Origin of the sequence: Roseibium denhamense (assembly GCF_009711415.1) — a bacterium.
Classification (GTDB): domain Bacteria; phylum Pseudomonadota; class Alphaproteobacteria; order Rhizobiales; family Stappiaceae; genus Roseibium; species Roseibium denhamense.
The window spans coordinates 1-56,896 of sequence record NZ_SMLZ01000089.1 but is presented as its reverse complement, the minus strand read 5'-3'; the positions used below and the strand labels follow the sequence as shown (position 1 = coordinate 56,896).

55 protein-coding genes and 1 pseudogene (1 of these 56 cut by a window edge) are annotated in these 56,896 nt (G+C 57.1%); 32 read left to right on the top strand and 24 right to left on the bottom strand.

All coding sequences use genetic code 11. The features are described from left to right. The 5 genes from polA to E1180_RS03635 all read left to right on the top strand — a co-directional run. Positions 1-741, top strand: the final stretch of a protein-coding gene (gene polA, locus E1180_RS03655) for a DNA polymerase I (protein ID WP_155189724.1). Its footprint begins 2,232 nt before the window's first position; the window shows 741 of its 2,973 coding nt (coding positions 2,233-2,973); its start codon lies beyond the left edge, outside the window; its stop codon occupies positions 739-741. Positions 742-901: 160 nt separating this feature from the next. Further along, positions 902-2,428, top strand: a complete 1,527-nt coding sequence (locus E1180_RS03650; protein WP_155189731.1) for a YifB family Mg chelatase-like AAA ATPase — start codon at positions 902-904, stop codon at positions 2,426-2,428. Between the two features lie 84 nt (positions 2,429-2,512). Further along, on the top strand, positions 2,513-2,830 hold the full coding sequence (locus tag E1180_RS03645; protein ID WP_155189723.1) for a heavy metal-binding domain-containing protein: 318 nt from the start codon (positions 2,513-2,515) through the stop codon (positions 2,828-2,830). Beyond that, entirely contained in the window at positions 2,830-3,441 is a 612-nt protein-coding gene (locus E1180_RS03640) for a GNAT family N-acetyltransferase (protein ID WP_155189722.1), read from the top strand. The genes E1180_RS03645 and E1180_RS03640 overlap by 1 nt, the downstream gene beginning before the upstream one ends. 59 nt (positions 3,442-3,500) lie before the next feature. Continuing rightward, positions 3,501-4,454 carry an agmatinase gene (locus E1180_RS03635; protein ID WP_155189721.1) on the top strand — a complete coding sequence of 318 codons (954 nt, stop codon included), beginning with the start codon at positions 3,501-3,503 and terminating at the stop codon, positions 4,452-4,454. A 54-nt stretch (positions 4,455-4,508) separates the two neighbouring features. On the opposite strand, the gene cysK is transcribed toward E1180_RS03635, so the two are convergent. The 3 genes from cysK to dut form a co-directional block, all read right to left on the bottom strand. Continuing rightward, complete coding sequence (cysK, locus tag E1180_RS03630; RefSeq protein WP_155189720.1) at positions 4,509-5,468, bottom strand: cysteine synthase A; 960 nt, start codon at positions 5,466-5,468, stop codon at positions 4,509-4,511. A gap of 133 nt (positions 5,469-5,601) precedes the next feature. Beyond that, complete coding sequence (locus E1180_RS03625) at positions 5,602-6,261, bottom strand: HAD family hydrolase (protein ID WP_155189719.1); 660 nt, start codon at positions 6,259-6,261, stop codon at positions 5,602-5,604. Between the two features lie 27 nt (positions 6,262-6,288). Continuing rightward, positions 6,289-6,735, bottom strand: a complete 447-nt coding sequence (gene dut / locus E1180_RS03620; RefSeq protein ID WP_155189718.1) for a dUTP diphosphatase — start codon at positions 6,733-6,735, stop codon at positions 6,289-6,291. 180 nt (positions 6,736-6,915) lie between these two features. Between dut and E1180_RS03615 the strand changes: the two genes are divergently transcribed. From E1180_RS03615 to E1180_RS03605, 3 genes are all read left to right on the top strand, one after another. Further along, the gene (locus E1180_RS03615; protein ID WP_208996914.1) at positions 6,916-7,335 is read left to right on the top strand and encodes a hypothetical protein; all 420 of its coding nucleotides are present in this window, start codon (positions 6,916-6,918) and stop codon (positions 7,333-7,335) included. Positions 7,336-7,357: 22 nt separating this feature from the next. Next, entirely contained in the window at positions 7,358-7,939 is a 582-nt protein-coding gene (locus E1180_RS03610; protein ID WP_155189717.1) for an OmpA family protein, read from the top strand. Between the two features lie 196 nt (positions 7,940-8,135). Beyond that, entirely contained in the window at positions 8,136-8,924 is a 789-nt protein-coding gene (locus E1180_RS03605) for a DODA-type extradiol aromatic ring-opening family dioxygenase (RefSeq protein ID WP_155189716.1), read from the top strand. Between the two features lie 47 nt (positions 8,925-8,971). Here the strand turns inward: E1180_RS03605 and coaBC are convergent, their stop codons facing one another. Together coaBC and E1180_RS03595 are read right to left on the bottom strand one after the other, a co-directional pair. Continuing rightward, the gene (gene coaBC / locus E1180_RS03600) at positions 8,972-10,198 is read right to left on the bottom strand and encodes a bifunctional phosphopantothenoylcysteine decarboxylase/phosphopantothenate--cysteine ligase CoaBC (protein ID WP_155189715.1); all 1,227 of its coding nucleotides are present in this window, start codon (positions 10,196-10,198) and stop codon (positions 8,972-8,974) included. A 124-nt stretch (positions 10,199-10,322) separates the two neighbouring features. Then, a complete protein-coding gene (locus tag E1180_RS03595) occupies positions 10,323-11,525 on the bottom strand; it encodes a penicillin-binding protein activator (protein ID WP_155189714.1) in 1,203 nt (400 codons plus the stop codon). Positions 11,526-11,737: 212 nt separating this feature from the next. Here E1180_RS03595 and rsmI point away from each other — a divergent pair, with 212 nt between their 5' ends. The 3 genes from rsmI (at position 11,738) to gshB (ending at position 14,079) form a co-directional block, all read left to right on the top strand. Then, positions 11,738-12,646, top strand: a complete 909-nt coding sequence (gene rsmI / locus E1180_RS03590) for a 16S rRNA (cytidine(1402)-2'-O)-methyltransferase (RefSeq protein WP_155189713.1) — start codon at positions 11,738-11,740, stop codon at positions 12,644-12,646. A 4-nt stretch (positions 12,647-12,650) separates the two neighbouring features. Further along, a complete protein-coding gene (locus E1180_RS03585) occupies positions 12,651-13,040 on the top strand; it encodes a YraN family protein (protein ID WP_155189712.1) in 390 nt (129 codons plus the stop codon). Positions 13,041-13,134: 94 nt separating this feature from the next. Next, positions 13,135-14,079, top strand: a complete 945-nt coding sequence (gene gshB / locus E1180_RS03580; RefSeq protein ID WP_155189711.1) for a glutathione synthase — start codon at positions 13,135-13,137, stop codon at positions 14,077-14,079. Positions 14,080-14,335: 256 nt separating this feature from the next. Here gshB and hppD read toward each other — a convergent pair whose 3' ends face one another. After that, positions 14,336-15,448, bottom strand: coding sequence for a 4-hydroxyphenylpyruvate dioxygenase (hppD, locus tag E1180_RS03575; protein ID WP_155189710.1), 1,113 nt, complete (start codon positions 15,446-15,448; stop codon positions 14,336-14,338). A gap of 126 nt (positions 15,449-15,574) precedes the next feature. Between hppD and E1180_RS03570 the strand changes: the two genes are divergently transcribed. Further along, the gene (locus tag E1180_RS03570; RefSeq protein ID WP_155189709.1) at positions 15,575-16,042 is read left to right on the top strand and encodes an Lrp/AsnC family transcriptional regulator; all 468 of its coding nucleotides are present in this window, start codon (positions 15,575-15,577) and stop codon (positions 16,040-16,042) included. Between the two features lie 133 nt (positions 16,043-16,175). After that, entirely contained in the window at positions 16,176-16,925 is a 750-nt protein-coding gene (locus E1180_RS03565; RefSeq protein ID WP_155189708.1) for a tellurite resistance TerB family protein, read from the top strand. 64 nt (positions 16,926-16,989) lie between these two features. Here E1180_RS03565 and E1180_RS03560 read toward each other — a convergent pair whose 3' ends face one another. Both E1180_RS03560 and E1180_RS03555 read right to left on the bottom strand, forming a co-directional pair. After that, positions 16,990-17,877 carry an MBL fold metallo-hydrolase gene (locus tag E1180_RS03560; protein WP_155189707.1) on the bottom strand — a complete coding sequence of 296 codons (888 nt, stop codon included), beginning with the start codon at positions 17,875-17,877 and terminating at the stop codon, positions 16,990-16,992. Between the two features lie 130 nt (positions 17,878-18,007). Beyond that, the gene (locus E1180_RS03555) at positions 18,008-19,102 is read right to left on the bottom strand and encodes a citrate synthase/methylcitrate synthase (protein WP_155189706.1); all 1,095 of its coding nucleotides are present in this window, start codon (positions 19,100-19,102) and stop codon (positions 18,008-18,010) included. A gap of 79 nt (positions 19,103-19,181) precedes the next feature. Between E1180_RS03555 and E1180_RS03550 the strand changes: the two genes are divergently transcribed. Together E1180_RS03550 and E1180_RS03545 are read left to right on the top strand one after the other, a co-directional pair. After that, on the top strand, positions 19,182-20,351 hold the full coding sequence (locus tag E1180_RS03550; protein WP_155189705.1) for a citrate/2-methylcitrate synthase: 1,170 nt from the start codon (positions 19,182-19,184) through the stop codon (positions 20,349-20,351). 153 nt (positions 20,352-20,504) lie between these two features. Continuing rightward, complete coding sequence (locus E1180_RS03545) at positions 20,505-21,410, top strand: AEC family transporter (RefSeq protein WP_208996913.1); 906 nt, start codon at positions 20,505-20,507, stop codon at positions 21,408-21,410. Positions 21,411-21,464: 54 nt separating this feature from the next. Here E1180_RS03545 and E1180_RS03540 read toward each other — a convergent pair whose 3' ends face one another. The 3 genes from E1180_RS03540 to E1180_RS03530 form a co-directional block, all read right to left on the bottom strand. Then, on the bottom strand, positions 21,465-22,307 hold the full coding sequence (locus E1180_RS03540) for an isocitrate lyase/PEP mutase family protein (protein WP_155189704.1): 843 nt from the start codon (positions 22,305-22,307) through the stop codon (positions 21,465-21,467). 162 nt (positions 22,308-22,469) lie between these two features. Continuing rightward, a complete protein-coding gene (locus E1180_RS03535; RefSeq protein WP_155189703.1) occupies positions 22,470-22,928 on the bottom strand; it encodes a DUF1203 domain-containing protein in 459 nt (152 codons plus the stop codon). Between the two features lie 76 nt (positions 22,929-23,004). Further along, complete coding sequence (locus tag E1180_RS03530) at positions 23,005-23,424, bottom strand: GNAT family N-acetyltransferase (RefSeq protein ID WP_155189702.1); 420 nt, start codon at positions 23,422-23,424, stop codon at positions 23,005-23,007. A gap of 160 nt (positions 23,425-23,584) precedes the next feature. Between E1180_RS03530 and E1180_RS03525 the strand changes: the two genes are divergently transcribed. From E1180_RS03525 to E1180_RS03495, 7 genes are all read left to right on the top strand, one after another. Continuing rightward, positions 23,585-25,192: a GMC family oxidoreductase gene (locus tag E1180_RS03525; protein WP_155189701.1), complete on the top strand. Its 1,608-nt coding sequence runs from the start codon at positions 23,585-23,587 to the stop codon at positions 25,190-25,192. A gap of 85 nt (positions 25,193-25,277) precedes the next feature. Beyond that, on the top strand, positions 25,278-26,030 hold the full coding sequence (gene modA / locus E1180_RS03520; protein ID WP_155189700.1) for a molybdate ABC transporter substrate-binding protein: 753 nt from the start codon (positions 25,278-25,280) through the stop codon (positions 26,028-26,030). Between the two features lie 51 nt (positions 26,031-26,081). Beyond that, positions 26,082-26,789 carry a molybdate ABC transporter permease subunit gene (gene modB, locus E1180_RS03515; protein ID WP_283404593.1) on the top strand — a complete coding sequence of 236 codons (708 nt, stop codon included), beginning with the start codon at positions 26,082-26,084 and terminating at the stop codon, positions 26,787-26,789. Continuing rightward, positions 26,782-27,873, top strand: a complete 1,092-nt coding sequence (gene modC, locus E1180_RS03510; RefSeq protein ID WP_155189699.1) for a molybdenum ABC transporter ATP-binding protein — start codon at positions 26,782-26,784, stop codon at positions 27,871-27,873. The genes modB and modC overlap by 8 nt, the downstream gene beginning before the upstream one ends. Before the next feature lie 116 nt (positions 27,874-27,989). Next, positions 27,990-28,418, top strand: coding sequence for a carboxymuconolactone decarboxylase family protein (locus tag E1180_RS03505; RefSeq protein ID WP_155189698.1), 429 nt, complete (start codon positions 27,990-27,992; stop codon positions 28,416-28,418). A gap of 14 nt (positions 28,419-28,432) precedes the next feature. Continuing rightward, positions 28,433-29,356, top strand: coding sequence for an RNA polymerase sigma factor SigJ (gene sigJ, locus E1180_RS03500; protein WP_208996912.1), 924 nt, complete (start codon positions 28,433-28,435; stop codon positions 29,354-29,356). 277 nt (positions 29,357-29,633) lie between these two features. After that, entirely contained in the window at positions 29,634-30,635 is a 1,002-nt protein-coding gene (locus tag E1180_RS03495) for a DctP family TRAP transporter solute-binding subunit (RefSeq protein ID WP_155189697.1), read from the top strand. An 82-nt stretch (positions 30,636-30,717) separates the two neighbouring features. Here E1180_RS03495 and E1180_RS03490 read toward each other — a convergent pair whose 3' ends face one another. From E1180_RS03490 to E1180_RS03450, 9 genes and pseudogenes are all read right to left on the bottom strand, one after another. Continuing rightward, the gene (locus tag E1180_RS03490) at positions 30,718-30,999 is read right to left on the bottom strand and encodes an SCP2 sterol-binding domain-containing protein (RefSeq protein ID WP_155189696.1); all 282 of its coding nucleotides are present in this window, start codon (positions 30,997-30,999) and stop codon (positions 30,718-30,720) included. Positions 31,000-31,115: 116 nt separating this feature from the next. Further along, positions 31,116-32,912, bottom strand: coding sequence for an IlvD/Edd family dehydratase (locus E1180_RS03485; protein ID WP_155189695.1), 1,797 nt, complete (start codon positions 32,910-32,912; stop codon positions 31,116-31,118). A gap of 110 nt (positions 32,913-33,022) precedes the next feature. Continuing rightward, positions 33,023-34,579 carry a cation-translocating P-type ATPase gene (locus tag E1180_RS03480; protein ID WP_208996911.1) on the bottom strand — a complete coding sequence of 519 codons (1,557 nt, stop codon included), beginning with the start codon at positions 34,577-34,579 and terminating at the stop codon, positions 33,023-33,025. A gap of 465 nt (positions 34,580-35,044) precedes the next feature. Further along, positions 35,045-36,766: an ABC transporter ATP-binding protein gene (locus E1180_RS03475; protein WP_155189694.1), complete on the bottom strand. Its 1,722-nt coding sequence runs from the start codon at positions 36,764-36,766 to the stop codon at positions 35,045-35,047. 10 nt (positions 36,767-36,776) lie between these two features. After that, a pseudogene (locus tag E1180_RS03470) lies at positions 36,777-37,719 on the bottom strand (ABC transporter permease). Between the two features lie 11 nt (positions 37,720-37,730). After that, positions 37,731-38,705: an ABC transporter permease gene (locus E1180_RS03465; protein ID WP_155189693.1), complete on the bottom strand. Its 975-nt coding sequence runs from the start codon at positions 38,703-38,705 to the stop codon at positions 37,731-37,733. A gap of 75 nt (positions 38,706-38,780) precedes the next feature. Continuing rightward, positions 38,781-40,364, bottom strand: a complete 1,584-nt coding sequence (locus tag E1180_RS03460) for an ABC transporter substrate-binding protein (protein WP_155189692.1) — start codon at positions 40,362-40,364, stop codon at positions 38,781-38,783. A gap of 119 nt (positions 40,365-40,483) precedes the next feature. After that, a complete protein-coding gene (gene argE, locus E1180_RS03455) occupies positions 40,484-41,653 on the bottom strand; it encodes an acetylornithine deacetylase (RefSeq protein WP_283404594.1) in 1,170 nt (389 codons plus the stop codon). A gap of 16 nt (positions 41,654-41,669) precedes the next feature. Further along, positions 41,670-43,415, bottom strand: a complete 1,746-nt coding sequence (locus tag E1180_RS03450; protein ID WP_155189691.1) for an adenylate/guanylate cyclase domain-containing protein — start codon at positions 43,413-43,415, stop codon at positions 41,670-41,672. 229 nt (positions 43,416-43,644) lie between these two features. Here E1180_RS03450 and E1180_RS03445 point away from each other — a divergent pair, with 229 nt between their 5' ends. Then, the gene (locus E1180_RS03445; protein ID WP_155189690.1) at positions 43,645-44,004 is read left to right on the top strand and encodes an ArsC family reductase; all 360 of its coding nucleotides are present in this window, start codon (positions 43,645-43,647) and stop codon (positions 44,002-44,004) included. Positions 44,005-44,022: 18 nt separating this feature from the next. On the opposite strand, the gene E1180_RS03440 is transcribed toward E1180_RS03445, so the two are convergent. Then, complete coding sequence (locus E1180_RS03440) at positions 44,023-44,439, bottom strand: YcbK family protein (RefSeq protein WP_155189689.1); 417 nt, start codon at positions 44,437-44,439, stop codon at positions 44,023-44,025. A 192-nt stretch (positions 44,440-44,631) separates the two neighbouring features. Between E1180_RS03440 and E1180_RS03435 the strand changes: the two genes are divergently transcribed. The 3 genes from E1180_RS03435 (at position 44,632) to purU (ending at position 47,694) form a co-directional block, all read left to right on the top strand. Next, positions 44,632-45,948: an aspartate aminotransferase family protein gene (locus tag E1180_RS03435; protein ID WP_155189688.1), complete on the top strand. Its 1,317-nt coding sequence runs from the start codon at positions 44,632-44,634 to the stop codon at positions 45,946-45,948. After that, positions 45,945-46,745, top strand: a complete 801-nt coding sequence (locus tag E1180_RS03430) for a beta-keto acid cleavage family enzyme (RefSeq protein ID WP_208996909.1) — start codon at positions 45,945-45,947, stop codon at positions 46,743-46,745. The genes E1180_RS03435 and E1180_RS03430 overlap by 4 nt, the downstream gene beginning before the upstream one ends. Positions 46,746-46,836: 91 nt before the next feature. Continuing rightward, positions 46,837-47,694 carry a formyltetrahydrofolate deformylase gene (gene purU / locus E1180_RS03425; RefSeq protein ID WP_155189687.1) on the top strand — a complete coding sequence of 286 codons (858 nt, stop codon included), beginning with the start codon at positions 46,837-46,839 and terminating at the stop codon, positions 47,692-47,694. 15 nt (positions 47,695-47,709) lie between these two features. On the opposite strand, the gene E1180_RS03420 is transcribed toward purU, so the two are convergent. The 3 genes from E1180_RS03420 to E1180_RS03410 all read right to left on the bottom strand — a co-directional run bounded on the left by E1180_RS03420 (position 47,710) and on the right by E1180_RS03410 (position 50,486). Next, positions 47,710-48,615 carry a LysR family transcriptional regulator gene (locus E1180_RS03420; RefSeq protein ID WP_155189686.1) on the bottom strand — a complete coding sequence of 302 codons (906 nt, stop codon included), beginning with the start codon at positions 48,613-48,615 and terminating at the stop codon, positions 47,710-47,712. A 388-nt stretch (positions 48,616-49,003) separates the two neighbouring features. Continuing rightward, positions 49,004-49,708 carry a substrate-binding periplasmic protein gene (locus E1180_RS03415; RefSeq protein ID WP_196220516.1) on the bottom strand — a complete coding sequence of 235 codons (705 nt, stop codon included), beginning with the start codon at positions 49,706-49,708 and terminating at the stop codon, positions 49,004-49,006. Between the two features lie 181 nt (positions 49,709-49,889). Then, complete coding sequence (locus E1180_RS03410; protein ID WP_155189684.1) at positions 49,890-50,486, bottom strand: LysE family translocator; 597 nt, start codon at positions 50,484-50,486, stop codon at positions 49,890-49,892. A 98-nt stretch (positions 50,487-50,584) separates the two neighbouring features. On the opposite strand from E1180_RS03410, the gene E1180_RS03405 reads away from it, so the two are divergent. The 6 genes from E1180_RS03405 to E1180_RS03380 all read left to right on the top strand — a co-directional run bounded on the left by E1180_RS03405 (position 50,585) and on the right by E1180_RS03380 (position 56,790). Further along, a complete protein-coding gene (locus E1180_RS03405; RefSeq protein WP_155189683.1) occupies positions 50,585-51,994 on the top strand; it encodes an aminotransferase-like domain-containing protein in 1,410 nt (469 codons plus the stop codon). A 103-nt stretch (positions 51,995-52,097) separates the two neighbouring features. Further along, a complete protein-coding gene (locus E1180_RS03400) occupies positions 52,098-52,883 on the top strand; it encodes an energy-coupling factor ABC transporter ATP-binding protein (protein ID WP_155189682.1) in 786 nt (261 codons plus the stop codon). Beyond that, positions 52,880-53,527 (top strand): energy-coupling factor transporter transmembrane component T family protein, encoded by a 648-nt coding sequence (locus E1180_RS03395; RefSeq protein ID WP_155189681.1) that lies wholly within the window; start codon positions 52,880-52,882, stop codon positions 53,525-53,527. The genes E1180_RS03400 and E1180_RS03395 overlap by 4 nt, the downstream gene beginning before the upstream one ends. A gap of 90 nt (positions 53,528-53,617) precedes the next feature. After that, on the top strand, positions 53,618-54,178 hold the full coding sequence (locus E1180_RS03390; protein WP_155189680.1) for a biotin transporter BioY: 561 nt from the start codon (positions 53,618-53,620) through the stop codon (positions 54,176-54,178). A gap of 14 nt (positions 54,179-54,192) precedes the next feature. Beyond that, positions 54,193-55,617 (top strand): AMP-binding protein, encoded by a 1,425-nt coding sequence (locus E1180_RS03385; RefSeq protein WP_155189679.1) that lies wholly within the window; start codon positions 54,193-54,195, stop codon positions 55,615-55,617. Between the two features lie 12 nt (positions 55,618-55,629). After that, the gene (locus E1180_RS03380) at positions 55,630-56,790 is read left to right on the top strand and encodes a thiolase family protein (RefSeq protein ID WP_155189678.1); all 1,161 of its coding nucleotides are present in this window, start codon (positions 55,630-55,632) and stop codon (positions 56,788-56,790) included. Positions 56,791-56,896 lie beyond the last annotated feature (106 nt).

Here is a 56,896-nt window from a genome sequence, read left to right as displayed (position 1 = left end):
CGCAAAATCCGCAAGGCGTTTGTTGCTGAAAAGGGCCACAAGCTGATTTCTGCCGACTACAGCCAGATCGAACTGCGCGTGCTGGCGCATATGGCTGATATTCCGCAGCTGAAAAAGGCATTCGAAGACGGGCTGGACATTCACGCAATGACGGCATCGGAAATGTTTGGAACGCCGATTGAGGGCATGGACCCGATGGTCCGCCGTCAGGCCAAGGCGATCAATTTCGGCATCATTTACGGCATTTCCGCTTTCGGCCTTGCCAACCAGCTTGGCATTTCACGCGGGGAAGCCGGCGATTACATCAAGACCTATTTCGAGCGCTTTCCGGGCATCAAGGACTATATGGAAGCCACCAAGAAACAGGTGCATGCAAACGGCTATGTGACCACGATTTTCGGCCGCAAGGCGCATTATCCGGATGTGAACACCAAGAACCCGAACATGCGCGCATTTTATGAGCGTGCGGCCATCAATGCGCCGATCCAGGGGTCTGCGTCCGATATTCTGCGCCGTGCGATGGTGCGGATGGAAGATCGGCTGACGGCGTCAAAGCTCGATGCGCAAATGTTGCTGCAGGTGCATGACGAACTGATTTTTGAGGTGCCCGAATCCCAGGTCAACGACACAATTCCCCTGATCAAGGATGTCATGGAAAACGCCTGCGACCCGGCGCTGAAACTCTCCGTCCCGCTCCAGGTCGACGCCCGCGCGGCTGATAATTGGGACGAAGCGCATTAGGGCGTGCGTTCGCACCGCGGTGCATTCATCCGGCCCACGCCATCCCATGGCTTGACCATGGGACCCATTGCGTTGTGTTGTTTGAAGTCCGTGAGTTTCCTTGCCCGGAAACAAAAAGTGTGTTGAACTTTAAATACACTTAATGATTGAAGGTGAGGCGATGGTCAGCCGGGTGACGACGGTGGCCTTTCAGGGGATAGAGGCAGTTCCCGTCGACGTGCAGGTGCATGTCGGGCCGGGTATGGTCGCCTTCATGATCGTCGGGCTCCCGGACAAGGCCGTTGGTGAGAGCCGGGAACGGGTGCGGGCCGCGCTGTCCGCGTCGGGCCTGGCCCTGCCGGCAAAACGTGTAACCGTCAACCTCGCCCCGGCTGATCTTCCCAAAGAAGGCTCGCATTACGACCTGCCGATTGCCCTGGGTGTCATGGCCGCGATCGGCGCCATTCCGGCCGAATTTCTGGAAAACTACGTTATCCTGGGCGAACTCGGGCTTGATGGTACGATTGCACCGGTGGCCGGTGTGCTGCCTGCTGCGATGGGGGCCAACGCGCTGGGAAAGGGCTTGATCTGCCCCGTTGAAAGCGGCGGAGAGGCCGCCTGGGCAGATGCCGAGATGGATATTTTGGCGCCCCGCTCGCTGATCCAGCTGGCCAATCATTTCAAAGGCACACAGGTCCTCTCTCGTCCGGCTGCAAAACTCCGGGCATCGCCCGATGGAATTCCGGATCTGAAAGACGTCAAGGGACAGGAGAGCGCCAAGCGGGCCCTGGAAATCGCAGCCGCAGGCGGGCACAATCTTCTCATGACCGGGCCGCCCGGGTCCGGAAAGTCGATGCTGGCAAGCCGCCTGCCCTCCATCCTGCCGCCCTTGACGCCGCGCGAGCTTCTCGAAGTCTCGATGATCGCATCGCTTGCCGGAGAACTCGCCGACGGCAAACTATCCGACCGCCGGCCTTTCCGCGCGCCGCATCATTCCGCATCAATGGCAGCACTGGTAGGCGGTGGCCTGCGTGCCAAGCCCGGAGAAGTGTCGCTCGCCCATCATGGCGTGTTGTTTCTGGACGAACTGCCGGAATTCAATCCGCAGGTGCTTGATAGCCTGCGCCAGCCCTTGGAAACCGGAGAAGCGGTGATCGCCCGGGCCAACCATCGGGTCACCTATCCGGCCCGCATTCAGATGGTTGCCGCAATGAACCCCTGCCGCTGCGGTCATGCTGGCGAACCGGGCCACCAGTGCCGCCGGGGCGAGCGGTGCGTAACGGAGTATCAGGCGCGGATTTCAGGCCCGTTTCTGGACAGGATCGATCTTCGCATTGATGTTCCGGCAGTCACGGCAAGCGACTTGATCGGCCCTGCGGACAGCGAGCCGTCTGGAGTTGTGGCAGAACGGGTCGCGCGGGCACGGCAGATCCAGCTGGACCGCTTCTTGGGCCTTGGCGTCACGGCCCGGACAAATGCGCAAGCGCCTGCCTCGGTCATCGAAACCATTTCGGCACTGGATGAGAGGGGGCTTGCATTCTTGCGGGAGGCCGCTGATACCTTGCAATTGTCGGCGCGCGGGTATCATCGTGTCCTAAAGCTTGCCCGCACCTTGGCAGATCTAGATGGTCTCGATCAGGTCGCCCGGATCCATTTGGCAGAGGCGCTAAGTTACCGGGGAATGGATATGTCCCGCCGGGCTGCCTGACTGGTTTGTCGGCTCAACTTTCTTGCAGTGTTCCCGCCAACTCCCCATCTGTTCCAAGGATTCATTATCTTCTGGAGGCGCCGCATGCTTGTCACCACGACCAATACGATTCAAGGAAAAGACATTGACTACAAAGGTCTTGTGACCGGTGAGGCGATCCTCGGCGCGAACTTGTTCAAGGACATTTTCGCTGGCATCCGCGATATCGTTGGCGGCCGGTCGGCGGCTTACGAGGAAGAGCTGGCAAAGGCGCGCGAGATCGCCATTGAGGAAATGTGCGCCAAGGCAAAGGCTATGGGCGGAAACGCAGTCATTGGTGTTGATCTCGATTATGAAACCGTCGGCCAGAACGGGTCGATGTTGATGGTGAGCGCGACCGGAACTGCCGTTTCCGTGCGTTGATGGCGGCAGAAGAACCAAAAGCTCTTCGGATTGAAGACGGGTTCCCGGAAGACCAGCGCGGCCGGGCCGCCCGGCTGTTCTGGGATGCGTTTCAAGGCAAGCTTGGCAAAGTAATGGGTCCGGCCACCAAGGCGGTTCCTTTTTTGGAAGACGTGTTGAACCCAGATTTTGCCATCAGCGCAATCGGGCCTGATGGCACACTGCTCGGCCTCGCCGGATACAAAACCTCAAATGGAGCGCTGGTGGGCGGCGGACTCAAAGAACTTGCGGCATTTTACGGATGGGCAGGTGGCTTTTGGCGGGGAATGGTCCTCGACAGTCTCGAGCGGCAACCGGAACCGGATTGCCTATTGATGGACGGGATCTTTGTCGATCCGCAAAGCCGCGGTTTGGGGGTTGGCTCCGCGCTCCTGGATGCGGTCTGCGGTAAGGCGGAGATGCTCGGTCATGAGCGTGTGCGGCTTGATGTCATCGATACGAATACGCGGGCCCGGGCGCTTTATGAGCGGCGTGGATTTCAAGCCGTCAGCACAGAAGAGACAGGCATCTTTGCATATGTCTTTGGGTTTTCATCAGCGACCAGAATGGAAAAACACCTTCAGACTGCTTGACGATGCGGGGCAATGCGCCTGAACCTTGCTCATTGAGTTCAAGGTATGAGGGCGCACAAATGGCATCGCATGGGTATGAAGGTGGGCGGCTCAATTTGCCGTTCGTCGGGATTTGTACTTTCGGGAAATATCCCTACCAGCCGGACTGGGATGCCATTGAAGCCGATGTCGCCGTTCTGGGCGCGCCGTTCGATCTGGGCACGCAATGGCGCTCGGGTGCGCGCATGGGGCCAAGGGCGATCCGGGAAGCCTCGACACTGTTTTCATTCGGCCATGCCGGCGCTTACGATTTTGAAGACGACATCACGTATCTTCCCGCCGGGACCACACGGATCGTTGACATTGGTGATGCTGATATCGTCCACACCGACACGATAGAAAGCCATAGACGCATCGAGGAAGGTGTCCGCAAGATCCTTGCCGCAGGCGCTCTGCCTGTTGTTTTGGGAGGCGATCATTCGGTGAACATTCCGTGCATCAATGCCTTTGACGGAGAAGAGCCGATCCATGTTGTCCAGATTGATGCGCATCTCGATTTTGTCGACGAGCGTCACGGTGTGCGTTATGGCCATGGCAATCCCATGCGCCGGGCCGCTGAAAAAGACTATGTGACCGGCCTCAGCCAGATCGGCATCCGCAACGTGTCGTCAACGGCCCGCGACGGGTATGAGGACGCCCGCCGGATGGGGTCGGACATCCAGTCGGTCCGCCATATCCGCAAGTTGGGGATCGATGGTATGCTGGCACGCATCCCGGCCAAGCAGCGGTATTACCTCACCATCGACATCGATGCCTTCGACCCGTCAATCGCACCGGGAACGGGAACACCGAGCCACGGCGGGTTTCTCTATTATGAGATTCTGGAATTGATCGATGGCCTTGCAAGGCGCGGGACAATTGCTGGGATAGATCTGGTGGAAGTTGCGCCAGATTATGATCCGACCGGCTCCACCAGCACCTTGGCTGCCCAGCTCTTGATGAACACCATTGGGCGCGTTTTACATCACCGGTGACATCAGTTCCGGGAAGACCGGGCCATTCAGATGCCCGGTCGTCCCGTTTTGAAATCAGAGACCCTCGAAAAGGGCCGTCGACAGATAGCGCTCGGCAAAAGACGGAATGATTACGACGATGTTCTTACCGGTCATTTCATCGCGCTGACCGGCCCTGATCGCGGCCGTCACTGCGGCGCCTGATGAAATGCCGACCGGTATGCCTTCCGTCTTGGCAAGTTCCCGCGCCATCGCAAACGCATCGTCGTTGCCGACCGTGGCAACTTCGTCGAAAACCGATGTGTCCAGGATGCCAGGTACGAAACCGGCACCGATCCCCTGGATCTTGTGCGGCCCAGGCTGGCCGCCGGACAGGATTGGGCTGTCGGCCGGCTCAACCGCAATCACATGCACACTCGGCTTGCGCTCCTTCAAGACCTGAGAGACGCCGGTGATGGTGCCGCCGGTGCCGATGCCAGACACGAAAACGTCAATGTTGCCGCTGGTATCATTCCAGATTTCTTCGGCGGTCGTGTTGCGGTGGATTTCCGGGTTGGCGGGATTCTCGAACTGTTGCGGCATAACCGCGCCCTCGATCTCCTGCAGCAGTTCATTGGCGCGCGCAATCGCACCTTTCATGCCCTTTGGACCCTCGGTGAGCTCAAGTTCTGCGCCGAGCAGCTTGAACATCTTCCGGCGTTCAACGGACATGGTCTCCGGCATGACCAGAATGAGCCGATAGCCTTTTGCCGCTGCCACGAACGCCAGACCAATGCCTGTGTTTCCCGAAGTTGGCTCCACGAGCGTGGTCTCGCCAGGTTTGATCCGGCCATCGGCTTCCATGGCTTCAATCATGGCAACGCCGATCCGGTCCTTGACGCTGGCAATCGGGTTGAAGAACTCGAGCTTGGCCAAGAGGTTTGCTTTTACCCCATGGGCATTGGCTATCCGGTCCAGCCGGACAATCGGTGTATCTCCGATTGTCTCCGTGATGGAGGAATAAATCTTCCCGCGGCCGTGGGTTTTGATGGTCATTGTACACTCCCCAGCATGGTCAGCTGCCATTATCGGATCAGCTTTGTTCCAACATAATACCGGTCTGGAAAAGTTTTAAGGGACGCATCTTGCCAATCCCTCCATTGTCCGGAAATGGTTTTCTGCCGAACACCTAAGAATTGGCAAACAGAAGCTCTGGAAGATCGCTCATCCGCTCAAAGAGCACCGCCCCGGCCTCTAAAAGCGCTTTCCGGTCGCACGAAGGATCCTCGACATAGGCGTAAACGGCCATACCGGCTGCAACCGCGGCTTGGACACCTGGAAGGCTGTCCTCAATCACGACGCAGTCCTTGGGGTCAAATCCCATCTTGTCCGCAGCCAGAAGGAAAACATCGGGTGCCGGTTTTCCGCGTGTGCAATCTTCAGCCGAGAACAGGCGGCCCTCAAGGCGGCCCAAAAGCCCGGAGCTTCCAAGTGTTGTCCGCATCTTGGAGTATTTTCCGGAAGAGCCCACGCAATAGGGCATTTGGCAGCTGTCCAAGTCGTCAAGAACCGCTGCAACACCGGGGATGGCATCAACACCTTTTTGAAAACTCTCGAAATCCCGGCGCCGGACCTGTTCCGGCCAATCGGCCGGTAGGTGCCGGCCAATCAGCTCTTCAATGAGTTCCTGTACATTTTCCAGCGTTCTGCCCATGAATGTGCGCTGACACTCCGGACCGGTCATGGGGTGGCCGAGTTCGGTCACAATCTCGGCCATATTAGCATTCGTCACACGTTCGGTATCCACAAGGACGCCATCACAATCGAAAATAACCAGACTGGGACCCATTCCCGTTGCTCCCTGTGCAGTGGAAAATCACCGGCCTGTTGAGCCGAAACCGCCAGACCCACGGGATGTTTCTGCCAGCTCTTCAACCTCAACTAACATTGCCTGGAGAACCGGCGCGATCACCATTTGGGCAATCCGTTCGCTGCGCGTGACAGTGAAAGGGTCTTGGCCCAGATTGACCAGAATGACCTTAACCTCCCCACGATAGTCAGCGTCGATGGTTCCGGGCGTGTTCAAAACAGTGACGCCATGCTTTGCTGCCAGGCCGGACCGGGGCCGGACTTGCGCTTCGTATCCGCCAGGCAGAGCGATCGACAAGCCGGTAGGGATAAGGGCGCGCGTTCCCGGATCCAAAACAACAGGCGCGTCCAGCGCGGCCATGAGATCGAGGCCCGCTGCAAGCTCGGACTGATAAGCTGGCAATGGCAGGTCCCGGCCATGCGGCAGCCGCTTGATTTCCAGTGAAACGGTCATGACGTGTTCCTAAACCCTAACTCGGGGCGAGTGACGACATTTGCCATGACCTGTCAAGCGGCCGTACCGGGAAATGCAAACCAAGACGAAAGATAGGGAATTGCCTACTTGCACTCGTAACACTCTCCTGAAAAGATCTTCCCTATCGTTAGGGTGCTGAATAGCAGGGAGATTTGCACCATGCCACGTTGGATACTTGCGGTTTCGGCCGCGTTGATGCTTACAGGCGCGCCTGCCGCAACGGCCCAGACGGTCGGGTTTGCGGATGCGATCAAGATCCTGGCTGCAAGTTGCGGAAATGACATTGAGAGCTACTGTAAAACGGCAACGCTCGCCAACAACGGAATTGGACAATGCCTTGTTCAGAACCAGGACAAGGTCTCGGCCAAATGCACCGAAGATTTTGCCGTTGTGACTACCCTTATTCAGGAGCGCCTTGCCGCCCAGGCCGCTGCGCCTGAAATTTGCGCCAATGACGCGCGCCAGTATTGCGGTGACCGGAAGCCCGGTGCCGGTCATGTGCTGCGCTGTCTTTTGAAGTCCGAGCGTGTCGTGAGCAAGAAGTGCAACACCGCGATTGATCTGGCCGGTTACCGCTGATTTTGAAATTGGAGTTTGTCCCATGAACAGGATTTTCATCGGTGCCTTGGCCGCCGGGGCGCTTGCGCTGACGAGCATTCAGGCCTCCGCCCAAACCAAATTGAGCCGCAACGAAATTATCAATTCACTTCAAGGCGCACAGCAGGAAGTGGAATTGTCGGCAGACGAGCTGCAAAAAGCTGCGCTCGAAAACATTCAAAAATATCCGGGGGCAAACGCCCCCCAGTCCCTGCCGCTGGCGGACAAGCTGGCAACGCTCCGCCAATTCAATCTCGAGATCACATTTGATTTCGATTCTGCACGCATCCGACCGGAATCCTTTGAATCCGTCGGTCTGATTGCGGACGCGCTTCACACACCCTACCTGCAAGGACAGACGTTCTTCATAGTCGGCCATACGGATGCGAAGGGCGCACGGGAGTATAATCTGGATTTGTCACTGCGCCGGGCACAGTCCATTCGCGAGGCTTTGGTCACGACCTTCCGGGTACCGAGTGATTACCTCTATGCAGTTGGTCTGGGTGAGGAGCAGCTGCGCGATCCTGCCGATCCGGATGCAGCGATCAACCGGCGGGTTCAACTGATCAATCTCGGCTATCGGTAGTCGCTCCAGATTAGGCTTATGCGGCGCCCCATCGAAAGGGCGCCGTTTTCGTTTGTGAAGCCATCATATGACTGTGGACTGTCCTCAATTATTGAACAATATGTTTCATATCGGTTGGCTTGTGTGCTTGAGGGGAACAACCATCTTTCGTCTTAGTACGATCCAATGATCGTGTCCGCGATGGAAGGATCTCTCAATGCCAGAAACATCTCCACATAGTGTTCCGCCGGTCTTTTTAGCCCATGGAGCGCCCACACTTGCCGTCGAGGATACCCCGGCGAGCCGCTTTCTTTCGCAAACCTTCGCGGCCCGGCCAAAACCGGCAGCAATTCTTATTCTTTCGGCCCATTGGGAAACAAAGGGCTTGAAACTGTCCGCGCCGGGCCCGCTGAAGACCGTCCATGATTTTCGCGGATTTCCGGCCGAACTCTATGAAATCGACTACAAAGCCCAGGCGGATGTTGCGACGGTGGACGCGGCTGCCAAACTATTGGAGGCTGATGGCTACGACGTCGAGCTGGATGGCAATGCCGGGCTTGACCACGGTGCCTGGGTTCCTCTCTCGCTCGCCTTTCCGCATGCCGATGTACCTATAGTGGCACTCTCCCTGCCGGATGGCAGCACACCGTCATCTGTCTATAAGCTTGGACAGACACTGGCGCCTTTGAAGGAGCGGGGAGTTCTGATTGCCGGATCGGGAAGCACGACCCACAATCTGAGGGCACTCGCTCCGCAAGGCAGCGCGGCTCCCGATTGGGCGAAAACGTTCGATGCCTGGCTGGACAAGGGCTTGAACGATGGCCAGATCGACTATTTCGAGCCGCTTGCGGACGCTCCCGGCTTCCGGCAAAACCACCCGACGGAGGAGCATCTGTTGCCATTGTTCTTCGCGTTTGGGGCTTCCGGAGGCGGAGAACCGGACCTGATGCACCGCAGCTATGAATACGGCTCAATCAGCATGAGCTATTACCAATTCGCAGCGTGACGCATGAATGATCTGGATTTGACGGGCCCTGCTAGCAACTAGCCCCTTTACCGGCTGGACAGATGTTTTGCGGCCCGTGCAATGATCTGCCTGGCAACATCCGGCTTGTCCATGGCGGGCCAATCCTCAACGCCATCGGTGTGAACAAGCCGGACTGTGTTCCTGTCCCCGCCCATGATGCCCGTTTCAGGACTGACATCATTTGCGACAATCCAGTCGGCCTTCTTCCGCCGGAGTTTGCCGGTTGCGTTCTCAATCAGGTTCTGGGTTTCTGCGGCAAATCCGATCAGGAGTTCGGGACGAAGGCTGTCATGATGGCCAATCGTTGCGAGGATATCCGGGTTTTCGGCCAGATGAAGCGCAGGCGGTTGGCCGCTGCCATCCTTCTTGATTTTTTCCGCGCCCTGTTCGGCAACATGCCAATCCGCGACTGCTGCCGCCATAATCGCAATATCAGCCGGCAGATGTGAAAGAACAGCCTCCAGCATTTCGGCGGCGCTTTCTACCCGTTGAACATGAATGTTGTCAGGTGGGGCCAGGTCAACTGGGCCGCTGATGAGCGTGACCCGTGCGCCTGCTTCGTAAGCCGCGCGGGCCAGGGCCTGCCCCTGTTTCCCCGATGACCGGTTGGCGATGTAGCGCACCGGATCGATCGGCTCATGGGTCGGACCGGATGTGATCAACACATGTTTTCCGGCGAGCGGCAGTGATCGGGAGGTTTGTGCAGCTTCCCAGAAATGGGCCTCTACTGCGGCCACAATGTCCAACGGTTCGGACATACGGCCAGTGCCTGCCTCGCCCTTTTCAGCCATTTCTCCAGATGCGGGTCCTGAGAACAGGACGCCGCGTGCTTCCAAGGCTTTGGAATTGGTCTGTGTTGCCGGGTTTTGCCACATCTTAGGGTTCATGGCGGGCGCCACAAGAACCGGTTTGTCGGTTGCAAGCAGGACGGCCGTTGCCAAATCATCGGCGATACCGTGCGCCATCTTGGCCATCAGGTCCGCAGTTGCCGGTGCAATGAGGACCATGTCGTGGTCACGGGCCAGCCGGATATGGCCAACATCATGTTCCGCAGCGCGGTCGAACAGATCGGTAAAGACCATTTCGGCGGAAAGCGCGCCCACCGCCAATGGCGTAATGAATTCCTGCGCGCCCTTGGTCATGATTGGAATGACACGGGCACCGCGATCTTTCAGCCGGCGGATCAGATCGAGTGATTTGTAAGCAGCGATGCCGCCGCTGATGATCAGAACGATCTGTTTTCCTGCCAGCATGAGCACCGCATCCTTTTTCGGGACACCGCATGCATGAAGGGCGGCATGCGTTTCCCACCTAGAGCATCAGGCGTCTTGTTAAAACACCCGAAGCTGATCTAACCGCAGATCCCGAAAACGCCGGTCAGAAACCGGACCGGAAATCCCTTGGAGCGGGAGAAATAACCTGTGTTCCGCTGCCCGTCACCTGATAAACGGCGAGGCCGCGCTCATTCAAGCCGTTGTTCTTGAACCGGAACAGGCCATCGATACCGATAAAGCCATCCCGGTTGGTAAGAATACTCTGCTGGAAGCGCTGCGGTCCGGCGGACCTGATCAGCCCGGCTGCAAGGGTGACCCCGTCATAAACGAGGCTTGCATTGCGCGGTGGCGCAGATCCATAGGTGGATCGATAACGCTGAGCGAAGGCCTTGAAGCCTTCGTCCTCGGGTCCGGCATACCAGGATCCGGCCAAAACCGGATTGTTCCGGACTTGGTTGGTGTCCCATTGGCCCGATCCCAGGAGCTTCACAGTGCCAAGATTTGCATTCTGGCTGACAAGCGTCTGCACCACAAGCCCGGGAACACCTCCTCCGGCGGGGACGAAGAGTGCATCGATACTGCCAAGTGAGGATTGAAGCGCATTTGTCTTGGCAACCAGATCCGATGTGTCCGAGCCGCTCATGGAATACCGCTGGATAGAGGCTATCCGCCCCCCGCCCCGGCCAACTTCCTGGCGGAAGGCAGCTTCCACTACGGCGCCATAAGAACCGTCCGGGATCAGTGCGGCATAGGAGCGTTTCTGCTGGCTATTCGCATACCCGATGATGCGTTTGACATCGCTCTCTGGCAAGAAGCTGAGCAGGTAGACGCCGCGCGCCGCAACAGAAGTATCCGTTGAAAAGGCAACCACCGGAACACCTGTTCTGCGGGCGGCCGCGCCAGCACCGGCAACAGCCGGCGAGAAGACGGGTCCCAGAAGCAGTTCCGCGCCTTCCGAGATTGCAGATTGTGCGGCGGCCCGGCCACCCTCAGACGTGCCTTGGGTGTCTTTGACCAGAAGCTGGACGTCCGCATTCGGGAAGTTTTGAAGGGCAAGGGCCGCGGAATTCTTGAAGACCGTGCCGATGCTGTTGTTTCCCGAGAGCGGCAGCAGGAGTCCGACCCGAACCGAACCGGTGCCGATGGTTTCACCCGTCACCTGCGGCTGCGCGCTGGGCTGCACCTGGTCGCCAGGCAAGGAGCCCAAGGACGAGCCAAGGCATCCGGCCAGCATAAGACTGCTGCCCCCGGCCAGAGCCAGTTTTATGAAGGTCCGTTTGCTGTGTTGCACGGTCTTGCCCCGCATTCCATAAGTCACGTTGTTCCGCCACCCCGCTTGAAAGATTTACGTATTCATTGGTGGACTGTCCAGTTTTGGGGCCAAATGAATGCCTTAAGTCCCGGAAGAATAGTGGATTTGTGCTTGCTTTGAGTACGCCGGGCGGGTAGCGCAGGAACAGGCAGCTTGCTGATGATACGGCTTGAGCGGCGCCTGGTGGATGGAAGAGGACATAAGCCATGTCAGAGTCAGACAGCGCTTCACCGGTCAGGAACCGGTACATCTTGTCCGAACACGCTTTCAAAGCTCCGAGCCTGGAAACTGCGCTTTATATTGTCTCCACTCCGATCGGAAATCTGGGTGATATTACCGTCAGGGCCCTGGAAACACTTGCTGCCGCACATGTTATTGCGTGCGAAGACACCCGCGTAACCGGTACGCTGACGCAGAAATTCGGGCTCAAAACGCCGATGATCCCGTATCACGAGCACAATGCGGACAAACAGCGGCCGCGAATACTGGCAGACCTCGAAGCCGGACGGGCTGTGGCGCTCGTCTCGGATGCGGGAACGCCTCTTGTCTCGGACCCCGGATACCGGCTTGTGCGGGATGTGGTTTCACAGGGACATAAGGTGATCCCCATTCCAGGTGCATCGGCTCCTCTTGCCGGACTGGTTGCGGCCGGTCTTCCCAGTGATACAGTGACGTTTGCCGGGTTCCTCCCCCAAAAGGGCGGGCCCAAAACCCGGCGGCTGCAAGAGCTGGCTGTACTGCCCTCAACCCTTGTTTTCTTTGAATCCCCGCATCGGACCGGCGCGACGCTTTCTGCCATGGCGGATGTCATGGGAGCGGACCGGGAAGCGGTGGTCGCCCGGGAACTAACCAAACGCTTTGAAACTTTTGAACGCGGATCCCTGGACGAGCTTTCAACGCGATTTGCCGATCAAACGGTTAAGGGCGAGATCGTCATTCTGGTTGGCCCGCCAGGGAACAAGCCGCGCGAAGATGCCGCTGATCTGGATGCTTTGCTAAGTGAGGCGCTTGCCGACATGCCCGTGAGCGCGGCCGCCAAGAAAATCTCTAAAGCGACCGGTTTGGAGCGTGACGTGGTTTATAAACGCGCGCTTCAATTGAAAAACGGGACGTAAGGTCATGGCGCGCAAGGCAGAGCGGTCAGACAGCGACCGGCGGCGGCGGGCGAATGCGTTTGGTCTTTCGGCGGAGAGCATCGCGGCCTGGTATTTGCGGCTGACCGGCTGGCGCATTCTCAAGCAGCGTTACAAGACGAAAGCTGGCGAGATCGATCTGATCGCGAAAAGACGCAAGACCGTTGCTTTTGTCGAGGTCAAAGCCCGCCGCTCCCGTCAAGCCGCGATGGAAGCAGTGACACCTGCCAGCCAAAAACGGATCGCAAGCGCTGCCAAAATCTTTGTCGCCGAACACCCGAAGGCCGGTTTTTATACGCTTCGCTTTGACGTCGTGATCATCCGCCCCTGGTCCTTTCCGGAGCGGATCGTGAACGCATTTGAGGTTCGCGGCTGAAGTCGCCACTGGACAAACCTGAGCCTCAATCGCATATCTGATCCAAACGATCCAAAATCCCAGAGCGTTGTCGCGCCCCTGCCGGGAGTTCTTCATGGCACTCAAAGTCGCGGTCCAGATGGACCATATCAAAACCATCAACATTGCCGGTGACAGCGCCTTCGCCATGATGCTGGAGGCGCAGTCCCGTGGACATACGCTCTATCATTACACCCCGGACCGGCTGGCCATGCGCGGCAGTGATGTCTTTTGTGCTGTCGAGCCGGTGTCGGTCCGCGATGAGAAGGACAACCATTTTACACTCGGCGAACGGCAACGGGTCAACATGCGCGACATGGATGTTGTCCTGATGCGCCAGGATCCGCCATTCGATCTCGCCTACATTGCCGCAACACACATGCTGGACAAGATCCATCCGGACACCCTGGTGGTGAATGATCCGACCGAGGTGCGCAATGCACCTGAAAAACTGTTCGTCACCGAATTTGCGGACCTCATGCCACCGACCTTGATTACCAAGGACCGGGCAGAGATCGATCTTTTCCGTCAGGAGTTTGGCGATATCGTCATGAAGCCGTTGTTCGGTCACGGCGGAGCGGCGGTGTTCCGGATTACGGCGGACGATCTGAACTATGGATCCCTCTACGACTTTTTTGATGCCACGTTCCGCGAGCCCTGGGTCATCCAGCAGTTTCTGCCGAATGTGAAGCATGGTGATAAGAGAATTCTGCTGGTCGATGGTGAATTTGCTGGTGCGGTCAACCGCGTTCCGGCTGCCGGCGACCTCAGGTCAAACATGGTCCGCGGCGGTGCCCCGACCGATAGCGATCTCACCGAGCGCGAGCGGGAGATCTGCGCAAGGCTCGGCCCGACTTTGAAGGCAAAGGGTCTGATCCTGGTGGGCATTGATGTCATTGACGGCATGCTGACGGAGATCAACGTCACAGCCCCCACTGGGATCCGCGCCATTCAAAAGCTTGGCGGCCCGGATGTGGCCAAGATGGTCTGGGATGTCCTGGAGCAAAAGGCCGCTGGATAAAAAAACCTCCACGCGGGGACGTGGAGGTGAAGTCGTGTGCTTAGACAATGCAACAGAGGGGCCTCTCGGCAGCCTCTGATGACAAAACCCTCCAGGACGGATCTTCTTCCTTCAGGTGGTTAACTTTTTTGACGGCCTATCAGCCCCGAAAAGGGGTGCAGGCTCCAAGCTTTTGAAATCGATGAAAATATCAGGGCAAAGGGGCCGCCGCCTTCGTCCGAACGGCGGCCCCTTTTGGCAAGCTGGTAATGTGGGATTACTCAGCTGCGTCCGTTGTGATCACGCCTCTGCGGATCTGGTCCTCTTCGATGGATTCAAACAGGGCCCGGAAATTGCCTTCCCCAAATCCTTCATCGCCCTTGCGCTGGATGAATTCGAAGAAAATCGGACCGATGACGGTTTTCGAGAAGATCTGAAGTAGAATCTTGGTCATGCCGCCGTCGATGACGCCTTCACCGTCGATCAGGATACCGTGCTGCTTCATCCGGTCGACCGGCTCATCATGGCCCTGCACCCGCTTGTGGGACCGTTCGTAATAGGTCTCAGGCGGTCCCGGCATGAACTTGAGATCATTGTCTGCCAGAAGGTCAGTGCTGTCATAAATGTTGTCTGTGCCAACGGCGATGTGCTGGATGCCTTCGCCTTTATACTTACGCAGATACTCTTCGATCTGGCTCGTATCGTCCTTGGATTCGTTCAGTGGAATACGGATCTTGCCGCAAGGCGACGTGATCGCACGGCTGACAAGCCCGGTGATCCGTCCGTCAATGTCGAAAAAGTGGATCTGTTTGAAGTTGAACAGGTCGCGGTAGAAGTCCCACCACTTGTCCATGTTGCCGCGATAAACATTGTGGGTCAGGTGGTCGAGATAGTAGAAGCCAACACCTTTCGGCTTCGGATCGAACTCTTCAATCCAATTGAATTCCTTTGAGTAGGCCGACCCTTTGTCGCCATAGGTGTCGACAAAATAGAGCAGTGACCCTCCGATGCCCTTGATGGCAGGAACATCCAGCGTCTTGTCATCCCCTGTGTAGGGTTCTGCGCCTTTGGAGACGGCGTGATCAAACGCCTTTTGCGCGTCAACCACCCGCCAGGCCATCGATGGGGCGCACGGGCCATGACTGTCCACGAACGTCATGGCATGCGAGTTCGGCTCGGCATTCAGGATGTAGTTGATATCACCTTGGCGGTAGACCGTGATGTTCTTTGTCTTGTGCTTGGCAACCGCCGTGTAGCCCATCTTACGGAACAGGGTATCCAGTTTTTCCGGTTCTGCATGCGAAAACTCGACAAATTCGAAGCCGTCTGTCCCGGCCGGATTGTCATTTGTTATCTGAGCAGGCGGTGCGTTGTGCGGAAACGGTCCCATCCGAAATGTTCCTCTCTACCTCATTGTTCCGGGAAGAGTGCCACCAATTCTGCGCAGAGAGTGTGCAAAGCGCGGAGTTTTGCGTATGATCATGCACAAACTGTTCACGATTATGGGTATTGACGCATGAATATCGCGCTGGATGCTTTTGATGTGAAACTGCTGGCGGCCTTGCAGGAAAACGCAGCTCTGACCAATGCCGAGCTGGGTGATGTAATCAGCCTATCGGCCAGTCAGGTGTCACGGCGGCGCCAGAAGCTGGAAGAGGCCGGGATTATCCGGCGGTACCGGGCCGCACTCGATCCCGAAGCACTCGGGTTACTGGTGACCGCTTATGTCGGGGTTACCCTTGGGGCGCACAGCAAGGAAAACGCCCGCAAGTTCCGGACCATGGTGAAGGCCATGCCCGAGGTTCAGGAAGCCCATACGCTGACGGGTGATGTCGACTATATGCTTAAAATCGTGGTGCCGGACCTCAAGGCCTTGAGCCGCATCATCAACGACGATTTGCTGCCACAGGAAGCCGTGCAGCACGTAAGGTCATCGATCGCAATGGAAACCCTCAAGGACGACAACTTGCTGCCAGTGTCATGACGGCGTGCTCCAAAGGGACCGCAGGATTGAAATTCTGTAATCATCTGCCGGTATTTCTTGCGTATTGGGCGAAAATTCCCATTTGATGGCAGGAACAGTGATTGGCCCGCCCGGGCTTTGACGGGAGACGAATATGTTTGATGCAAAATCCTTGCTGGATCAGTTTCTGGGGAGCCAGGGCGGAGCGCAGTATGGCAGCCGTGGCGGCCCGCCCGCGCAACGCGGCGGATCCGGTGATCTTTTGTCCCAAGGCAAGGATTTTCTGTCATCCCAGGGCGGTGGGCTGGCGCTTGGCAGTCTTGCCGGTCTGATGCTTGGCTCCAAGTCCGGCCGCAAAATCGGCAAGAAAGCCGTTACTTATGGCGGTTTGGCGCTGGTCGCGGGCCTTGCTTACAAGGCTTATCAGGGCCATCAGGCCAACAAACAAAACGCGCCGCGCCCTCAGTACCCGCAGGATGAACTGATCCCGCTGGAAGCCCCTCGGGGCACGGCCTTCGATCCGGCGCAACAGCCGGGCGGCGAAAACCAGTTCGCAGTCAACCTGCTGACCGCGATGATTTCGGCGGCCAAGGCGGACGGACACATCGACCGGGAAGAGCAGGACCGGATCTTTGCAAAGATCGACGAAGCGGGCCTCGACAGCGAGGCAAAAGCCTTTCTGATGGACGAACTGCGCTCGCCGCTCGATTTGGACAAGGTCGTTGCCAGTGCGTCATGCCCTGAGACGGCCGCGGAAATCTACGCCGCCTCCCGTCTTGCCATTGATCCTGATCATCCGGCGGAAAAGGCCTACCTGCAGATGCTGGCAGCGCGTCTCGGACTGGAGCAGGGCCTGATCGACGAGATTGAGCTGGCAGTTCGGGAAGCGGAGATGGCCGGATAAACGGTCTCTACCTGAGCCAATGAAAGCGGCGGCCCCGGATTATGTCCGGGGCAGTAAACTATTATCATACAAAGACAATGTCTGAATTGCGGGCGGCAAGTGCTGCGTCGAGCTTCGATTTGTGGAACTGCCTGTAAAACGCCGCTGTATCGAGCGACATATCGGCGGGCAGTGACGTGAGATCCTCGAGCCGGAAACCAGGCTGCTCGTGTAATGCCTCCTGAACAGGCTCACCGCTGCGCATGGTGGTGGTCGCATCCTGCAGGTTTTCGAAATACTGAATGTTTTTCTCCAAGACCTCCGGATTTGCGGTTTGTCCGTGCGCAAGGACAACGAAACGGGCCTTAAGGCCCCGGATTTTCTTCAGCGACGCGCAAAGGTTTTTCAGGTCTTCCGGTGACTGGCTCCAAACCTCCGGGATTGGATCTTCAACCGCATCCACGGCAAGACACGTCCGCAATTCCGGTATCCAGACCGAAATATGATCCGGTGTGTGGCCGGGTGTATGAATGAGTTCAAGGGTCAGGTCGCCCCCGTGCAGCAACATGCTTCCACCGGAAAATGTCTGGGTTGGTGGAACGACTTTAACGTCCGCAAATCGGGCTTCTTCTGTCTGTTTGTCTGCAAGCTCCTGTTCGATCTTTAAGCCGTTCAAACGCTCTAAAGCGGCCTTATGCGCAATGATCGGCGTTTGAGGAGGCAGACCAGCATTGCCCCAGAAGTGGTCCCAGTCCATGTGCGAGTTGATGGCAATGAGCGGGCGGCCTTGAAGCCGGTCGGACAGTAGTTTCTGCGCTTGGGCGCATTGGGCCGGTGTTCCAAGCGTGTCTACCAGAACGTTGAAACGTTCGGTTTGGACAAAAACGCTATCGACCTCGTCACCTGCCCGGATGATGACGATCCGCTCATCAAGACCCTCATAGGTGACCAGTTCGAGATCGTTGACAGCCATGGCGGTTAAGACCTTTCAGGAGGAAAGGCTTTTCTCTCAACAACCTGCTCGGTTTTGTAAAGGCCAATTACGCAGATTCGGTTCAACTGAAGGTCGGCACAATCCCCTCTGGCTTCGCAAAACGGCCCGTCTAAGGCCCCACATAGACGGACGCTGGTCGGATCAGCTTGCCCGTCTCCTGCTGTTCCATCACATGGGCGCACCAGCCAGGCGTGCGGCCGACCGCAAAAAGCGGCGTGAAGAGCCTGCGGTCAATGCCAATCGCATCCAGAAGCACCGCCGTATAGAATTCAACATTCGTATCGAGAACACGTCCCGGCCTTGCCTTTTTCAAAGCTGCGAGGGCAGCCGTTTCAATGTCTTCCGCCAGTTTTACTTTTGGCGTGGTTGTTGCGAGCGCCTTCAGGCCATCTTTCAACACATCCGCGCGCGGGTCCCTGGTCCGGTAAATCCTGTGGCCGAAGCCCATTAACCGTTCTTTGCGGGCAAGTGCCTCGCCGATCCAGGCTTCGGCATTTCCGGGTGTGCCAATGGCATCGATCATGTCGAGAACCGGGCCAGGTGCGCCGCCATGAAGCGGGCCGCTAAGCGCGCCCATTGCGCCGAGAACGGCTTGTTTCAGGTTTGCTTCTGTCGACCCGATTACCCTTGCCGTGAATGTCGAGGCGTTCAATCCGTGATCCAGAATGGTTACCAGGTACCGGTCGAGAGCAGCCACATGGTCCGCATCCGATGTATTTCCGAACATCATGGTCAGAAGGTCTTCTGCCATGGATAGCCGCGGATCCGGGGCTATCGGCATTTCCCCGTTTGCCAACCGGAAGGATGCCGCCAGAAAAACCGGCAAGGCCGCCGATATTGAAATCGGATGCGGCCGGTCTTGTGATAACGGCAATGCGGAAAGTCCAACTTGCATGCGTTCATAGATGCTGAGCCCGGATGCAGCCGCTTCCAAAACCGGAACCGTCGCAAAGGCCTCTGCCCGCGCTGCACCGAATGCTTGCAGTAAAGTCGTGAGATCACTGAAGATATAGCTGTACCACAAGTGCCGAACAGCCTCCTCGAAGGTGGCTTTCCCTGCAAGCTCCTCAATCGGCTTGCCGCGTAGGACAAGGCGGCCATTCTGGCCGTCGACATCACTCAGCGCGGTATGGGCCACCACGACCCCCTCAAGGCCCGCGATTGGATCAGCAGTCAGGCTTCCAGCTTTTGGCGCTTCGGTCATGAACATCTCCTCTTGGCAATTTCCGGGGATGTAAGGCTCTCTAGTTGCATTGATCAATCTTGATAAATACAATCAATACATGAGCACACCGATCTACCTTACAGCGCGGGAGGCGGCGGCCGAGCTTGGTGTCAGACCCGCCACGCTTTACGCCTATGTCAGCCGGGGACTGGTTGCGTCTGTCGCCGGTCCGGGCAAACAGCGCAGATATGATGCATCGGATGTCCGGCGGCTGAAGGGCCGTAAGGGCGGCGAGGATCAGGCAAATGCCCGGCCGCTCAGCGGGGATCCTGTTCTTGAAACCGAGCTTACCTTGATCCAGCAGGATGGCGCGGTTTACCGGGGCCGTCCTGCGGTTGAGCTTGCCAAGAATGCCACATTGGAAAGCGTTGCAACGCTGCTTTGGGCGTGCGGGCATGATCCGTTTTCCGGACCGGCCCCCGATGTGTTCCCGTCTGTTCCACCCGGTCTTGGACCATTGGATCGCGTGATGATGGCGTTGTCCGCCTGGCCGCTGCAGGACAAGGCAGCTCATACGCAATCGGTGCGGCTGCTCCAGGACAAGGGCGCGGCTCTGTTGCGGTATGGCGTTGCCGCCTTGTTGGAAACGGCGCCTTCGCCGCAGCCGGTTCACAGCCAGATTGCTGCTGCATTCAAGGCAAATCCGTCTGCAAAGAACCTGATCCGGGCCGCCCTGGTTTTATCCGCCGACCATGAATTGAACACCAGCGCCTTCGCGGTTCGCTGTGCAGCGTCCACCCGCGCGCCGCTTCATGCCGCCTTGTTGTCCGGTCTGGGCGCTTTCATGGGCCCGCGTCATGGCGCTGCTTCGGGGCGCGCAAATGCCTGGCTGGCGGAAATTGGAACTGGAACCGATATCGAGGGCCTTATTGCAGAACGTCTTGCGCGCGGTGACCCGCTGCCGGGCTTCGGCCATAAGATATACCTAGACAAGGATCCACGGGCGGACTGGCTCTTATCAGAGCTTCTGGCCGCGGAGCCAGACCATCCTTTTGTCCAGAAAATCCCGCTGATCATTGAGACTGGGCGCAACCTCTACGGCTTGTTTCCGAACGTTGACTTCGCACTCGCGGCAATCCAGAAAACCTATGATTTTCCAAAGGACTGCGGAAAAGTCATTTTCTGCGCTGGACGGATGGCAGGCTGGATCGCGCACGCCCTTGAGCAATATGCCGCTCAGGATCAGATACGCCCGCGTGCGACCTATGTCGGGCTGCGGCCGGACTAGAGCAGCGAGCGATAAATCGGGCCCGGTTTACTGCCCAAAGCTGATCGAATAGGGAATGATCGAGCATCTTTGGGCGTTTCGAACGATACGCTCGATGCTCTAACCCAAAGGCTCGCCAGACTAATTTGGTCCGGAGCCAATCAGGCGAAAGATATGGAGAACAACTTGGCCGATCTCATCACGATAGCGGTCCACACCCTGTTGCCGGTTGTTCTCATTGTTCTGTTGGGATTTGGGCTGGCGCGCATGAAAGCGCCATTTGATCAGAAAATCGTAGGATCCCTCGTCTCGAATGTCGGATATCCAGCGCTGATCCTGTCGCATCTTGCCAAGGAACACATCCTGCTCGAGACCTTCTTCGCGATCTTGGGGGCCGCTGCGCTCATGATTGTGCTGTTTGGCGGTCTAGGATTTGCGGCGCTCAAGATCATGCGTGTTGAAGTCAAGGCCTACCTGCCTCCCATGATGCTTTCAAATGTTGGGAACATTGGTCTGCCCGTATCGACCCTTGCCTTCGGGCCTGAGGGGACCGCTGTCGCTCTCGGTTTTGTGGTCATTGTTTTGACCGCCATCTTCACAATAGGCACCGCTATTCCCATGGGACGGCCCGACTTCAGGGCGCTGATACGGCAACCGGTGCTCTATGCGGTCGTTCTGGCGATCCTGATGATGGGCTTCGGCTGGAAACTGCCCCAACCAGTGGATCAGAGCCTGTCGCTTCTGGCGGGACTGGCCATACCGCTCATGCTTTTGACCCTCGGGTACAGTCTTGCAACGTTGAAAACCGGCGATCTTGGCCAGGCGGCGGTCCTGACTGCCATCCATATCGGAATATCAACTGTGACCGCGCTCGCCCTGACCACCCTGCTGTCGCTGGATCAGACCATCGAGCATGTGGTGGTGCTTCTGTGTTTCATGCCGCCTTCGGTCGCCACCTATCTGGCGGTTTCCAAATACCGGGCCGATGAGGCGCCGGGGGTCGCCGGGTTCATTTTCCTGTCCACCCTTGCGACCCTGATCACACTGCCTCTGGTCCTGACCTTCTGGGTTATGGGATGAAAAGGCTTGGACCTTCTCCCGGCGCCCGGCGATTTAATCTGACAGGCAAAAGCTCTAGAATTTTGACTTCATGAAGTCTTCAAAGTCGACCGGGGGCTCCGCGCCGTCAGGCTGGTCGAAGCATCCGAAAGTTCCACCATCTTTGAGGGTTTCGGCCGCTGCAGTGAAGGCATTCAAGGCAACGCGGGCCAACCCGCCACCGATTGAAATCCGTGCGACGCCCATATCGCCCAGTTCCTTTCGGGTGAGGTGAAAATTTGGGCGTCCACCGAGAATGTTCAAAGGGGTGCCGATTTCCGAGAGAACTGTTTCGATTTGCGCCTTGTCCTTTAGCTCAGGTGCGTAGACGCAATCTGCACCCGCCTCTGCGAAAGCTTGCAGGCGGCGGATTGTTTCGGACAGCTCATGCGGGGTTTTCACCGAACCTTCACTACGGGCGGTCAACACAAAGTCCGGGGCAAGGCGGTCACGGGCATCGGCGGCTGCCCTGATCCGTTCGACAGCAGCATCCAGTGGATAGAAGGGATGCTGCGGATCCTGTGAGTAGTCTTCAATGGAACATCCCGCGAGCCCAACCTCGATTGCGCCGCGCACCGTTTCCACGACCGCTTCCGGACTGTCGCCAAAACCGTTTTCAAGATCACCATTCACCGGAAGGGATGTTGCTCCGATGATTTCTGCAGCGTGGGCCAAGGCGTCGTCCCGTGAAATGAGGCCTTCAGCGTCTTTCACGCCCTTTGTCCAGGCGAGACCGGCACTGGAAGTCGCCAGCGCATCGAAGCGTAATCCGCTCAGGATACGGGCCGTTCCAATATCAAATGGATTTGCCATCAAGAAGGCGCGCCCGCGCTGGTGGAGCGCCTTGAATGTGATGCGGCGGTCTGCAGCGGTTGCCATGGATGGATACTCCCGGTGATTGAAGGTAGTTTTGTTTTACAGGCATGAAGTGTGCCCTGCCGGACGGCACCTGTCCAATCTCGCAAGCCGTTTAACGGCTGCAAAGAACCGGTCCATGCATTTTGCCCGGACCGGTTTCCCGGGATCAGAACCCGTTTGAAATCAGGTCCGTGTTACTCTTGCTGCAAAGCAACCGCGCCGGGCAAAATGAAGATGAATGTAGCTGACCTCGGGCTCCTCAAGGTATCTGGTGATCAGGTCTCCCGCCTGGACACCTTCGATCACATCGGCCTCCACGATTTCGTCCCGGCTGTTGAACGCACGGACCGACAGGAGACGGCTGGTGATTGAGGCGGGAAGTCTACCGGCGGGCAGATGGCGTTCTTCAGCGCCCTCCTGCACAAAAATTGCGTGACGGGACCTGTAAGGTGAATTTCCGGGCTGATGTTCGAAATTTAGGAGAAACACTCTTGCACCGGCCGGGGCGTCCTCAAGCGAGACGCGGCAGGGAAACCCTCCATCGGATATATGAACCTGAATGTTCCGGGCCGCAAGTTCGCTATCGGTTAGTGTGGCCAAGTGCGCAAACTGTTCTGAAGGCAGGGGATGGATCTGAAACATGCTGAGAATCTCCGTTTGACTAACCGAGACCCTACTTGGCGGGGTGTTGCCGAACGACCCGATTTGCGAGCACCGACTAATTTCCGGTTCGCCGTCCTGCCCGTCTGGCCATGCCGACCGATTTGGGCGCCGTTTCCTGAAAGCCGTATTGCGCATAAAGGTCCTTCGCCTGTCCGTCCGCAATCAGGCTGACATAGGCGGAGCCGGGAAGGGACATTTCAAGGTAGTTGCTCAGGGCTTTCATAACTCTCTTGCCAAGACCTTGGCCCTGGTAGGCGGGCAGAACCGCAATATCCGTGACCTGGATGAAACAGCCGCCATCTCCAATCAGGCGTCCCATGCCGATTGCATCACCTTCGTCAAACAGCATGACGCAATAGAGACTGTTGCTGAGCCCGATTTCTGCAGCTTCAGGTGCATAGCCGCTCAACCCGCACTCTGATCGCAGTCTGAGATAGGTATCAACATCAGGGACTTGTGGCTTCAGTTCGATCATTGTGCGGCTTTCGGCTCGTGGCAGATTTGGATCGGATCTTGCCTAGCGCGCGGCTGGTTGGCCAGGCAAGGTCAATTGTCCTTTTCCGGGCCACTTCGACCTTGACCGCGCGGGCCTTGGCGTGTCTCCATCTGAAAAAAGAAGCGCCGCGGGAGGTACAATGCGCGATCTGGGAGCTTGGGACTACGTGATTGTGGGGGCCGGAACGGCAGGGTGCGTTCTGGCAAACCGGTTGTCCGAGGACCCGGATGTGAAGGTCTTGCTGCTGGAGGCGGGCAAGCGCGACAACTATCTTTGGGTCCATATCCCGGTCGGATATCTCCATTGTATCGGAAATCCGCGGGTTGATTGGGGTTTCAAGACCGCTGCCGACCCTGGCCTGAACGGCCGCTCGCTGCTGTATCCGCGCGGGAAAGTGCTGGGCGGAAGCTCTTCGATCAATGGCATGATCTATATGCGTGGCCAGGCCGCCGATTATGACCGCTGGCGGCAAACCGGCCTCACGGGTTGGGGCTGGGATGATGTGCTCCCCTATTTCAAGAAATCAGAGGACCACTTTGAGTGGGACAATGAAACCCATGCACAGGGTGGAAATCTGCGGGTCGAAAAGCAACGGATTTCCTGGGAACTGCTCAATGCGTTCCGCGATGCGTGCGAAGAACTTGGCATACCGAAGACAGAGGATTTCAATTCCGGCGATAACTTCGGCTCGTCCTACTTCCAGGTTACCCAGAAATCGGGCCTCAGATGGAATGGGGTCAAGGCCTTCCTGAAACCTGCGCGCAACCGGCAAAACCTAACCGTCCTTACCGAAGTGCATGTGAGCCGGATTGTTCTCTCAGAAGGAAGAGCAAAAGGCCTTGAATTGACGGTTGCGGGAGAACCGGGCCAACTGGCGGTCAACGGTGAGCTGATCCTGTCTGCCGGCGCCGTTGGATCTCCGCAGCTTCTGGAGCTGTCGGGCATCGGCAAGCCGGAAGTTCTGCAGAACGCCGGTATAGACTGCAAAGTCCCGGCGTCGTCCGTCGGCGAGAATCTGCAGGATCACCTGCAGCTCCGGCCGGTGTTCAAGGTGCAAAACGCGCTCACCATGAACGAGATGGCGAGCTCCTGGGTGGGCAAAGCCAAAATCGGTCTGGAATACATTCTGAAACGGTCGGGGCCGATGGCGATGGCGCCGAGCCAGCTCGGTGTTTTTGCCCGCACGGACCCGAGTTTCGAAACGCCGAACGTCCAGTATCACGTCCAGCCTTTGTCTTTGCCAAAATTCGGCGAACCGCTTCACCCTTTCCCAGCGATGACCGCCAGTGTCTGCAATTTGCGGCCTGAAAGCCGGGGACATGTGCACATCACCTCACCCAACCCCTCTGATCCGCCGGAAATTCTGCCGAAATACCTGTCGGCCGAAGCAGACCGGCGGGTTGCAGCCGATGCAATCCGCCTCACCCGCCGCATCATGTCTTCCTCTGCCATGAAGCCGTACAAGCCGGAGGAGTTTCTGCCTGGGGCCGATCTGACGAGTGAGGATGAGCTCGTGAAGGCCGCTGGCGACATTGGCACCACCATTTTTCATCCGGTTGCCACCTGCCGGATGGGCATGGATGCCGGAGCCGTCGTTGACGAGCGCCTGCGGTTCAGGGGGCTTTCCAATCTTCGTGTCATCGACGCCTCGGTCATGCCGTCAATCACGTCCGGAAACACCAATGCGCCAACGGTGATGATTGCGGAAAAAGGCGCGGATATGCTGCGCGCCGACCGGAAAGCCTGACATAGCAAAAGTGCGTTGGTCCGTACGTGTTGAAATCGGGTCAAGCAAGGTTTAGCTAGGCAGCACTGAACCGGAGGGTTAGCCTATGCTGCGCGTCGTTTGCCTCGTTTTTGCGCTTGTTTTTGCAGCTGCCCCGGCTGCAGCGGAAAAGCCTCTCACGGTCTTTGCCGCCGCCAGCCTCAAGGAAGCGCTCGAAGAAATCGGTGCGGCCTTTTCTGACGCATCCGGTCACGAGGTCGTCTACTCCTTTTCGGGCACGGGAGCCTTGGCGCGGCAAGTCGAGGCTGGGGCACCGGCAGACGTGTTCGTTGCGGCCGATAACGCTTGGATGACCTATGTTGCGGAGCGCGGCGCGGTTGTTAAGGAGACCGTGAAACCCATTGCAGGCAACACCCTTGTCATCGTCGGACCTGAAGGATCCAGCCCGCTCGAGTTAACGCCGCAAAGTGTATTGGATCGTTTGGAAGGGTCGCGCATGGCGATTGCCGATCCGGACACTGTTCCGGCTGGGCGGTACGGTCAATCGTCGCTCATCAGCCTTGGTCTCCTTCAGGTGGTTGGAGACCGTTTGGCGCCAATGGAAAATGTCAGGATTGCACTCGGCGCGGTTGCACGCGGCGACACGCTTTTAGGCTTGGTTTATGCAACGGATGCCCGGATCGAGCCGAATGTGAGCGTAGTTGCCGAACTTCCAAAAGACAGTCACCCGCCGATTAGCTATCCGGCGGCACTTAGCAGCAGCGCTTCGCATCCTGCAGCAGCTGACTATCTGGCATTCCTGTCCGGACCAAAGGCTCAGGAGATCTTGCGTTCCTTCGGCTTTGTGTTTGATAACTAAGCGAGATGGGAACACAGAGCCGGCGGTGCAGGCTCCAAAAGACGGACGCTTGTGGACTGGTTATCTCTACAGCCTGCTGAACAGGAAGCTGTGCTTCTAACCATCAAGGTGGCGGGCATGGCACTGCTGGTCGCTCTGCCGGCAGCAATATGTGTTGCCTATGTGCTTGCGCGGTACCGGTTTCCAGGTCACGGCGCCGTTAACGCCCTTGTTCACATGCCCCTTGTTCTGCCACCTGTTGTGACGGGCTATGTGCTGTTACTGGCTTTCGGCCGCAATGGGCCTATCGGATCGCTGCTCCGAGAAACGTTCGGCATTAGCTTTGCCTTCAATTGGACCGGTGCGGCTCTTGCGGCAGGTGTCATGGCCTTTCCCCTGCTTGTCCGGCCGATACGCCTCTCTTTCGAAGCAATAGACCCGAAGTTGGAGGAGGCGGCTAAATCGCTTGGGGCCCGGCGGATCGTTGTGTTTCTGACCGTGACCTTGCCATTGGCACTGCCAGGTATTCTGGGCGGCGCAATACTGGGTTTTGCCAAGGCCATGGGCGAATTTGGGGCAACGATCACGTTTGTTTCCAACATCCCCGGAGAAACCCGCACGCTCGCGCTCGCGCTTTATACGGCGACCCAAAGCCCAAGTGGCGATGTGGCGGCCTTCCGTCTAACGTTGATTGCGGCCGTTATTGCGTTCGGCGCTCTGATTGCCTCTGAATTGCTGGCCCGGCGGTTGCGGAAACAGCTGGGGGCGGAAGATGCTTGAGGTCGATGTGAGCGGACGCGCGGGAGAGCTGGCCTTGAAGGCGCAGTTTTCGGCAAGTGGCGGCGTAACGTCTCTGTTTGGTCAATCGGGCGCGGGGAAGACCACGCTGACAAACATGATTGCGGGACTGGTCAGGCCAGATGAGGGGCGGATCGCGATCAACGGTATTCCGGTGTTTGACTCGGTCTCCGGTATCGACCTGTCCGTCCAATCGCGCCGGATCGGTCACGTCTTTCAGGAGGCCAGGCTCTTTCCACATCTGAGCGTCAAGGCCAATCTGACCTATGCGCGCTGGGCGGGGCGCCGGCCGTCCACCCGTTCCTTCGAAGAAGTTACCGGCCTTTTGGGACTGTCCGGCCTCCTGAACCGCAAACCCGGCACGCTGTCGGGCGGTGAAAAACAGCGCGTTGCCATTGGCCGCGCCTTGTTGTCCGACCCACAGCTTCTGATCATGGATGAACCGCTTGCAAATCTTGACCAGGCCAGGCGCAACGATATTCTTCCCTATCTGGATCGCCTGTGTAATGAAGCAGGGATTCCGATCCTGTATGTCAGCCATTCCATTGAAGAGGTGGCAAGACTGTCGCAAACACTGGTCATTTTGTCGGGCGGGCAAACGCCGGCCTATGGTCCGGTGGCCGATATGCTGGCCAGAACCGATCTTGGCCGGGCAACCGGCAGGCATGAAGCTGGTGCCCTTCTGGAAGGCCGTATCACCGAGGAAGCCGATGAGTGGGGGCTCACAACCGTCGATATCGGTGGCGTAGAACTTTATATCCCGGACCTTGATGGGGCCACCGGCGAGGCCATCCGGCTACGCATTCGGGCGCGCGATGTTGCCGTGGCTCTTGAGCCCGTCTCCGGCCTGTCTATCCGCAATGTGCTTCCCGGACAGATCACCAGCATATCCGAGGAAACCGGCCCTTACGCTGAGATCCTCTGCAGCGTCGCCGGACAGACCGTGCGGGCCCGGATCACGCGGGCATCGGTGGCCGAGCTGGGATTGAGCGAAGGAAAACCGGTCCAGCTTTTGATCAAGAGTGTTGCGATCGATAAACGGCAACGCGCCCCAGGCAGAAGCTGACCACCCGGACCGGCGATTTGCCGCCGCTTGGGATTTTTTTCAGAAGGGATGTCACACTCAAAGTATTCACATCGTCGCCCTGGTATCGGACGCTAAACATCCAAGGACTGATACCAATGAAAAATTCCAGCCAGATCAATCACTACCAGCTGGTTCCGGCCATCTTCCAGGCGCTTTCAGCGTCTCATCAAGAAATATCCAAGACATTGGAACCAAAGCTGCGTCATCTGATCGAGCTGCGGGCCTCTCAAATCAACCGCTGTGCCTTTTGCGTGAAAATGCATACGGAAGAGGCCAAAAAAGATGGAGAAACAGCCGAGCGAATCGAGAGAATCATGGTTTGGGATCATGTCGATGATTTCTCGGAAAAAGAGCAGGCGGCTCTTGCCTGGACCGAGGCGCTGACCGAGCTCGACGCGAAGACGGATTACAACGGGCTGCGGAGCCGCTTGAAACAGCATTTTGAAGATCAGGAAATCAGCGCCATGACGGCGGCGGTCGCCATGATCAACCTGTGGAACCGGGTCCAGGTTTCCAACCACTAAACGAATGGGTGTTCATGATGGGCACATCTTCACAAACGGCGGCGTTCGAGTCGATGCGCGCCCGGCTTACCGGCCTTGCCTATCGTATGCTCGGATCAATGGCCGATGCGGAAGATGCGGTTCAAGACACATATCTGCGATGGCAGGGCGCTGATGCTGCTGCCATCCAGAACCCGGAGGCCTGGCTGACCACAGTCTGTACAAACCGGTGTCTCGACCTTCTAAAGTCAGCGCACAAAAAACGCGTCGACTATGTTGGTTCATGGATCCCGGAGCCATTGCAGACGACGGTGAGCGGAGATGCGGAAAATGGTCTTCAGCTGTCTCAATCCCTAACGACAGCCTTCTTGTTGCTGATGGAAAGGCTCTCTCCCAAGGAACGGGCAGCGTATCTCCTGCACGAAATCTTCGGCCATCCGTTCTCCGATGTTGCCGATGCGCTGGACGTTTCCGAAGCTGCGGCCCGCCAGTTGTCCTCCCGGGCCCGCCAGCATGTCACGATGGACCGCCAGCGGTTCCTCCCCCCTGCTGAAACGCAGGATGAATTCCTGTCCGCATTCCTTGACGCACTGACGACGGGATCGACCGATCATCTGGCAGGCCTACTTGCTGAAACCGTCAGATTCCGGAGCGATGGTGGCGGCAAGACGACGGCGCTCCGGCGGATTTTGCAAGGGTCGGACCAAGTCAACAAATACATCTCACGCATTCTCCGGCGCCTTTGGACGGAGGGCGAGGCTGTTAAGATGCAAGTCAACGGTGTTGCCGGGTTGGCATTGATCCACGACGGCAAAGTGGTAACAGCCATGGTGCCAGGCTATGCAGCCGACGGAACGGTTGAAGACGTGTTTATGATCCGAAATCCGGAAAAGCTGCGCTATCTGCTTGAGCCGCTCTGTCACGATCCGGAAAGCGGTGGTTTGATCCGGCTGTGCTAATGGCTGCCTACCACCGCTTCTTGCTGTGGACTTGCAGATATTTGAGAAGTTTTACCGGCGAACACCGCAGCTTTACTGCGTTTTAAGTGTTTCCGCATGCACTGGGGCATCTGGTGTTTTGCGGGAAGAGCCCAAAGACGCCCGCCCGGCCGGTAATCGATCGGCTGTTTGCGGTAAATCGCGTCCGGTTTGTCGCCCGTTGATTTGGGGCCCGTATCCCAAGGGAAGATTAGGCCATTCAGTTGGGACATACCGCTTTGACCTTCGAGGTTTGATCATGAGACATGTGTTTGCAGGTATTGCCGGATTGATAGCGGTCTGCTTGCCAGGTGCTGCCCAGGCGGTCTGTGATCCGGGTGAGTTGACCATTAAGTTCAGTCATGTGGTGGCCGAGAAAGGCCATCCCAAGGGCGAAATGGCAGCAGCCCTCGCAGCGCGTATCAACACAGAGATGAACGGTTCCGCCTGCATGGAGGTCTATCCCTCTTCCGAGCTATACGATGATGATGCGGTCATGGAAGCCCTGCTGCTTGGCGAGGTTCAGATCGCAGCTCCGTCCATCTCGAAACTGGAGGACTATACCCTCAAATACCGGCTGTTCGATCTGCCGTTTCTGTTCTCGGACATGCAGGCGGTCAATGTCTTCATCGAAAGCGAAATCGGCAATAGCCTTCTCAATGAAATGTCGGATTACGGATTTGTCGGTATCGGCTACATGCTGAACGGCTTGAAGCAGTTCTCCGCGAACAAGGTCCTGGAGATTCCCAAAGATGCGGAAGGTCTCGCCTTTCGTGTCCAGACCTCGGATGTTGCGGTTTCCATGATTGAAACCTTGAACGCCAGGCCAGTCAAATTGCCCTTCAAGGATGTGTTTTATTCGTTGGAAACGGGTCTGGTCGATGGCCAGGAAAACACCTGGTCGAACATCTATACCCAAAGGCTGTTTACGGTTCAGGACGGTGTTCTGGAAACCAATCACCAGCTTCTGATTTATCTCGCGGTCGTTTCACAGGAGTGGCTTGAGGGGTTGGACCCTGCTATCCGGGCTACGTTTTTAAAGATCTTCAAGGAAGTGTCCGGGGCCTACAACGCCCGCGCTATGGAGATAAATGCGGAAAGCCGGAGCAAAATCATACGGTTCGGAGGTGTTGTTAGAGGCCTGACACCTGTTCAGCGTAAGGAATGGGTGAGCGCGATGGCGCCTGTCTGGGCAAAGTATCAGGACCAGATCGGTCTGGATGTCATCGAAGCTGCGGTCAATTCAAACGCGAGCAATTGACGGGTTGGGACACTCAGATCTCCGGCAAACAAAAAAGCCGGCCTTTGAGAAGGCCGGCTCTAGAAAGCAAAGGTGTGTTGGCTCAGACGATACTGCCAAGCTTCATGGCAACGCTCATGTCGCCTTCTACCTGCATTTTTCCACCCATGAAGGCCGCGGTCGGGTTGAGGTCGCCGGACAGAAGGTCGGCAAGATCTTCTGAAGACATTTTGATCGTGCAATCCGCTTCGTTATCTTCATTGGAAACGTTGGATCCTTGCAGGAAGATGATCCCGCCATCGCCAAGATCGAACTTTACGGATTCTTCGATACCTCCGTCGGCCACTTTGCCGCGAACGCCTTCTGTCAGCTGGTCCAAGGACATAGTCTCAACTCCCATTGATTTGGATCCGGTCGGATCAAGTTTTCCTCTTGAAGCATGCCGTTTACGTAACCGTCAAGCAAAATCGTGTACCTCTGGGGAATCGGCCAGGCTCTCCCCTAGTGATTGTCTCTCGGAAGGCCCTTGTGTGCGACGTCCTGGTATTTGACGGCTGGCTCCAGGACCATTCCCTTGTCGAATTGGCCGATCATCGACCGCTGAATTTCCTGCCAGGGCGTTTGGCTTTCAGCGATTTTGAAGCCGCCGGCTGCTTCCAGGTCTGCGCGGCGCTGTGCCAGTTCTTCATCTGAGACAAGAATGTTGGCGGTGCCGGCATTCAGGTCAATCCGGACGCGGTCGCCGGTTTGAAGCAGGGCAAGCCCGCCCATGGCGGCAGCTTCCGGCGAGGCATTTAGGATTGAGGGCGAGCCGGATGTTCCGGATTGGCGCCCATCGCCGATACACGGCAGCGAGGTGATCCCCCGTTTGATGAGTTCGGCAGGCGGCTGCATGTTGACCACTTCCGCGCCTCCCGGATAACCGATAGGCCCCGTCCCGCGGATGAAAAGCATGCAATGCTCGTCAATCTGATAGGCGGGATTGTCGATGTTGTCGTGGTAATCCTCCGGCCCCTCGAAAACGATCGCGCGGCCTTCAAATGCTTCAGGATCGCCAGGGTTGGACAGATAGCGGTCCCGGAACTCTTCCGAAATAACGGACGTTTTCATGATTGCGCTATCGAACAGGTTGCCTTTGAGGTTGATGAACCCGGCCTTGTGTTTGAGTGGGGCCTCATATGATTTGATGACGTCTGGAAGGTCCGTGGTGATCCCGTCACAATTCTCGCCGATGCTCAAGCCGTTTGCGGTTTTCGCGCCAGGGTGCGGAAGCTTTCCGTGGCGCATCAATTCTGCAACGACTGCCGGCACGCCTCCGGCATGGAAGTAGTCTTCGCCAAGATACGCGCCGGCCGGCTGCAAATTCACGAGAAGCGGCACATCATGACCTATGGCCTGCCAATCGTCGTTGGTGAGCTCCACGCCCAGATGCCGGGCGATTCCGTTCAGATGGATCGGAGCATTGGTTGAGCCGCCGATGGCCGAATTGACCACGATTGCATTTTCAAATGCATGCCTCGTCATGATGTCAGAGGGTTTCAGGTCCTGATGAACCATTTCAACAATGCGTTTGCCGGTTGCATAGGAGATTGCGCCACGCTCCCGGTAGGGGGCAGGAATGGCCGCGGATCCGGGCAGCTGCATCCCAAGAGCCTCGGCAAGGGAGTTCATCGTCGTGGCCGTACCCATGGTGTTGCAATAGCCAACGGACGGGGCGGAGGAAGATACCAGATCCATGAAGCCGTCATAGTCGATCTCGCCTGCCGCCAGCATCTGCCGCGCTTTCCAGACGATCGTTCCGGAACCCGTCCGCTCGCCTTTGTGCCAGCCATTCAGCATTGGCCCGACGGAAAGGGCAATTGCGGGAATATTGACGGTCGCGGCGGCCATGAGACATGCCGGCGTTGTCTTGTCGCAACCGATTGTCAGAACAACACCATCAATCGGATACCCGTAAAGAAGTTCTACCAGTCCGAGATAGGCGAGGTTGCGGTCAAGTGTCGCCGTTGGCCGTTTGCCCGTCTCCTGGATCGGATGCACCGGAAATTCGAATGGGATGCCGCCTGCCGAAACGATCCCCTCGCGAACGCGTTTGGCGAGTTCAATATGATGCCGGTTGCAGGGCGACAGATCTGATCCTGTCTGGGCAATGCCGATAATGGGCTTGCCGGACTGAAGCTCTTCACGTGTGATGCCAAAATTCAGATAACGCTCAATGTAAAGCGCAGTCATGCCCGGGTTATCTGGATTGTTGAACCACGCGGCCGACCGCAGTTCCGGCACCTTGGTATCGCTCATCGCGCTTCGTCCCTCATTTAAATCGCTTGAAATGCGTTCCCCCGGATAAACACCAGGATTTCAACGCTGTAAAGGACATGGGGCGATCAATTGGTGCTGCAATTTTGGCGTCATCTTTGCCGGATTGAAGCATGGATCGTTCCAGATAGTGAGAGCCGGGCAAAGGCCCATAAAATCAATAATGAAAACAAAAAGCTAACTGGTGCCAACAGTATCGGCAGCCACAAAAATCCGGCGCCGATGCCGCCAAAGAGGGCCGCCGCTGCAAGTATTTTTCTTGCCCGCGAGGCCATTTTGTTCCGGCGCGTCGCAAGGGCTTTTAGAGCCGGAAAGGCACCAATATCCTCTGTAGCGCTCACGGCAATCAGTTTTGTCTCGTCCCGGCCGGTATTATTTTTTGTGCAACGGTAGAGTTCAAGGCTTAGCCGGTTCTGAGAAAGGGTGAGAACAAGTGGTGGCTCTTCTGGAAAGAAGGTAGCGCTGCCCTGTAGGGCGGTTTCACCGGGAGCCGGATCGTCCAGCACGTTTAGGCCCAGCATGCCTGCCAGAGCCTCCCGGGTTTTGCGGCTGTCTCCCGAATAAAGCCATGGGGTCAAGCGTTCGGCGCGAAGGGCCATTCCGGCAACCCCAGCGTCTTGGCGCAGCGTGCCCTCTAGTCCTAATACGCCAACCACCCTGCCGCCGATAGCCACCCTTAAAACCGTTTTTCCATCGGCTTCCAGCGACCGGGCAATTGCATCTGCCGTGAAACTGTCGATTTTAAGCTGCTTCAGAAGATCAGTTGTGCCGATGACGACTGTTTGACCGCCAAGAAGGGCGATGACGCCGAGACCTGGGGCTGGTTTCGAGCGGTCCGGGAGGCGCAAACCCACATGCCATTGAGCTGCGAGCTGCCGCAAGGCCGACGCGACAGGATGATCTGAACCCGACTCCGCAGAAGCGGCGACCGCAAGAAGCGTCTTAGGCTCGTTGTTAAAGGCCATGACATTCGTCACCATCAAATCGGGACCGGACATGACGGCGCTTTTGTCTATAACAATGTTCTTGGAATTGGCTATGAACCGGAGTGTATCGCTGTCTACGCCCCGCGCACCTGCTGCACGTGCCGCGGCTATGAATATGCGGTCGGCAAAGGCGTTAATGCCGTCAAATAGGTGAGGCCAGGCGAGGACGAGCGCCGAAGCAAAGGCAATGGATACCTGTGATTTGTCGACAAACGCCCATCCTGTTGCCGCAAGTCCCGCAAGACCGATTGCAGCAAACGCCTCCTTGTGCCCGCAGTAGTCCCTGCGGGGCGGCAAAAGCGCAGCCCCGGCGGCGCGGAATAGCATCAAGAAGCCAGCTGAGAGCGCTAGCGGGGCCGTCGTGGCTCCAGGAAGTCCTAGAACCATCAAGGCGGCGGCGAGGGCCAGAAGACCAAAGGCTGTGGCGGTTGTGAGTAGGGTGAGCGGCCGCCCGGGCGAGCGGATCTGCGCAAGTGACAACGTCAGCAGCGCGTGAATGCAGGAAAAGGCAGAAAAGAGAAGCACACTTGCGGTTCCAAAGACCGTCAATCCGGGAGATCCGCCCAAGCCGTCGGATTGCGAGGCGATCGCGAGCGCGAGAAAGAATAGAGCAACCAGAAAACAGAAAATCCGTGAAATGGACCGAATGGATAGTCTCAACATGCGTCTGCGCCTGAAACCCTTGATTGGGAAAACCTGAGTGTGGGAGCCGGAAAGGGCGTGATGTCAGGGTCAAGATGCGCGCGCTGTCCCTGCGCGGCAATCCGGGCTGAGCAAGCGTGCGGTCCGAAAGACGCCGGGAATTAGCAGTATTGACGAGGTTTTTTGCAAAGGTAAGACACGTTCACCTAAGGGCATGTTTCGCCACCAGCGCTTGGACGTGTTTCAAATTCTGCCGGAAAAACAGTGCTTAAAGAGTGGACTGAGAAGAAGCCGGTTTTTGCTCCGGCAGAATACCCGGCAAAAAGTGCCCGGTATCGACAGCACTGTGGTTATCATGCGGCCTCAAAATAGGAATCGGGCCCCAGCTGTATGTCAAGAAAAAGGCTGATCCGAATCGGAAAAATGACTCTGTTTCAGGGACGTGGAAGAGCTGCCCGCCGGAAATCGAGCAGCGCTTTGGTTTGTTCAGGCCGTTTCGAGATTGGCCCGCGACAGCAGCTCCATTGACGGCATCAGGCTGAGCAGCTGTTTGGTATATTCATGCTGCGGTGCTTCAAACAGCGTGTCACAGTCGGCAACTTCGCACAGCTCGCCGTTTTTCATGACGCCGATCCGGTTGCACATCTGCCGGATAACAGCGAGGTCATGGCTGATGAACAGCATTGTCAGACCCAGCTCCTGCTGCAAATCCTTCAAGAGGTTCAGGATCTGGGCCTGGATCGAAACGTCCAGGGCTGATGTCGGTTCATCGCAGATCAGGAACCTCGGACGGGTTGCCAGTGCTCTGGCAATGGAGATCCGTTGGCGCTGTCCGCCTGAGAACTCATGCGGGAATTTTTGCCCGGCGGCGGCACCAAGCCCAACATGGTCGAGCAAATCGTCCACGATCTGGCGCACCTCAGAGTTTCTGGAAGCCAGTTTGTGGAACTTGATCGGCTCGGCGATGATATCCCTGACCCGCATGCGTGCATTTAGCGAAGAATAGGGATCCTGGAAGATCATCTGCATCTGGCGGCGCATGGCAAGGACCTCACGCCGGTTCTTCAGCGAGGTGAGTTCTGTCTTGCCGAACAAGATGGAGCCGCCGGTCGGTTCGTAGAGCCCGGTAATAAGCCGTGCAATCGTTGACTTGCCGGAGCCGGATTCGCCAACCACACCGAAGGTTTCGCCCTGTTCGATATCGAAACTGACCGACTTGACCGCCTGGAAATACTTCCTGCGCGAGGGAATAACCGATCCTTTGACCTCAAAATGCATATCGAGTTCGCGAATTTGCACGAGCGGGCCGGATACCGCCTCGTAGTCGCGGCTCTTGCCCAGCCAATGTGTCGAGATGTCGATCTGCTTCTGGGGTGTTCCCGCAGCTTCGATGTAATCGACAACCGGGAACCGCTCCACGCGGATATCCGGCCTTGGGACCGCTGATATCAGGCTTTGGGTATAGGCGTGCCTTGGTTCGCCGAGCACCTGGTTGGTCTCGCCATATTCGACGAGTTTGCCCCGGTACATGACGGCGACATGGTCCGTGATATCCGCGATGACACCCATGTCATGGGTGATCACAAGCATGGCTACATTCCGCTCAGCGCAGAGCTTCTTCATCAGCTCCAGAATCTGCGCCTGGATGGACACGTCGAGCGCGGTCGTTGGTTCATCCGCGATCACGAGCTCTGGCTCAGCGCACAAGGCAAGGGCAATCACCACGCGCTGGCGCATGCCTCCGGAAAACTGATGCGGATATTGTTTGATCCGTTCTGCCGCGTTGGGGATACCGACGGCATTAATGAGTTCAATCGCGCGGTTCTGGGCTTCTTTTGACGATAGCGGCAGGTGGGTGCGGATTGTCTCCACAAGCTGGCTTTCGACCGTTTGCAGCGGATCGAGCGAGGTTAGCGGATCTTGGAAAATCATGCCGATTTTCCGGCCGCGAAGCTTGCGCATTTGCTTGTAGGGAAGCTTGTCGATGCGCGCGCCGTGGAGATAAACCTCCCCGTTAGCGATGTGGCCGGGTTCTTGGAGAAGGCCTATCACCGCATTGCCAACGGTCGATTTACCTGCGCCGGACTCTCCGACGACGCCGAGGATTTTACCGGCCTCAATTTGCAGATTAACACCTTCCGCGGCAACGAATACGGACTTACGGCCGGGGAATTCGACCCTGAGGTCCTTAATATCAAGAACGTTCATTGGTCTCACCTCAGCGCAGTTTCGGATTGAGGGCATCCCTCAACCAGTCGCCCAACAGATTGACGTTAAGGACAAGTATCGCCAGCGCGAGGCCGGGGAAAATCGCGATCCACCACTCGCCTGAATAGAGGAAATCGTTGCCGATCGCGATCAAGGTGCCAAGCGAAGGCTGGGTGGGCGGCATCCCGACACCGAGGAAGGAAAGTGTTGCTTCTGTTACAATGGCCAAGGCCAGATTGATGGTTGCGATAACAAGCACCGGTCCCATGACGTTCGGAAGAATATGCCGGACCATGATGATCACCGCCGGAATACCGATGACGCGGGCGGCTTGGACATATTCCTTGTTCTTCTCCACCATCGTGGAGCCCCGCACTGTCCGGGCGTATTGAACCCAGAACGACAGGGCAAGCGAGACAATCAGGATGTAAAAGGCGAAGATCTCGCGGTCGATACCGCCAAAGATACCAGCGGCGACCCCGTCGATCAGAAGGGCGATCAGGATGGCCGGGAAGGTCAGCTGAATATCAGCGATCCGCATTCACCGCATCGACACGGCCGCCCATGTAGCCTGCCACAAGCCCGGCGGAGATGCCGATAACCGCAGCTGCAAACACCGAACAAAAGCCGACGATCAACGAAATCCGCATGCCGTAGAAAATACCGGACAGCAGATCTCGGCCCTGATCATCCGTGCCAAGCAGGAAACGTGGATCGGAGTATTCCATCCAGACCGGTGGCACGCGGGCATCCAGGATCGAGATCGACGCCAGATCGAACGGATTATGTGGCGCAATTAACGGAGCCAGAAAAGCCAGCAGGAACAAAACCGTGGTGCCGATGGCTGCGGCGACGGTCACTTTTGACTTCAAGAAAGAATGGAATAGGTCCGTGTCCATCATCCGGGCGAGCCACCCCTGCGGGGCTTTGGTGGTGTCGGAGACATTGGTCATGGGCGGTCTCCTCAAGGCCGTCCGACCCGCAGGCGCGGGTCAATCAGGAAGTACATGATGTCGACGATGAAGTTGATCGCGACAAACAGGAATGCGGTAAGCAGCAGATACGCCGACATGATCGGGATATCGACGTTTTGGACCGCCTGCAGGAACATCAGGCCCATGCCGGGCCATTGGAAAACGGTCTCTGTGATGGTGGCGAACGCGATGATCGAGCCAAGCTGCAGGCCGGTGATGGTGATCACCGGGACCATTGTGTTCTTCAGGGCATGGCGGAAATGCACCAGACGGTCGGGCAGACCGCGTGCACGCGCAAATTTTATGTAGTCGGTACGGATGACCTCAAGCATTTCTGCCCGGATTAAGCGCATGATCAGCGTCATCTGGTAAAGACCAAGGGTAATGGACGGCAACACCAGCGCTTTCAGGCCTGAAACGGTCAAGAAGCCGGTTGTCCACCATGACCCGATCTGGACGGTTTCACCGCGTCCGAAACTGGGGAGCCATTGAAGTGTGACTGAAAACAGAAAGATCAGCAGGATGCCGATAAAAAAGGTCGGCAGCGATATGCCGATCAGGGAAACGGACAGGAACATCTTGGAAATAGCCGAGTCGCGATTGAGGCCGGCATAAATTCCCATTGGGATGCCGACTACCAGGGCAAACAGCGCTGACATGAAACTGAGCTCAAGCGTCGCTGGAATCCGTTTTGCAAACAGCTCAGACACCGGCTGGCGGAACTGATAGGAGGTTCCGAAATCGAATTGAGCCGCCTTCGTTACAAAGCGCAAGAACTGCACGGGGATTGGATCGTTCAGACCCAGACGCTCCCGGAGGGCTTCCCGCTCTTCGATTGATGTTTCAATGCCGACCATCTGGTTGATGGGGTCGCCGACAAAGCGGAACATGGTGAAAGCCAGCAAGGCAACCACCAGCATGACAATCATCGCCTGGATCAGACGGCGTGTTGCAAAACCAATCATTTCGGCTCTTTAAGTCTTGGAATGAAAAGACGCTCCTGGCGCGGTGGCCGGGAGCGTTTTTTTCTGCTTACCCGCTTAGTTTTTCGTCACAAAGCGGAAATGGAAGGCGTTGTCGGCGCGTTGGACAAGCTCGACATTGTCGGCAACGCCCCAAGCCAGGCCCTGTTGATGAAGCGGGATGTAGTACGCGTTATCATGGGAGATGGTGTAGGCCTCCGCAATCAACTCGTCGCGCTTGACCGGATCGTTCTCAACCAGGATCTGGTCTGTGAGTTCGTCGATCTTTGCATCGCAGAAGCCGCCATTGTTGAACGGCGAACCAGCACCGGACTCATCACGGCAGTTCATCAGGTTGTCGAGCACGTTCCAGCTGTCAAAGGAGCCAGGTGTCCAGCCCAGAAGATAGAAGGACGTGTCATAGCCGCCGGATGCGAGGATCTTGGCGAAGTACTTGGCCTTTGGCTGTGCGTTGAGATCGACCTTCACACCTATACGGGCCAGCATTGCCGCAACAGCCTGACAGATCGCTTCGTCATTGACATAACGGTCATTCGGGCAATCCATACCGACAGAAAAGCCGTTCGGATATCCTGCTTCGGCCATCAGCGCCTTAGCCGCATCGACATCATAGGGATAGCGCTCAAACTCACCGCCTTTGGAAAACAGGAACGGAGAAATCATGATCGCGGACGGCGTGGACAGGCCGCGCATGACTTTTTGCTTAATCGCTTCGATATCGATTGCCTGATAAAACGCCTTGCGGACGCGCTCGTCCTTGAACGGGTTGGCGCCTTCCACATCGGAGTAGAGCAGTTCATCGCGCATCTGGTCCATGCCGAGGAAGATCGTGCGCAGTTCCGGCCCTGTCAGGGCGACCGTGCCGGAGTTGTCGTTGATGCGTTTGATGTCCTGAACCGGGATCGGATACACCATATCCATCTCACCGGACAAAAGCGCTGCAACGCGGGTGGCATCAGACCCGATCGGCGTAAACTCGACGCCGGTCAGATTGTGGGTCGCTTCATCCCACCATCCGTCATTCGTCTCGTAGACGGTCTTCACACCCGGCTCGTGGCTGACGATCTTGAACGGGCCGGTGCCGTTTGCATTAAGCGCTGCGTAGTTCGGTGTGGTGTCAGACGCAGACGTGACTTTTACGGCGTCGTTCGCTTCGGTCCACTCTTTGTCCATGATGGCCCAAGTATCCCACTCGTAATGCAGGATCGGGTTCGGGCCGGACAGCACAAAATCGATGGTGTAGTCGTCAACGATTTCCACGGTGGCATCGGCTGGAACGCGTGTCGTCAGATCGGAGCCTTCGGAGCGCACCCGTTCGAATGAAAAGGCAACGTCTTCTGCTGTGAAGTCATTGCCATTGTGGAATTTTACGCCTTCGCGGAGCTTAAACCGCCAGCGGTTCGGTTCAACAACCTCCCAGCTTTCCGCAAGAGCCGGCTCGATTGTGAGATCCGGGCCGCGGCGTGTCAGACCCTCATAGGCGTTTCCGAGCGCATGCAGTGTGAAGGTCTCATTGAGGCTGTATGGATCAAGTGCGTTCAGTGTGCCTTGAAACGAAAATTTCAGCGTTTCCGCTTGCGCGGTGGTCAGCATGCTGCCCGCCAGCAATGCAGATACCATAAGTGTTGATTTGATCTTCATATTCCCCTCGTTCATTCCGTAAAACGGATTTTCATGGTTTGTTTTTTGACCGGCCGCCAAGTCCAGTCCATCGTATTTTTATTGAGTATGGCACTGTCGGTGTTGGGGTTCAAACCCGTTTAATGCTTGTTTTCGGATAATTTTTCGCACAACCGGTCCAAGAATTCGGCGCAGCGATCAAGTTCCCTTAAGTCAATATACTCATCAGGTTGATGCGCTTGATCTATCGAACCTGGTCCACAGACCACCGTCGACAGGCCATGTTCTTGGAAAATCCCGCCCTCGGTCGCATAGACGACCACATGTTGGCCATTGTCGCCTGTAATTTGACGCGCCGTTACTTCCGCAGCGCCATCGGTTTCTTCCCGGAGCCCCGGCACGGATGCCAGGACGTCAATCACAATATCGCAGTCAGGTGCAATCGCGCGCATGTCCGGCAGCACGCTCTGACTGGCGAAGGCCCTGTAGGCATCGACCCAGCCGTTAGCGGACTCCCCGGGCAGCATACGGATATCGGTCATGAACTCGCATGTCTGCGCTGTGATGTTTGCGGCCTGGCCGCCGGTTATCGTGCCGCAATGAAGTGTCGTATAAGGTGGCTCGAACAGGCTGTCGGGATCAGCATTGGAACGGTTATGTGCCGTTTGCTGGTCCAGCCAGGTAATCAGCCTGGCGGCGGCCGAAATCGCTGAAACGCCCCGGTGGAGCTGACTGGAATGCGCCGGGTGTCCGGTCACTGTTGTTTTTAGGACGGTGATCCCCTTGTGGCCGGTTACCACTTTCATGTTCGTCGGTTCGCCAACGATAGCGAATGCAGGGCGGGTGCCTGAGGCGAGGATGGCTTTTGCAAGGGGCGGCGCACCGAAGCAGCCGACTTCCTCGTCATAAGACAAGGCAATGTGGATCGGACGCTTCAAGTCAGCCTGCAGGAAGTCGGGCACCTTTGACAGGACAGTTGCCGCAAAGCCCTTCATGTCCGATGCACCGCGGCCATAAAAGCGGCTGTTCTCTTCCCAAGCTGTGAATGGATCCTGCGACCATTTCTGCCCAGTCACCGGTACAACATCGGTATGGGCGGACAGCACGACGCCACCATCCGCATCCGGGCCGATCCGGGCATGAAGAGAGGCTTTTTGACCGGTTTCATCAGGGATGCGCTCGCTGGTGATCCCCCACTCACTCAAATACCGTTCTGTGAAATCGATCAGGTCGAGATTGCTGCGGTCGGAGACCGTTTCAAAGGAAATCAGTTTTGCGAGCATGTCGCGTGGAGTGTAAGTGGTCGGCACGAAGGACTCGAATTGGTCAGTTGAGAGAATCTACTGACGGCTGCTCGTCGCCAGCAGATGAAAGAGCAGGCACATCTAGTGAGTGAATCGCGAGCACTTTCAAGGGTTTTTCTTTGCCCCGCACGATGATTTCAGACACCTGGGCATCCGGAAACATCACGCCTGCCGCCTCAGCCACATCGGTAGAAACCACCAGAAAGCTACCGAACCGCTTGTTTTCGGCTTCAAGCCGGCTGGCGGTGTTGACCACATCACCTAGAGCTGTCAGCCCGCCTTTTGAGCCATCTGATCCGGCCGCCCCAACTCTGCCGAGTATCGCCGACCCCACATGGACGCCCACACCCAACCGGAGCGGCGATTGAAACTGAGGGCCTCGTTCGTGGTTCAGGTCATTCATGACTTTTTCAAGCCGCCGGGAGGCCGCCAACGCCTGCTTGGCACCTGTTTTCAAGTCGCTGTCCATTCCGAAGATTGCCATGATGCCGTCGCCGATGAACTTGTCGACGAACCCTCCTTCGGCCCGTATGGCCTCCGACGCCTGATCAAGATAGCGGTTGAGAAGGTGGACGATATCGTAGGCGAGCTGCGTTTCCGTCAGCCCCGTGAAATTGCGCAAGTCCACGAACATGACGGCAATTTCCTGTTCGACGCCCCAATAATAGGCGTCTTTCAGGTGTTCGCTGTCCGCTGCACTGGACTTCACAGCGACCAGAGGCTGTACGCTCAGGTTTTCTCTCGGCCGGACCTGGCAGGCCAGGCGGACGTCATGTGCCGCATTGATACGCCTCAGAACCGCTGTTTCGGCCGATACCGGCGTGTCGAGGGTTTCTGCGCCCGACAAGACCTTAACGCGGCATGTCGAGCAGCGGGCCCGCCCGCCGCAAACCGATGCCAGCGGAATGTCATTCATACGGCTGATTTCAAGAAGCGTTGCGCCGGGCTGGGCGCGGACCGAAAGGCCGCCGGGAAATCCGACACTGATTTTGCGAGCGAGAATGCCGCGCGCGTAACGGATCAGCACGGCCAGCAGGGCAACGGCGATCAGTCCGAAAACGACGGCCCGCAACTGGTCGGCGATGTCATAAACCCAAAGAGCCTGTTCGCGGGTGACATTCACCTGAACGTCCTTGGTCAGGGCAAGGCGGCGCGCCCCTTCCACAAATCCCCAGAGCGCCAGCACGGGCAATGCGATGGCAAGCGCCAAGCATCCATATTTCAGCCTTTGGTACAGCGGATAAAGCCTAAGCCAGAAATGCAAACCGATCATCGCATGAATCCAGACAACCAGCAGCAGCAAGGACTGCGTGAAGGCTAGATCAGGCCAGAGCAACGTCAGCATCTGATGATATGTGGGAGCGAAACCGAACTCTTTGGCAAGGCCCATCGTTGTGACGACGTGAGGGATCAGCGTCCAGGGAATGTAAAGACCCAGAACAAGCTGAATGAACTCCCAAGCCGGCATCTTCAGCGTGTTTCTTTTCCCCGTGCGCCAAAGGGCCAAAACGATATGCGTCAGCGCCGCCGCGCACAGGATCAGTTCTCCTGGAAGGCTGCGCCATACCCAGTAGTGCCATTTGGAGGCGGCTTCCATCGCCTCCACCGAAACGATGCCAAGTGCGTGATTGGAAAAGTGGCTCAAACAAAATGCAAACAGGATTAGCCCGGACCACAATCTCAAGCGCTGGCGAATGTTTCCGGCATTCGCACGCGGCTGCGCTGATGATTTTGATCCCTTGGTCTTTTGTGTCTGCGTTTGGGTCATCGGGTCCGCATCGTCTTGGCGTTGGCCGGTTTTCCATCACCGGTCCGCGCGGCGAACCGTCATGCATCACTCAGTTGTCTTCAAGTCCTTTCATACATCGACCGTTCAAGATTGAAAGTACCGTTTCGATGGATCGTGGAAAGCGGGCCTGTGGTCTTGAAACCATATGGGGAAATGGCAACTGTCCTCCCCGGGATCTATTTAAGAACAATGACGACAGGACGGCATCATGCGGGTTTACGGCATCAAGAACTGCGACACGGTCAAAAAAGTCCGGAAATTTCTGGAAGAGGCCGGTGTGGACTATACGTTTCATGACTACAAGAAAGATGGGGTGGATGCCGACAAACTCGCTGGATTTGTCGGGGAGTTTGGCTGGGAGGCGATTCTTAACAAGCGGGGCACGACGTGGCGCCGTCTGGATGAGGCAACCCAGGAAGGGGTTGTCGACGCAAAAAGCGCGCTCGACGTGATGATCGACAATCCATCCGTGATCAAGCGGCCGATTGTCGAAGGGGCCGCGAAGAACTTCATCGGCTTTGACGCGGTTGCCTGGGAAATGGCGCTGGAGCTCGGTGAGCTTAAATAACCTTGAAAGCTGCACCGGCTACCAGGTCCGGCGCGGTCCCGTATCGATGTGATAATGGCCGGAGGAGTAGTGCTTGTACCCGCCGACCTCCGGCTGGGCCCTCAGGAACGCGATCACCGATGAAGGATTGCCCCGAACGGAGAAATCGACGGCCTGGCAATTGAGGTGATATGAATTCCTGGCGCCGCCCTTCCGCCAGTTTTCAAACCACCACCGCTTTGTCGAGTGCACGGTTACCTTGCCATACCGTTTGGCGACACGGTTCAAAACCTTCTTGAGCTTCCGGGGGACACACCATGCGGTGTCGTCGTAATCGATGGAATTGTGGGAGGCGGTTGCCCATCCAAGTCCAGACACACCTGCGATGGTTCCACATCCAGCGAGTGTCACGGTCAATCCGAGAAAAACAATCCACGCAATGAGTTGCTGGCGCATGATGGCGAGCCTTGTCGAACGAAAGTCAAAATGCCGTCCCCCGTCCTCAAGCTCAGACAATTTGATTAAAATTGTAATGAAAAACGTGGTTAACGGCACTTGGAAACAAATGTTTCAGAAAATGTACAACCATGATACAAACGGATCAAAGCGGAGACGCCGCCGTTTTCGAGCCCGTCCTGGAGTGCTGCCATGTCCCATGTTTTCCCCCGTCATACGAAAGCTACCTATCCAATTGCCGAAAAGGGCGATGGGTGTTACATCATCGACCGTGACGGCAAAAAATACTTCGATGGATCCGGAGGGGCCGCCGTGTCCTGCCTTGGGCATTCGGATCCAGATGTTACCAACGCCATCAAGACCCAGGTGGACCGGCTCGCCTTTGCCCATACGGGGTTTTTCTCAACTGAACCGGCCGAAGAACTGGCAGATCTGTTGATCGCGCACGCTCCAGGCGGTCTCGACCGGGTCTACTTCGTGTCTGGTGGGTCCGAGGCGATGGAAGCCGCTCTAAAGCTGGCGCGGCAATATTTCCTCGAAAAGGGGGAAACTTCCCGCCACCGGGTCATTGCGCGCCGGCAGAGCTATCACGGCAACACGCTCGGCGCACTTGCGACCGGCGGAAATCAGTGGCGCCGCGAGCCGTTTTCGCCGCTGATGATCGATACGACGCATATCTCACCTTGTTATGAATATCGTGGCCGTCTTGAGGGCGAGACTGCCTTTGATTATGGCCAGCGGATTGCCAATGAACTGGAGACGGAAATCCAGCGGCTTGGTCCAGAAAATGTCATGGCTTTTGTTGCGGAGCCTGTGGTCGGTGCAACCGCCGGTGCGGTACCGCCTGTTGATGGGTACTTCAAGCGGATCCGCGAGATTTGTGATCAGTATGGAATCTTGCTGATTCTTGATGAAGTCATGTGCGGCATGGGGCGCACCGGCACCTTGTTCGCCTGCGACCAAGATGGGATTGCTCCAGACATTCTTTGTATCGCGAAAGGTTTGGGCGCGGGCTACCAGCCGATAGGGGCGATGCTGTGCACGTCGCAGATTTATGGCGCAATCGAATCCGGATCTGGTTTTTTCCAGCACGGGCACACTTACATCGGCCATCCGGTTGCCTGTGCGGCGTCCCTGGCCGTTCTTAAAAAACTTACCGGTGGTGTGGCGGATCAGGTTGAGCCACTCGGGGTCAAATTGCAGGCGGCCCTGCAAGATGCCTTCGGGCAACATGCGCATGTGGGCGATATCCGTGGACGCGGGTTGTTCCGTGGCATCGAGCTGGTCGAAGACCGTGGTTCAAAAACGCCGTTTGACCCGAAGCGAGGCCTTCACAAGGCGGTCAAGAAGGCCGCTTTTGAGGCCGGCCTGATCTGCTACCCAATGGGCGGTACGATAGACGGTGTCACCGGCGACCACATCCTCGTGGCGCCGCCGTTCATCATGAATGATACGCAGATCGGCGAAGTGGTCAGCAAGCTCGACCAGGCCCTGACGGCGGCCCTATGACTGGAAATCGTCTGCCGGACACTCAGCGTTTGCCGCAAATCATGGTGGCGCCGAATGGCGCCCGCCGGATGAAATCGGATCATGCAGCGCTTCCACTCACGATTGCCGAGACCGTGGAGGCCGCGAAGGCTTGTTTTGAGGCTGGGGCCGGGGCACTTCATGCCCATGTGCGCGATGCACACGGGCAACATGTTCTGGACGCCGGGCTGTATCGGGAGCTCTTGTCGGAAATGCATTCCGCGGTGCCGCAAATGCAGGTTCAAATCACGACCGAAGCTGTTGGAAGATACGCGCCAGAAGAGCAACGCCAGCTCGTGCAGGATGTTGTGCCAAAAAGCGTTTCCATCGCACTTCGGGAAATGGTTCCCGGTGAGGCAGGCGGGGCGGCGGCGCACTTTTATTCCTGGGCTCGTGAAGAAGGAATTGCCGTCCAACACATTGTCTATGATGCGGCGGATCTGACCCGGTTTTTTGATTTGGCCGGTGCCGGAGTTTTGCCGGGCGATTACCATCAGATTTTGTGTGTTCTCGGCCGGTATGCCGAAGCGCAAGAAAGCACGCCAGGCGATCTTGATGCTTTTCTGGAGGTTTTGTCCGCGCGCCGGAAAAACCTCGACATTGATTGGGCGGTCTGCGCGTTCGGCCACCTGGAAACCGAATGTCTTTTGGCGGCGGTGTCAAAAGGCGGTAAAGCCCGGATCGGGTTTGAAAACGGGCTTTGGAACCGGGACGGGACCTTGGCAAAAGACAATGCCGAGCGGGTAATCGACCTGGTCGCGGCCTTGAAAGACTTGTAATCGGGATCCGGTCAGGGCACGCCTTCCGGATCTGTTGACTTCGGAAGGCAAGGGAGGCAGCCCCTCCTGCCAATTGTGGAGACTGGAAGACATGCCCGAACGCCAATTTGTCCTAACGCTATCTTGCGCAGATAAGCCGGGGATCGTTGCGGCCGTGACCACCGAACTTGCGGATTTCGGTGCCAACATTGCCGAGAGCGACCAGTTCTGGGACCGGGTGACCAACCAGTTCTTTCTCCGGATTGCCATTCTCGTGCCGGAAGGCGTTACGCTCGAGGCCGTGCAGAAGGCGCTGGATCCGGTGATTGCGCGCTTTGACATGAAGGCAAAGCTCGTTGACACGGCAAAGCGGCCGAAGATGATCGTGATGGTGTCCAAGTTCGATCACGCCATGCTTCATTTGCTTTACCAGATCCGTGTGGGTTGGCTGGACGCAGATGTCGTGGCCATCGTGTCGAACCACCCTGACAGCCAGCGCACGGCCGATCATGAGGGGATCCCGTACTACCACTGGCCGGTCAACAAGGAAAACAAGGCCGAGCAGGAAGACAAGCTCCTGAAACTGGTCAAGGAAACAGGGGCGGATCTGGTGGTGCTTGCGCGTTACATGCAGGTGCTGTCGGATGGACTGTCAAAGCGCTTGTTCGGTAAGGTGATTAACATCCACCACTCCTTCCTGCCGAGCTTCAAGGGCGCAAAGCCCTACCACCAGGCACATGCCCGCGGCGTGAAGATGATCGGGGCAACCGGCCATTATGTGACGCCTGATCTTGATGAAGGTCCGATCATTGAGCAGGACGCCGAGCGGGTGAGCCACGCGCTGTCAGCTGACGATTTTGTCGCCCGGGGGCGGGATATTGAATCGCGCGTTCTGGCGCGGGCAGTGAAATACCACCTTGAAAACCGGGTGATGATCGTCGGCAACAAGACGATTGTTTTCACGCCGTGATCCTTTGATCAGGCGTCAAGCCGACACAACTGACTGGGATGGCAAGGGCATGCCATCCTTTTCAAGCTCGCCATACACCCACTCGCGGAACAGTCGGATTTTCCGGCTGGTCCGTGTGGTGGGAGGGTAGCTCAAATACCAGCTTTCACTGTCCGCCCGGCACGTGAGATCGAATGGCTGGATCAGTTGACCTGTGTCGAGCGCGGTCTTGCAGAAATAAGGGGTGAGGATCGCCACCCCCTGTCCGGCAATGGCGCGATTGGCCTCCAGCGCCTGTGATCCCATACGGGTACGCGGCATCGCGCTGAAGTCGACCTCGGTCATGCCGGCTGCATCGAACCAGATTTTCCACCATGGATCATGTGCATCGACCAGCGGGAGCTTGAGGAGGTCTTCAGGGCAGGTCAGGCCGCCGATTGTTTCGGCAAGCGCCGGGCTCAGCATTGGAGTGAAGTCAGCACGCACAAGTTCGTGGGCGATCCAGCCCTTCGGCGGCGCCTTACAGGCCGAAACAACGACGTCCGAGTTGAAAAACTCCGGGCGGGCATTTGGGCCATAGGGGATGATCCGGACAGCAAGATCCGGATTTTGCATCTGAAAATGCACGAGACGGTTGGCAAGCCAGTTCACGGCGAATGTCGTATTGCTCGACACAACCAGCTGGGCTGCATTCTGTCCCTTCAGGTCTTCAAAGGCCTCGACAACTTTCGAAGACAATTGGGCGCCGTGTTCGGTGAGTTCGATGCGGCGGGTCTTGCGGATAAAGAGCGTTAGGCCCAGTGTCTCTTCCAGCAGTTTGATCTGATAGCTGACGGCGGCTTGGGTCATGCCGAGTTCGTCGGCGGCCTTGGTAAAGCTGAGGTGACGGCTGGCGGCTTCAAACGCCCGGATTGAGGATAGCGGTGGCAATGATGATTGCATGAATAAGTACTCCTTATTCATACTTATGGAAATTTCGTTGGTCAGGCAATGCAAAACATCCGATATCTCTTATCCAAGACAAGGAGTTAAAGAGATGATCCTACAGGATGCGAAACAGCGTTTGGACCAAAAAAGCAGAAAATCTCTTCTTGGAGAATTAGCCACGTTTATGGCACGGGCAATGTTCGGCGCTCCGGCCGATGGCCAGAGAAAACGCCGGGCAAAAGATCTGCCCCGTCATCTCCAACAGGATATCGGCTTGTCGGACCGGTCCAGTTCCAGTTCCTCATTTGATGACAAGTGGTGCGATGAGCTTCGGCGTTTGAGAAGATAACGCTGAGGGAAGCTGGATGCCGGTTGTTCCGGTGTCCGGCAGTGTCAAAGGTTGCTAACGGTACCGGGCATGTATCCGTTCATAGGTGCCGTCTGCAACCAACTCATCAAAAGCGCTCGCAAACAGGTCCCGGTAATACTCGGCGTCTGGGTGGGCCTTTGAAAAGCATAGATGATAGTCCCAGGATTCCGTCCCGATGAAGTTAAACTCTCCGGCCAGTCCGAGTTGGCTTATGAAAAAGCCGGTGGTCTGCTCACCGCCATAGAAAAAATCAATCCGCCCGAGCTGAAGCATTTTTAACGCATGGGTTTCGCTTGGAACCTCTACAGGGTCCATTCCCATTTCCACAAGCTTGGTAAGCGAGACATAGCCCGGTATGGAGGCGACGCGGTAGCCGGTCGCGTCCGAAAGAGTTTCTATCTCATCTGTAGAAGAGCTTTTGTGAGAGAACAAACCATACCCATCCTGACTAATGGACTTGCTGAATACAAATTTTTCCTGGCGTTCGCCTGTTATGGCGCAAGAAAGCAGCATCGGGACCCGGCCATTTGCGGCATCACTGACTGCGCGGGCCCACGGAACATAAACGATTTCCGCTGTTACGCCGCGCCGTTTGAATGCTTCAACGACAAGTTCATGATCATGGCCACGGAGGCCATCGATCGCGGTTTTCATCTCGAACGGAGGGTAGTGGACTGCGAGGATCTGGACGTGTGTATGACGGTCCGCTTTCGCTGGAAAGCAAGAGAGAAATAGCATCGCCAGTGCCGAGGCAAAGCGCTTGCAAAAATTTTTAGCTGCCGCAGTTCGGATCATAGGCATCCAGCATGTTTACTGAGACTGCGATAGCCTACCAAAACTGTGAAGCGTCATCAGCAATAATCCGTAACGTTATTAAAACCTTCCTTTTAGCTGCTGTTTGCACCGGAAGTCCGGCAGACTACATCGCAAGGGCCCAAACCGTCGACGCAAGCATAGCAAGCGCCATCAGAACCGTGATTATCCGGAGGATCCTGCCCTCGCCGACGATTTTTAGAATCGACACACCCGCTAGAGCCCAAAGCGAGTGGAAGACCATTCCGCCAATCGTAAAGCCAAGGGTTAGAATGATTGCGTTTGCATGAATGCTCAGTCCGTTTCCTGCCAAGAAGGTGGAAAACGCAACGAGGTTCATGGCCCATGTCTTGGGGCTAAGCGGATGGATCAACAGTCCTTCCCAAAAGCTCGGCAAGGCGACCGTTCCTTTTGGCTTGACGGACAAGGAGACGATCCGCCAGGCGAGATAGGTCATGTAGGCCATGCTCAATCCCTTGAAGATGTTCACGACAGGGCCCCCGCCGGCCATGATGTGACCGAGGCCGTAGGCCACGCAGAGCTTCAGCGGAATGGAGCCGATTTGCGAAGCAACGATCAAGGGAAAGGCTGTGCGGTACCCGGCCGATGCTCCGACGGCCAAAAACGTTAAGTTTCCGGGGCCAGGTGTACCGGTCATGACAATGATGAAGACTGCAAAAGCAGCAAATGTGGCCATATCCATAAGGACACCTGTCTGATTGAGGTGGGTACAATAAATACAATTGCGCTATAAGACTTCTGTATTGAATAATTGTATCGGTCAATGATAACATTGTACCCATGACAATATGGATCCCGGACATCTCGGCCGCAAAGGGGCCGATCTATCTCGCAATTGCAGATGCGCTGGAAAGTGACATCAAGGCTGGCGCGCTGGGCGAAGGGGACCGTCTTCCCCCGCAGAGGGAGCTTGCGTATCAACTCGGTGTAACGCTTGGCACAGTCACCAGGGCCTACAGCGAAGCTGAGCGCCGGCGTTTGGTGAAGGGCGAAACAGGCAGGGGCACTTATGTTGCGTCCGAAAGCACTCCCGTTTCTCCGCTGGCCCCAAAGGAAAACGAGCCCTCGGTCTGTGACCTCGCCCGCAATTTCGCCTACCCGCATCTCAATCCAAGTCTCTCCGAAGGGCTGACCCGGATGGCCCGGACAGACGGGATCGACCAATTGAATGGGTTTGTGCCTTCGGAGGGTCTGAAATCCCATCGCGAGACCGGTGTTCTCGTGTTCAAGGATTACGGTCTGGAAGCCGACGCGCAGCGGGTTGCCGTCACCTGCGGGGCGCAGCATGGAATCCAGATCACTTGTCAGGCACTGTTCCGGGCCGGGGATTCAGTGGCCGTGGATTATTTCACCTATCCGTCCATTTTCAGCTCCCTTGCCGGCCTGGGACTGAAGCCGGTTCCAGTTGCCGCGCGGCCGCGCGAAGATGGCGGATTGGGAGCCATGGACCCGGAAGCCCTTGAACAGGCGGTTCAGTCCCATGGCGTCAAGGGCGTTTTTTTGATGCCCAACATGCAGAACCCGACGACCCACACGATGTCGCTTGAAGAGCGCCAGAACCTTGTTGCCGTCGCCCGTTCCGCCGATCTCAAGATCGTGGAAGACGATCCCTACACGCCGTTTCTGCCTGACATTTTGCCCGCATTCGGGGCGCTGGCTCCGGAGCGCACGGCGTCTATTGCCAGTATATCCAAGGTCTGTTCTCCCGGCAGCCGGATCGGTTTTGTTCATTTTCCGGAAGCCTATGGCCCATCGATCCGCAACAAGATCGGCGAAAGTACCTGGATGGCGTCTCCGATAACAGCCGAGCTGATCGCGGGCTGGGTGCGCGAAGGTGTGTTGTTCAAAACGCTGCGCCTGAAAAGGAAGGCCAACAGGAGCCGCTATTTGAAGGCGCTTGACTTGTTGAGCCCCGATTTTCTGCAAGGCGATGAGAAGAAGGTTTTCGGTTGGCTGCGTTTGCCCGACCGGGTCGATCCGGACGGTTTGCAAGCCGCATTGAGGCAGCAGGGCGTCGCTGTACTGTCAGCACGTTACTTTCAGGTTCGCGATCACAAACCGGGACCGTTTATCCGCCTGACCTTCGGATCGGAGGAGAGCGATGACCGGTTCTACCAGTCCATTCGCAAGGTCAGGCAGACGATTGACCATTTGGCCGACTTGCCGGCGCTAACCAGCCCGGTAGGCTAAGCGCTGCTTTGACAATGCGGCAGAACCGGTAAATAAGCGCAGCTCGAGACGGTGAAAATGGGCCCGGCAGCGAGATTGCTTCCGGAGGATGTCGGGATAATTTATGGTTTTTTGGCGCAAAGGCGTTGCAGACGGTGCAAACAGTTCGGCGCTCCTGTGCGATCCGGGTGCGCGGCCATATGCGACGTTTGAAGAAGTCGGAATGACGATCGGAGGACATCAGATCCTCGATAACATTTCTCTGTCGCTGGAAGAACATCGCATTGGTGTCATCGGCTTAAACGGATCAGGAAAAAGCAGTTTCGTGCGCCTGCTCAACGGCTTGCGGTCTCCCAGCCGCGGCACTTTAAAGCTGTTCGGTCAAATTGCATCTGACGTTCTCAAAGAACTGCCCCGCCACGTCGGATTTGTTTTTCAAAACCCCGACCATCAGGCCATTTTTCCAACAGTCGAAGAAGAAATCGCGTTCGGGTTGACCCAGCTGGGTGCGGACAAGCGTGAGAGCCGGGACCAGGCCCGCCGCTTTCTAGACACTCATGGCTGTCTTCATTTGGCTGGCAAACCCATTGCCGAGCTGTCAGAGGGACAAAAGCAGCTCGTCTGTATTCTTGCAGTTTTGGTGATGAAACCCAGTCTGCTTGTCCTGGACGAGCCGCTGACCAGCCTCGACGCTTTGGCATCCCGCCGGATCCGGCACATGCTCTTATCTCTGCCTCAGAAAATAGTAATGGTCAGCCATCACTTGGACCATCTGGAAAGCTTCGACCGGATCTTGTGGCTTGAGGACGGCACCCTGCGCATGGACGGCACCCCGTCGCAGGTCCTGCCGGCCTACCAGGCGGATATTGACCGGAAGTTTGAGGCTGTGCAGGAGGCCGAAGCGTTTTGACGTCGATTTACCTGCCGGGAAATTCCTGGGCGCATGTGCTGCCAGCCTCCGTCAAACTCCTGTTCGTGGCCTTGATGAGCCTCATCTTGTTCCAGGCCGAGAGCCTCTTGCTTTTCATCGCTGCGCTTCTCTTGGCGGTTGCCTGTTATGCGAGCCTTGGCAATCCGGGCTTAAAGCGCCTGCTGGGCCTAAAAGGTCTCTTGTACATCGGTGCGATCATATTGGCGTTTCACGCTTGGACCGGGACGATGTTCGAAGGTGTCACCATGATCCTGCGTCTTGCTGCCATGATCCTGCTTGCGAATTTTGTCTCCATCACTACCCGGATGGACGATATGCTGGAGGCAATCCAGCCAATGTTCCGTCCTTTGTCATGGTTTGGCCTTTCCGGGCGCAAGCCTGCACTTGGTATTGCGCTCGTCCTGCGTTTTGCCCCGCATATGCTGGAAGTCTATGCCGCCCTTCAAGAGGCCTACAGGGCGCGGACAGGACACCGGAATTCGTGGCGGCTCATCGCCCCGTTTGCGCTTCAGTCACTGCGCATGTCTGACAATGTGGCGGAGGCCTTGAGCGCCCGGGGTAGCGCTGGTGGTATGGCGGACCACCTGCAAAAACCGCGAAAGAACACTGGAAATGGCCAATAAACTCGGATAAGCGGCCAAGAAATGCCAGCCCGTGCGAATTGCAAACATGCTACTGTCCCTCAACGGATCCATGTCTAAGAAGGAAAAAGAATGACAGACCGGTCACTCGTCAACATTGCCTTTTACGCGGCCTTGATCGCCGCCCTCGGCTTGGTTCCACCGGTCGCGATCCCATTCCTCGGAGGCGTGCCGATCACGGCGCAGACCCTCGGTGTCATGCTCGCAGGCGTCATGTTGGGTCCGGTCCGTGGTGGTTTGGCGGTCTGTCTTTTCCTTCTTATCGTCGCGCTTGGCGCGCCGTTTCTGTCCGGTGGCCGTGGTGGTCTTGGGGTGTTCATGGGGCCGTCAGTCGGTTTTCTCATCGGCTGGCCGGTCGGGGCTTTTGTTGCCGGTCTGATTATGCGCAGCACGCGTGACATGCCGGTTCTGGTCGCGGCAGCGTTTGCCGCCGCGGTTGGCGGCATTGGAATTGTCTACCTGTTTGGTATTCCAGGTGTCTCCTACATGACCGGTATCACATTGCCGCAAGCAGCTCTTGGTAGCGCCATCTATATTCCCGGCGATCTGGTAAAGGTTGGTTTGGCGGCGATCATTGCGCAAACCATTGCCCGCGGCTTGCCAAGCGCGCTCGTGTCACGTAACGGATCCTGAGATCAGGAGCCGCTGTGGCCTTTATCGGAGAGCGGTTGTCCGAATTTGCTGCTTGCAGACCGGATGAGCTTGCCGTCACCAGTGGAGCAACTTCCCATACCTGGCTGAGCTTTCATGGCGCCGTCGGGGAGGTTGAGCGGATTTTGCGCGGCAAGACGCCGGATGGCGGGCGGGTTGCGCTTATTCTGGCAGATCCGCTTGAGGTTCTCGTCTGGTTTTTTGCCTGCGCCCGTGCCGGCCGAATTGCAATGATCCTCAATCCGGACTGGCCGGGGGAGCAAAGGGAGACCATCCTTGAGGCGACAGCCCCGGACCTGATTGTGGAGCCGGAGTGCACGCACCAGCCGGATCTGCAATCGCCTGCGGCCACTGACGGCTCGCCGGAACGCGCCCCGTCAGAAGAAACGCTTTTTTATGCAGGTTTCACATCAGGCTCGACCGGGACGCCGAAAGGCTATGTGCGTGCTCAAGGCTCCTGGCTCGAAAGTTTCAAGATAACAGATCAGGCATTCGCCTTTCCGCCCGTGGTGGCCGTTTTTTTGCCCGGACAGATGACCCATTCGCTTCATCTTTATGGAGCGGTCCATGGACTAGACCGGGGGCATCCGGTCCACGTGTTCAACCGATTTGATCCCCGCCAATGTCTTGCGCGTTTGAGGCAGGTTGCAGGGCCGGTGGTGCTCTATGCAACGCCAACGCAGCTGTCGCTTCTGGCACGGGGCGCCGCCAACACGGGACCGTTGGAGTGCATTGCTCTCATCCTGACGAGCGGCGACAAGTCTCCGGCCGGCCGGGTGGAGCTTTATGCAGCCGTATTCCCCAAAACCAGGGTTTTTGAGTTCTATGGGTCTTCGGAGGCCAGTTTTGTATCGGCTGCCCCTCAGGACGGAAGCGTTCCATCCGGGTCTGTCGGCAGATCGGTTCCAGGCGTTGACGTAATTATCGGGAACCCTGAAAGCCCGTATCCACCCGGCGTGCCGGGACGGATCTGGGTGCAAAGCCCGCTCCTTTTTTCAAGATATCTGTGTGGGGATACGCCCGATACCAAGTGGCACGGTCCCTGGCTGACATTCGGTGATAGAGGCTATCTGGATGCCACAGGGTTGTTGTACCTGACCGGGCGTTCGGGCCGGATGGTCGTAACATCCGGCGTCAATGTCTTTCCCGAAGATGTGGAGCAGGTGCTTCGACGCCACCCGTTAATTGTCGAGGCCGTCGTGATTGGTCTTCCGGATTCCTTAAGGGGCGAGCGCCTGGAGGCTGTTATCCAGAAAGTTGATGGCGGCGATCTGTCCCCGCAAGAGGTTCAGGCTTATTGCCGTGCCGCACTTGGCGACGTCAAAACACCGCGGAAGGTCCATCTCCGGCAGCACATTCCGCTGACATCCGGCGGAAAACCGGATATCCAGGGCGTGATGGAGACTTTAGGCAAATCATAGGACAAGAATCGATTGGCCCAGTCCGCAGTGATTGTTGCCGCCCGGCGCACGGCAGTTGTTCCGCGAAACGGAGCCTTTGCGGCCTATCAAGCGGACGAATTGGCCGCCCCCGTCCTGTCCCAGCTGGTCATTGATGCGGGTCTAAGTCCCAACGACATCGATCAGGTCATATTGGGGAACGCCCTTTATGGCGGCGGTAATCCGGCCCGCCTTGCGGCTTTGCGGGCCGGCCTGCCCCAATCGGCTCCCGCCATGACCATCGACACCCAATGCTGTTCCGGCCTCGATGCGATTGTAATGGCTGTCCGCCTTGTCGAAAGCGGCGCGGCAACCGCAGTTCTCGCAGGTGGTGCTGAAAGTTATAGCCGGTCCGCCATCCGGTATCAGCGGCCCATCTCGCCAGAGTGTCCTCCGGTACCTTATGAGCGCCCGCCCTTTGCCCCGCCACCCTTTTCTGATCCGGACCTTGCGGAAGCAGCCGCCCAATTTGGGAAGGCGCACAAAATTGATCGCGGTGCTCAGGCAGCCTTTGCTGTCCGTTCTCATGAAAAAGCAGCCGCTGCTGATTGGGACGAGGCAGCCATCATCGTCCCGATCGGTGAACAAGCGGTGCCGAGGGATCCGTTCAGCCGCAGGCTTAGTTTAAGGGCGGCCCTCAGGGCGCCGGTCTTTGCCGGAACGCCCGGCTATGGCGTTTCAGCGGCGACAGCGGCCTGTTCGGCTGATTGTGCAGCTGCGGTTCTTGTCATGGCGGAAGAGCGGGCACTGGCACTCGGTCTTGGATTTTCAAGGGTAGTTGCTGCGCGGAGCGGTGCCGGGGATCCCGCAAACCCGACCATGGCGCCGGTCCCCCTGGTTCAGCAAATGCTTCGCGAGGCCAATTTGGAAACGAAGGACCTAAGCGCGATTGAGTTGATGGAGGCATTTGCCAGTCAGGTTTTGGCATCATCAACTGCTCTAGGAGTGCCTGAAGACAGGCTCAACAAGCTGGGGGGCGCTCTTGCCCGGGGGCATCCAATCGGAGCGTCCGGTGCCGTTTTGGCTGTTCATCTCGATGCGATCCTGAAGGCGGAGACTAAACCTGTTGGCACCCCTACGGCAACCGGTCTTGCAGCGATCCCGGCGGCCGGCGGACTGGCCAGCGCAATCTTTCTTCAGCGCGGCCGCCTTTAGACGGAAAGAGAATAAGCCACTGATAAATATGGGCTATTCTCTAGAGATGAAATTTATTTCGCCTTTTTTGATTTTTTTCCATTTTCGGTGTTGACCCTGAAAGTTG

Coding starts and splice junctions, on each gene's coding strand:
- E1180_RS03480 (WP_208996911.1), bottom strand. CDS start 34,579: ATGTTGAGACTATCCATTCGGTCCATTTCACGGATTTTCTGTTTTCTG.
- E1180_RS03535 (WP_155189703.1), bottom strand. CDS start 22,928: ATGTTTCAGATCCATCCCCTGCCTTCAGAACAGTTTGCGCACTTGGCC.
- E1180_RS03635 (WP_155189721.1), top strand. CDS start 3,501: ATGGCATCGCATGGGTATGAAGGTGGGCGGCTCAATTTGCCGTTCGTC.
- E1180_RS03430 (WP_208996909.1), top strand. CDS start 45,945: ATGACTGGAAATCGTCTGCCGGACACTCAGCGTTTGCCGCAAATCATG.
- E1180_RS03485 (WP_155189695.1), bottom strand. CDS start 32,912: ATGAGCGATACCAAGGTGCCGGAACTGCGGTCGGCCGCGTGGTTCAAC.
- E1180_RS03530 (WP_155189702.1), bottom strand. CDS start 23,424: ATGATCGAACTGAAGCCACAAGTCCCTGATGTTGATACCTATCTCAGA.
- E1180_RS03610 (WP_155189717.1), top strand. CDS start 7,358: ATGAACAGGATTTTCATCGGTGCCTTGGCCGCCGGGGCGCTTGCGCTG.
- E1180_RS03460 (WP_155189692.1), bottom strand. CDS start 40,364: ATGAAGATCAAATCAACACTTATGGTATCTGCATTGCTGGCGGGCAGC.
- E1180_RS03490 (WP_155189696.1), bottom strand. CDS start 30,999: ATGTCCTTGGACCAGCTGACAGAAGGCGTTCGCGGCAAAGTGGCCGAC.
- E1180_RS03410 (WP_155189684.1), bottom strand. CDS start 50,486: ATGGATATGGCCACATTTGCTGCTTTTGCAGTCTTCATCATTGTCATG.
- E1180_RS03475 (WP_155189694.1), bottom strand. CDS start 36,766: ATGAACGTTCTTGATATTAAGGACCTCAGGGTCGAATTCCCCGGCCGT.
- E1180_RS03615 (WP_208996914.1), top strand. CDS start 6,916: ATGCCACGTTGGATACTTGCGGTTTCGGCCGCGTTGATGCTTACAGGC.
- cysK (WP_155189720.1), bottom strand. CDS start 5,468: ATGACCATCAAAACCCACGGCCGCGGGAAGATTTATTCCTCCATCACG.
- E1180_RS03625 (WP_155189719.1), bottom strand. CDS start 6,261: ATGGGTCCCAGTCTGGTTATTTTCGATTGTGATGGCGTCCTTGTGGAT.
- E1180_RS03650 (WP_155189731.1), top strand. CDS start 902: ATGGTCAGCCGGGTGACGACGGTGGCCTTTCAGGGGATAGAGGCAGTT.
- E1180_RS03525 (WP_155189701.1), top strand. CDS start 23,585: ATGCGCGATCTGGGAGCTTGGGACTACGTGATTGTGGGGGCCGGAACG.
- modA (WP_155189700.1), top strand. CDS start 25,278: ATGCTGCGCGTCGTTTGCCTCGTTTTTGCGCTTGTTTTTGCAGCTGCC.
- hppD (WP_155189710.1), bottom strand. CDS start 15,448: ATGGGACCGTTTCCGCACAACGCACCGCCTGCTCAGATAACAAATGAC.
- E1180_RS03585 (WP_155189712.1), top strand. CDS start 12,651: ATGGCGCGCAAGGCAGAGCGGTCAGACAGCGACCGGCGGCGGCGGGCG.
- E1180_RS03545 (WP_208996913.1), top strand. CDS start 20,505: ATGGAGAACAACTTGGCCGATCTCATCACGATAGCGGTCCACACCCTG.
- dut (WP_155189718.1), bottom strand. CDS start 6,735: ATGACCGTTTCACTGGAAATCAAGCGGCTGCCGCATGGCCGGGACCTG.
- E1180_RS03645 (WP_155189723.1), top strand. CDS start 2,513: ATGCTTGTCACCACGACCAATACGATTCAAGGAAAAGACATTGACTAC.
- E1180_RS03640 (WP_155189722.1), top strand. CDS start 2,830: ATGGCGGCAGAAGAACCAAAAGCTCTTCGGATTGAAGACGGGTTCCCG.
- E1180_RS03465 (WP_155189693.1), bottom strand. CDS start 38,705: ATGATTGGTTTTGCAACACGCCGTCTGATCCAGGCGATGATTGTCATG.
- E1180_RS03555 (WP_155189706.1), bottom strand. CDS start 19,102: ATGACCGAAGCGCCAAAAGCTGGAAGCCTGACTGCTGATCCAATCGCG.
- purU (WP_155189687.1), top strand. CDS start 46,837: ATGCCCGAACGCCAATTTGTCCTAACGCTATCTTGCGCAGATAAGCCG.
- gshB (WP_155189711.1), top strand. CDS start 13,135: ATGGCACTCAAAGTCGCGGTCCAGATGGACCATATCAAAACCATCAAC.
- E1180_RS03440 (WP_155189689.1), bottom strand. CDS start 44,439: ATGCGCCAGCAACTCATTGCGTGGATTGTTTTTCTCGGATTGACCGTG.
- E1180_RS03405 (WP_155189683.1), top strand. CDS start 50,585: ATGACAATATGGATCCCGGACATCTCGGCCGCAAAGGGGCCGATCTAT.
- E1180_RS03450 (WP_155189691.1), bottom strand. CDS start 43,415: ATGACCCAAACGCAGACACAAAAGACCAAGGGATCAAAATCATCAGCG.
- E1180_RS03570 (WP_155189709.1), top strand. CDS start 15,575: ATGAATATCGCGCTGGATGCTTTTGATGTGAAACTGCTGGCGGCCTTG.
- E1180_RS03565 (WP_155189708.1), top strand. CDS start 16,176: ATGTTTGATGCAAAATCCTTGCTGGATCAGTTTCTGGGGAGCCAGGGC.
- rsmI (WP_155189713.1), top strand. CDS start 11,738: ATGTCAGAGTCAGACAGCGCTTCACCGGTCAGGAACCGGTACATCTTG.
- E1180_RS03540 (WP_155189704.1), bottom strand. CDS start 22,307: ATGGCAACCGCTGCAGACCGCCGCATCACATTCAAGGCGCTCCACCAG.
- E1180_RS03420 (WP_155189686.1), bottom strand. CDS start 48,615: ATGCAATCATCATTGCCACCGCTATCCTCAATCCGGGCGTTTGAAGCC.
- E1180_RS03595 (WP_155189714.1), bottom strand. CDS start 11,525: ATGCGGGGCAAGACCGTGCAACACAGCAAACGGACCTTCATAAAACTG.
- E1180_RS03445 (WP_155189690.1), top strand. CDS start 43,645: ATGCGGGTTTACGGCATCAAGAACTGCGACACGGTCAAAAAAGTCCGG.
- E1180_RS03560 (WP_155189707.1), bottom strand. CDS start 17,877: ATGGCTGTCAACGATCTCGAACTGGTCACCTATGAGGGTCTTGATGAG.
- E1180_RS03505 (WP_155189698.1), top strand. CDS start 27,990: ATGAAAAATTCCAGCCAGATCAATCACTACCAGCTGGTTCCGGCCATC.
- E1180_RS03495 (WP_155189697.1), top strand. CDS start 29,634: ATGAGACATGTGTTTGCAGGTATTGCCGGATTGATAGCGGTCTGCTTG.
- coaBC (WP_155189715.1), bottom strand. CDS start 10,198: ATGCTGGCAGGAAAACAGATCGTTCTGATCATCAGCGGCGGCATCGCT.
- E1180_RS03550 (WP_155189705.1), top strand. CDS start 19,182: ATGAGCACACCGATCTACCTTACAGCGCGGGAGGCGGCGGCCGAGCTT.
- E1180_RS03400 (WP_155189682.1), top strand. CDS start 52,098: ATGGTTTTTTGGCGCAAAGGCGTTGCAGACGGTGCAAACAGTTCGGCG.
- sigJ (WP_208996912.1), top strand. CDS start 28,433: ATGATGGGCACATCTTCACAAACGGCGGCGTTCGAGTCGATGCGCGCC.
- E1180_RS03435 (WP_155189688.1), top strand. CDS start 44,632: ATGTCCCATGTTTTCCCCCGTCATACGAAAGCTACCTATCCAATTGCC.
- E1180_RS03415 (WP_196220516.1), bottom strand. CDS start 49,708: ATGCTATTTCTCTCTTGCTTTCCAGCGAAAGCGGACCGTCATACACAC.
- E1180_RS03605 (WP_155189716.1), top strand. CDS start 8,136: ATGCCAGAAACATCTCCACATAGTGTTCCGCCGGTCTTTTTAGCCCAT.
- modC (WP_155189699.1), top strand. CDS start 26,782: ATGCTTGAGGTCGATGTGAGCGGACGCGCGGGAGAGCTGGCCTTGAAG.
- E1180_RS03390 (WP_155189680.1), top strand. CDS start 53,618: ATGACAGACCGGTCACTCGTCAACATTGCCTTTTACGCGGCCTTGATC.